Source organism: Spirosoma gilvum (genome assembly GCF_054776815.1).
This window is the reverse complement of sequence record NZ_BAAHBH010000002.1, coordinates 576114-633784: the sequence shown is the minus strand read 5'-3', so window position 1 is coordinate 633784 and position 57671 is coordinate 576114. Positions and strand designations below refer to the sequence as shown.

At 50.3% G+C, this 57671-nt stretch carries 52 protein-coding genes (2 of these 52 cut by a window edge); 29 read left to right on the top strand and 23 right to left on the bottom strand.

What is annotated here, in order from left to right:
- The 3 genes from ACYVFD_RS07355 to ACYVFD_RS07345 all read right to left on the bottom strand — a co-directional run.
- Window positions 1-853, bottom strand: partial view of a TonB-dependent receptor gene (locus ACYVFD_RS07355; RefSeq protein ID WP_461089149.1) — the beginning only. Its footprint begins 1646 nt before the window's first position; only the first 853 of its 2499 coding nucleotides appear in the window; its start codon is at window positions 851-853; its stop codon lies off the left edge, out of view.
- Between the two features lie 48 nt (window positions 854-901).
- On the bottom strand, window positions 902-1651 hold the full coding sequence (locus ACYVFD_RS07350; protein WP_461089148.1) for a hypothetical protein: 750 nt from the start codon (window positions 1649-1651) through the stop codon (window positions 902-904).
- Between the two features lie 234 nt (window positions 1652-1885).
- Window positions 1886-2158 (bottom strand): hypothetical protein, encoded by a 273-nt coding sequence (locus ACYVFD_RS07345; RefSeq protein ID WP_461089147.1) that lies wholly within the window; start codon window positions 2156-2158, stop codon window positions 1886-1888.
- A 305-nt stretch (window positions 2159-2463) separates the two neighbouring features.
- Here ACYVFD_RS07345 and ACYVFD_RS07340 point away from each other — a divergent pair, with 305 nt between their 5' ends.
- Complete coding sequence (locus ACYVFD_RS07340) at window positions 2464-3132, top strand: DUF1345 domain-containing protein (protein WP_461089146.1); 669 nt, start codon at window positions 2464-2466, stop codon at window positions 3130-3132.
- A 312-nt stretch (window positions 3133-3444) separates the two neighbouring features.
- Here the strand turns inward: ACYVFD_RS07340 and ACYVFD_RS07335 are convergent, their stop codons facing one another.
- Entirely contained in the window at window positions 3445-3624 is a 180-nt protein-coding gene (locus ACYVFD_RS07335) for a hypothetical protein (protein ID WP_461089145.1), read from the bottom strand.
- Window positions 3625-3825: 201 nt separating this feature from the next.
- Here ACYVFD_RS07335 and ACYVFD_RS07330 point away from each other — a divergent pair, with 201 nt between their 5' ends.
- The 6 genes from ACYVFD_RS07330 to ACYVFD_RS07305 all read left to right on the top strand — a co-directional run bounded on the left by ACYVFD_RS07330 (window position 3826) and on the right by ACYVFD_RS07305 (window position 10023).
- Entirely contained in the window at window positions 3826-4614 is a 789-nt protein-coding gene (locus tag ACYVFD_RS07330) for a LamG domain-containing protein (protein ID WP_461089144.1), read from the top strand.
- A gap of 5 nt (window positions 4615-4619) precedes the next feature.
- Window positions 4620-5390, top strand: coding sequence for a hypothetical protein (locus tag ACYVFD_RS07325; protein ID WP_461089143.1), 771 nt, complete (start codon window positions 4620-4622; stop codon window positions 5388-5390).
- A gap of 94 nt (window positions 5391-5484) precedes the next feature.
- Window positions 5485-6609: a caspase family protein gene (locus tag ACYVFD_RS07320; RefSeq protein WP_461089142.1), complete on the top strand. Its 1125-nt coding sequence runs from the start codon at window positions 5485-5487 to the stop codon at window positions 6607-6609.
- 53 nt (window positions 6610-6662) lie between these two features.
- Window positions 6663-7787, top strand: coding sequence for a caspase family protein (locus ACYVFD_RS07315; protein WP_461089141.1), 1125 nt, complete (start codon window positions 6663-6665; stop codon window positions 7785-7787).
- A gap of 17 nt (window positions 7788-7804) precedes the next feature.
- Window positions 7805-8509, top strand: a complete 705-nt coding sequence (locus ACYVFD_RS07310; protein WP_461089140.1) for a hypothetical protein — start codon at window positions 7805-7807, stop codon at window positions 8507-8509.
- Complete coding sequence (locus tag ACYVFD_RS07305) at window positions 8506-10023, top strand: hypothetical protein (RefSeq protein WP_461089139.1); 1518 nt, start codon at window positions 8506-8508, stop codon at window positions 10021-10023. Before ACYVFD_RS07310 ends, ACYVFD_RS07305 begins: the two co-directional genes overlap by 4 nt.
- A gap of 8 nt (window positions 10024-10031) precedes the next feature.
- Here ACYVFD_RS07305 and ACYVFD_RS07300 read toward each other — a convergent pair whose 3' ends face one another.
- From ACYVFD_RS07300 to ACYVFD_RS07290, 3 genes are read right to left on the bottom strand one after another with little or no spacing between them, the layout of a single operon-like run.
- Window positions 10032-10874 carry a C1 family peptidase gene (locus ACYVFD_RS07300; RefSeq protein WP_461089138.1) on the bottom strand — a complete coding sequence of 281 codons (843 nt, stop codon included), beginning with the start codon at window positions 10872-10874 and terminating at the stop codon, window positions 10032-10034.
- Window positions 10871-11680, bottom strand: coding sequence for a hypothetical protein (locus tag ACYVFD_RS07295; RefSeq protein WP_461089137.1), 810 nt, complete (start codon window positions 11678-11680; stop codon window positions 10871-10873). The genes ACYVFD_RS07300 and ACYVFD_RS07295 overlap by 4 nt, the downstream gene beginning before the upstream one ends.
- Window positions 11681-11705: 25 nt before the next feature.
- Entirely contained in the window at window positions 11706-12392 is a 687-nt protein-coding gene (locus ACYVFD_RS07290; protein WP_461089136.1) for an RNA polymerase sigma factor, read from the bottom strand.
- Window positions 12393-12646: 254 nt separating this feature from the next.
- Between ACYVFD_RS07290 and ACYVFD_RS07285 the strand changes: the two genes are divergently transcribed.
- The 11 genes from ACYVFD_RS07285 (at window position 12647) to ACYVFD_RS07235 (ending at window position 22710) form a co-directional block, all read left to right on the top strand.
- Window positions 12647-13840, top strand: a complete 1194-nt coding sequence (locus ACYVFD_RS07285; protein ID WP_461089135.1) for a hypothetical protein — start codon at window positions 12647-12649, stop codon at window positions 13838-13840.
- A 74-nt stretch (window positions 13841-13914) separates the two neighbouring features.
- Complete coding sequence (locus ACYVFD_RS07280) at window positions 13915-14463, top strand: hypothetical protein (protein WP_461089134.1); 549 nt, start codon at window positions 13915-13917, stop codon at window positions 14461-14463.
- A gap of 12 nt (window positions 14464-14475) precedes the next feature.
- Window positions 14476-14976: a CsgE family curli-type amyloid fiber assembly protein gene (locus ACYVFD_RS07275; RefSeq protein WP_461089133.1), complete on the top strand. Its 501-nt coding sequence runs from the start codon at window positions 14476-14478 to the stop codon at window positions 14974-14976.
- A 50-nt stretch (window positions 14977-15026) separates the two neighbouring features.
- A complete protein-coding gene (locus ACYVFD_RS07270; RefSeq protein WP_461089132.1) occupies window positions 15027-15449 on the top strand; it encodes a curli production assembly/transport component CsgF in 423 nt (140 codons plus the stop codon).
- Window positions 15450-15549: 100 nt separating this feature from the next.
- Entirely contained in the window at window positions 15550-16968 is a 1419-nt protein-coding gene (locus tag ACYVFD_RS07265; RefSeq protein ID WP_461089131.1) for a CsgG/HfaB family protein, read from the top strand.
- 33 nt (window positions 16969-17001) lie between these two features.
- Window positions 17002-18513 carry a carboxypeptidase regulatory-like domain-containing protein gene (locus ACYVFD_RS07260; protein WP_461089130.1) on the top strand — a complete coding sequence of 504 codons (1512 nt, stop codon included), beginning with the start codon at window positions 17002-17004 and terminating at the stop codon, window positions 18511-18513.
- A gap of 209 nt (window positions 18514-18722) precedes the next feature.
- A complete protein-coding gene (locus ACYVFD_RS07255) occupies window positions 18723-19436 on the top strand; it encodes a ferritin-like domain-containing protein (RefSeq protein ID WP_461089129.1) in 714 nt (237 codons plus the stop codon).
- A gap of 14 nt (window positions 19437-19450) precedes the next feature.
- A complete protein-coding gene (locus ACYVFD_RS07250) occupies window positions 19451-20194 on the top strand; it encodes a ferritin-like domain-containing protein (RefSeq protein WP_461089128.1) in 744 nt (247 codons plus the stop codon).
- Window positions 20195-20497: 303 nt separating this feature from the next.
- Window positions 20498-21328 carry a lysostaphin resistance A-like protein gene (locus tag ACYVFD_RS07245; protein ID WP_461089127.1) on the top strand — a complete coding sequence of 277 codons (831 nt, stop codon included), beginning with the start codon at window positions 20498-20500 and terminating at the stop codon, window positions 21326-21328.
- Window positions 21329-21452: 124 nt separating this feature from the next.
- Window positions 21453-22103, top strand: a complete 651-nt coding sequence (locus tag ACYVFD_RS07240) for a hypothetical protein (protein WP_461089126.1) — start codon at window positions 21453-21455, stop codon at window positions 22101-22103.
- An 88-nt stretch (window positions 22104-22191) separates the two neighbouring features.
- Entirely contained in the window at window positions 22192-22710 is a 519-nt protein-coding gene (locus ACYVFD_RS07235) for an exonuclease domain-containing protein (protein ID WP_461089125.1), read from the top strand.
- Window positions 22711-22727: 17 nt separating this feature from the next.
- Here the strand turns inward: ACYVFD_RS07235 and ACYVFD_RS07230 are convergent, their stop codons facing one another.
- A complete protein-coding gene (locus ACYVFD_RS07230; protein ID WP_461089124.1) occupies window positions 22728-23021 on the bottom strand; it encodes a hypothetical protein in 294 nt (97 codons plus the stop codon).
- Between the two features lie 88 nt (window positions 23022-23109).
- On the opposite strand from ACYVFD_RS07230, the gene ACYVFD_RS07225 reads away from it, so the two are divergent.
- The 3 genes from ACYVFD_RS07225 to ACYVFD_RS07215 all read left to right on the top strand — a co-directional run bounded on the left by ACYVFD_RS07225 (window position 23110) and on the right by ACYVFD_RS07215 (window position 27491).
- The gene (locus ACYVFD_RS07225; RefSeq protein ID WP_461089123.1) at window positions 23110-24465 is read left to right on the top strand and encodes a neutral/alkaline non-lysosomal ceramidase N-terminal domain-containing protein; all 1356 of its coding nucleotides are present in this window, start codon (window positions 23110-23112) and stop codon (window positions 24463-24465) included.
- Between the two features lie 9 nt (window positions 24466-24474).
- Window positions 24475-27042: a glycoside hydrolase family 9 protein gene (locus ACYVFD_RS07220; protein WP_461089122.1), complete on the top strand. Its 2568-nt coding sequence runs from the start codon at window positions 24475-24477 to the stop codon at window positions 27040-27042.
- A 155-nt stretch (window positions 27043-27197) separates the two neighbouring features.
- On the top strand, window positions 27198-27491 hold the full coding sequence (locus ACYVFD_RS07215) for a hypothetical protein (RefSeq protein ID WP_461089121.1): 294 nt from the start codon (window positions 27198-27200) through the stop codon (window positions 27489-27491).
- Between the two features lie 103 nt (window positions 27492-27594).
- On the opposite strand, the gene ACYVFD_RS07210 is transcribed toward ACYVFD_RS07215, so the two are convergent.
- The 4 genes from ACYVFD_RS07210 to ACYVFD_RS07195 form a co-directional block, all read right to left on the bottom strand.
- Entirely contained in the window at window positions 27595-28806 is a 1212-nt protein-coding gene (locus ACYVFD_RS07210) for an ATP-grasp domain-containing protein (RefSeq protein WP_461089120.1), read from the bottom strand.
- A 113-nt stretch (window positions 28807-28919) separates the two neighbouring features.
- Window positions 28920-30392, bottom strand: a complete 1473-nt coding sequence (locus tag ACYVFD_RS07205; RefSeq protein ID WP_461089119.1) for a leucyl aminopeptidase family protein — start codon at window positions 30390-30392, stop codon at window positions 28920-28922.
- 38 nt (window positions 30393-30430) lie between these two features.
- On the bottom strand, window positions 30431-31501 hold the full coding sequence (locus ACYVFD_RS07200; protein WP_461089118.1) for an alpha/beta hydrolase: 1071 nt from the start codon (window positions 31499-31501) through the stop codon (window positions 30431-30433).
- Window positions 31502-31578: 77 nt separating this feature from the next.
- On the bottom strand, window positions 31579-32007 hold the full coding sequence (locus ACYVFD_RS07195) for a response regulator (RefSeq protein ID WP_461089117.1): 429 nt from the start codon (window positions 32005-32007) through the stop codon (window positions 31579-31581).
- 363 nt (window positions 32008-32370) lie between these two features.
- On the opposite strand from ACYVFD_RS07195, the gene ACYVFD_RS07190 reads away from it, so the two are divergent.
- From ACYVFD_RS07190 to ACYVFD_RS07175, 4 genes are all read left to right on the top strand, one after another.
- A complete protein-coding gene (locus ACYVFD_RS07190) occupies window positions 32371-33546 on the top strand; it encodes a DUF4856 domain-containing protein (RefSeq protein WP_461089116.1) in 1176 nt (391 codons plus the stop codon).
- 76 nt (window positions 33547-33622) lie between these two features.
- Window positions 33623-34777: an imelysin family protein gene (locus ACYVFD_RS07185; RefSeq protein WP_461089115.1), complete on the top strand. Its 1155-nt coding sequence runs from the start codon at window positions 33623-33625 to the stop codon at window positions 34775-34777.
- A gap of 108 nt (window positions 34778-34885) precedes the next feature.
- Window positions 34886-36235: an HTTM domain-containing protein gene (locus tag ACYVFD_RS07180; RefSeq protein WP_461089114.1), complete on the top strand. Its 1350-nt coding sequence runs from the start codon at window positions 34886-34888 to the stop codon at window positions 36233-36235.
- Entirely contained in the window at window positions 36213-38636 is a 2424-nt protein-coding gene (locus ACYVFD_RS07175) for a TonB-dependent receptor domain-containing protein (RefSeq protein WP_461089113.1), read from the top strand. Before ACYVFD_RS07180 ends, ACYVFD_RS07175 begins: the two co-directional genes overlap by 23 nt.
- Here ACYVFD_RS07175 and ACYVFD_RS07170 read toward each other — a convergent pair.
- The 5 genes from ACYVFD_RS07170 to ACYVFD_RS07150 all read right to left on the bottom strand — a co-directional run bounded on the left by ACYVFD_RS07170 (window position 38586) and on the right by ACYVFD_RS07150 (window position 43160).
- Window positions 38586-40238: a SulP family inorganic anion transporter gene (locus ACYVFD_RS07170; RefSeq protein ID WP_461089112.1), complete on the bottom strand. Its 1653-nt coding sequence runs from the start codon at window positions 40236-40238 to the stop codon at window positions 38586-38588. The two genes, ACYVFD_RS07175 and ACYVFD_RS07170, sit on opposite strands and share 51 nt — an antisense overlap.
- A 123-nt stretch (window positions 40239-40361) precedes the next feature.
- Window positions 40362-40679 carry a hypothetical protein gene (locus ACYVFD_RS07165; protein WP_461089111.1) on the bottom strand — a complete coding sequence of 106 codons (318 nt, stop codon included), beginning with the start codon at window positions 40677-40679 and terminating at the stop codon, window positions 40362-40364.
- Window positions 40680-40789: 110 nt separating this feature from the next.
- Entirely contained in the window at window positions 40790-42157 is a 1368-nt protein-coding gene (locus ACYVFD_RS07160; RefSeq protein ID WP_461089110.1) for a sensor histidine kinase, read from the bottom strand.
- Between the two features lie 4 nt (window positions 42158-42161).
- Entirely contained in the window at window positions 42162-42845 is a 684-nt protein-coding gene (locus ACYVFD_RS07155; RefSeq protein ID WP_461089109.1) for a response regulator transcription factor, read from the bottom strand.
- A gap of 66 nt (window positions 42846-42911) precedes the next feature.
- Complete coding sequence (locus tag ACYVFD_RS07150) at window positions 42912-43160, bottom strand: hypothetical protein (protein WP_461089107.1); 249 nt, start codon at window positions 43158-43160, stop codon at window positions 42912-42914.
- A gap of 228 nt (window positions 43161-43388) precedes the next feature.
- Between ACYVFD_RS07150 and ACYVFD_RS07145 the strand changes: the two genes are divergently transcribed.
- Complete coding sequence (locus ACYVFD_RS07145; RefSeq protein ID WP_461089106.1) at window positions 43389-43787, top strand: hypothetical protein; 399 nt, start codon at window positions 43389-43391, stop codon at window positions 43785-43787.
- 172 nt (window positions 43788-43959) lie between these two features.
- On the opposite strand, the gene ACYVFD_RS07140 is transcribed toward ACYVFD_RS07145, so the two are convergent.
- The 5 genes from ACYVFD_RS07140 to ACYVFD_RS07120 all read right to left on the bottom strand — a co-directional run bounded on the left by ACYVFD_RS07140 (window position 43960) and on the right by ACYVFD_RS07120 (window position 48906).
- Window positions 43960-45171 (bottom strand): sialidase family protein, encoded by a 1212-nt coding sequence (locus ACYVFD_RS07140; protein ID WP_461089105.1) that lies wholly within the window; start codon window positions 45169-45171, stop codon window positions 43960-43962.
- A 103-nt stretch (window positions 45172-45274) separates the two neighbouring features.
- Window positions 45275-47617 carry a TonB-dependent receptor gene (locus ACYVFD_RS07135; RefSeq protein ID WP_461089104.1) on the bottom strand — a complete coding sequence of 781 codons (2343 nt, stop codon included), beginning with the start codon at window positions 47615-47617 and terminating at the stop codon, window positions 45275-45277.
- A 122-nt stretch (window positions 47618-47739) separates the two neighbouring features.
- On the bottom strand, window positions 47740-48117 hold the full coding sequence (locus ACYVFD_RS07130) for a hypothetical protein (RefSeq protein WP_461089103.1): 378 nt from the start codon (window positions 48115-48117) through the stop codon (window positions 47740-47742).
- Window positions 48118-48164: 47 nt separating this feature from the next.
- Complete coding sequence (locus tag ACYVFD_RS07125; RefSeq protein ID WP_461089102.1) at window positions 48165-48401, bottom strand: cysteine-rich CWC family protein; 237 nt, start codon at window positions 48399-48401, stop codon at window positions 48165-48167.
- Complete coding sequence (locus ACYVFD_RS07120) at window positions 48379-48906, bottom strand: PAS domain-containing protein (protein WP_461089101.1); 528 nt, start codon at window positions 48904-48906, stop codon at window positions 48379-48381. Before ACYVFD_RS07120 ends, ACYVFD_RS07125 begins: the two co-directional genes overlap by 23 nt.
- A gap of 420 nt (window positions 48907-49326) precedes the next feature.
- On the opposite strand from ACYVFD_RS07120, the gene ACYVFD_RS07115 reads away from it, so the two are divergent.
- The 3 genes from ACYVFD_RS07115 to ACYVFD_RS07105 all read left to right on the top strand — a co-directional run bounded on the left by ACYVFD_RS07115 (window position 49327) and on the right by ACYVFD_RS07105 (window position 52997).
- Entirely contained in the window at window positions 49327-49647 is a 321-nt protein-coding gene (locus ACYVFD_RS07115; RefSeq protein WP_461089100.1) for a DUF6660 family protein, read from the top strand.
- Window positions 49648-49720: 73 nt separating this feature from the next.
- Complete coding sequence (locus tag ACYVFD_RS07110) at window positions 49721-51928, top strand: TonB-dependent receptor (RefSeq protein ID WP_461089099.1); 2208 nt, start codon at window positions 49721-49723, stop codon at window positions 51926-51928.
- Between the two features lie 139 nt (window positions 51929-52067).
- Window positions 52068-52997, top strand: a complete 930-nt coding sequence (locus ACYVFD_RS07105; protein WP_461089097.1) for a cation diffusion facilitator family transporter — start codon at window positions 52068-52070, stop codon at window positions 52995-52997.
- Window positions 52998-53018: 21 nt separating this feature from the next.
- On the opposite strand, the gene ACYVFD_RS07100 is transcribed toward ACYVFD_RS07105, so the two are convergent.
- Window positions 53019-57671 carry the 3' portion of a fibronectin type III domain-containing protein gene (locus tag ACYVFD_RS07100; RefSeq protein ID WP_461089096.1) on the bottom strand. Its footprint extends 720 nt past the window's final position, so 4653 of the gene's 5373 nt are visible here — the last part of the coding sequence; the start codon falls outside the window, past its right edge; it ends in the stop codon at window positions 53019-53021.

Below are 57671 nucleotides of genomic sequence, written 5' to 3'. Positions count from 1 at the left end.
TAGCCAGTTTATTTTTGATAAGCTCCCGATTGATCTTTGCCCGCGCCTGAAAGAAATTATAATTACCGTAGCTTAACTCGACCTGCCCATTATTAGCAAATTCGGGTTTCTCCGATACGATATGAACCACTCCACCGATGGTATTTTTTCCAAATAGCGTTCCTTGGGGCCCGCGCAACACTTCTACTCGCTCAATATCCATGAGTGTGGAGTTGAAGGCAAAACTTCGGGAGAAATACGCATCGTCGATATACAACGCTACAGTCGATTCAAAGCCAACGTTGTCGAAAACAGTCGATAAACCGCGAACGGAAAACGATACCTGCGAATTGAGCCAGGAATCGGTAATCAGGTTTGGTACGTTATTGAGTGTTTCCAGCGTATTGTACAAGCTCCGCCGTTCGATGTCTCGCTGCGAAACCACTGAAGCGGCTACCGGCACTTTCTGCAAATATTCCTCCACCCGATTGGCACTCACGACCGCATCACGCAGTTGCATATCGTTGCTCACCAGCCGAAAATTGATCGTAGCCCGTCGACTATCATTCGGAACAACTACCTGTGTAAAATCCTGAAACCCAATAAACCGCCCAACCAGCTCAACCGGGCGATTGATGTTGATCTGGAAATACCCAAACTCATTGGTAATGGTGCCCCGAGTTGTTCCTTTGATAAAGATCGAAGCACCCGCCAGCGGTTCGCCGTTCGAAGCACGCACCACCCGTCCCGATATTACTGTCGACGTTTGGCCATATACGTTGTTGCTAAGCAGCAGGAGAGCAAAGATGCTCATCCATACAAAACAGCCAATGGCCCCGCAAAGACCCGCCTGGCGTAGTAAATGATTTCTCATGAGTTCGGATAAAGGAGAAGATATAGGATGTAGCTCCTACATCATACATTACTTGTCTGAGGTGCCGCTTAGTTTACCTTCGAGCATACGCAGTGTTTTTTCACGATACAGGTTGATTTTTTCCCGGTCGTGCTGCTCGTCGAAAGGTTTATTGCTGTAGCGCGTTTTTTGCAGGAGTTTGGTTTCGCCAAAAACGAGCGCTTTCTGCGGATCGAAGAGATGGGGCTTAATTCGGATTTTCAGCTCCAGAATGGTATCCAGCGTTTTGTCGAATACCCACCACGCTTCAGCCTGGTCGCCAAAGTTACGGGTGATCTGGATTTCATCGTCAATCAGATCGTCGTCGTATTGAAACCCGGATTCGGGAGCCGATAAATTTCGGACAAACTGCTTACGCACATCATCCGCCGAAAAATTGTAAACACGAATAATGCGGTTGTCGATCAGAATTTTCCGATCGTATTCCAACTGTGCGACACGGGTATTGGCCGTTTTCAGATCGACTGTGCGCTGATCAAGCTCTTTCTGTACCTGATTGTTTCGGGCTGTTAACTGATGAAGTTGGTTCCGCAAGCCACTGATTGTGGTTTGTTGTTGGGCAAGGCTGTCGTTACGAACTGCAATAGTCTGCTGAAGGCTGGCAATCTGGGTCTTTAATCGCTGATTGTCGAGAATGGATTGCTGAAATCGGGCTTTTAGCAGGCTGTTCTGCTGCGTAAGTGCGGTTATTCTTTTTTCAAGTGTTTTGTCGGGTGATGGCTTTGTTGTTACGGCAGCGCTCTGAGCATTTACAAGCAAACTAGTCAGAATAACAAAACAGAAATATGGTAAACTTTTACAAATCATACAGTTACTAATTTATGGGTGAGTAAATATATTGAATGTTATTAGCCAAATAGCATTTTATCATATAAAAAATAAGTAATGCTTTTATAAGTATTGTATATATATAGAATTTATAGTATTACCATCCACACCAGCCCGTTAATAGCTGGTTGATCACCTTCGTCTACAAGTTGGGTATTGATTGATTTACCGTCGATAATCTAACGGGGGCTGTCGATCTCCGGCCAGCGATTTGTAGACAAAATTTTCTACACCACGTGCTTTCCCGAGTTCTGTTTTTGCCTGTTGAATAGCTGCTGGCTGTTGAAACAGGTCGATAGCAGTTAGGGCAATTGTTTTGGCGGCAACCATTATCCCTTTTGCCCCAATCGCCATACCTCCACAGGCAACGGCCAGCTCAGAGCCGGAACACCGGGTATCCAGGTGGCCGTCGACAAAGCTGCCGTTGGCACCACTCAACTTACATCACCTACGTCGGTAGAAGCTGGCGAAATATTACCTAATTTATAAGGCCTAACCCGATTTTCCAGATAACCCGGCTCGGCTAATTTCCAGATGCGTTTGGTCAGCGTAGTGTAATGCGTAAATTGCCGGTCAAGCTCCGCAATCGTCTTCGTTCTTTTGGGTCGGGCCAGCAGCGCAATGAGTAGAGAAAATAGAGGAGTGAACCAATGATAGAGGTACGGTACTGAACTGGATGATAGGTTTTATTCAGGTAAATATAGCCAAAATCAATGAGTTACCTGAGCCGTTCAAACGTTACTATGCTTGATCGATTAATCCATCAAATTATTCATTTTAAGCCCCATCAGCGGCTCCTGACCGGGTTAGCGGCCGCCGTATTGGTCAGTTTTGTCGTACCGGATGCGTTTAACCTTCCTGCCCGCACTACCATTGCCTGGGTGGCTTACGCCCTGACATCCCTGCTGATCATGTGGGTCATCATTGTAAAGGTACACCCCCGCGAGTTGCCCAAACTTTCGAGTAGTGAAGACTCCAATCGTACCGTTTTTTTCGCACTTGTGGTCGTGGCCGCCATAGCCAGTCTAGTTGCCATCGTGGCACTTTTGAACTCAACTGATGAGCAGTTACAGGATGGATTGAAGTCGTATTATATGCCGTTGGCTATTGTGGCTGTTGCCAGCTCGTGGAGCTTAGTACATACGGTATTTGTCTTTCGATACGCGCACCTTTACTATGGAAACGGCCTTGAAAAAGGTAAACGACCGAAAGGATTGGAGTTCCCGAATGAATCCGAACCTGATTATATGGATTTTGCGTATTTCTCGTTCGTAATTGGCATGACCAGCCAGGTTTCCGATGTGGCCATCAGTTCTAAGGTCATGCGTCGTACGGCACTAGCGCATGGCGTGTTGTCGTTTGCCTTCAACGCCATTATTATCGCCCTCACAATCAGCGGAATCTCGAAATAAAAGAAAACAGCACGATCAGCAACATCCCCAGTGTAAGAAGAATCAGATTAGGGAGCTTCCTGCTAAACCGATTAAGCCATTCTTTTATCAGAAAAGTCAGAAAGGCGATGATCAGAAAAAGTAGACCAATTACCCAAACTGACGAAACGACAAAGTACGTATCGTATAATTGGATGTCGACGCTGCCTCTTATCAGATTCCTGCCGAAAATAAAAAAACAAAACAGGCCGCTTGCGGCAAAGGAGACTGCCAGCCAAATCAGCTCAATCAGTATCGGTCTGAATCCGTTTCTCATTCCGTGAGCATCCCTTACTACCCATTCGATCGACGGTTGGCAGCCTGACGTTTTGCCTTTTCGGCCTGCTCTTTTTCGTAGGCTTCCCGCTGCCGTTTATCGGAAATCAGATTGCGGTAAAGGCCATTCAACACGTAGATGTCGTCGACTTCGTCGATGAGTCGATGCAGTTGTTCGCGGACCTGGTTTATATTCATGTAGTTTGTTCGATCAGGAGTCTATACTGAGCAACAAAAGCAGTTCGCAAAAGTATTCCTGAAAGCTGATTTTTCACGATTAAACTCCATTGTTTTCAACTGGCAGCCTGTTATAGCTAAAATATAAATTGTACTATTCAAATTATATTTTTTATATTTCGATCTTATCCGGGCTATGCTTCGGCGGTTATTCATACAACTATGTTAACGCAAACATCTGATCATCAATGGGCTAAATCGTATATTCTGTACGCTTGTCTGGTTTTGATCGTTGGGTGCGATTCATGGAACTTACCACGTGAGCCCATCGACCTGACAGAAGGGTTAGTTGCTTATTACCCCTTCAACGAAAGTACAGTTGATGCCAGCAGCAACAACCTGAATGGCATACTGATGAACGGCGCTACATATGGCCCCGACAAGGGCGACAAGGGCAAATCAGCCTTACTACTGGATGGCATCGATGACTATTTTGAAATTGCGGATAATGCCAACCTTCGACCAGAAGTCATATCGGTTAGCCTATGGATGAAACCAACAACCGTTACCACCAGCAGCCATATTTATAACAAATCGAATTATTCAGATCATCAGAATCAGCAGTACAGCGCTTTTATCCGACCCGTACCCAATTCGAATGGGCAATGCTGCGAACTGATAGCCGACATCAACCAGGATGGTGTATGCACCATTGAGCAGCCAATTAAAGAAGCCGTACTGTACTACGAACCAACCTATCAGGTCAATCGGTGGTATCACTTTGTTGCCGTATTTGCCAGGCGTATAGCCAAAATTTACCTCAATGGCAACTTAAAACGAATGGAAACGCAGCAGCCTGATGCCATCATCGACCGATGTGAAGGAAGCAAACTGCGATTTGGGGCTCAGGCCGCTTATGACCCGAATAATTTCAATGGGTCGATCGATGAGATTCGTATTTATAACCGGGCTTTAACCGACGCGGAAGTGAAAGCCCTTTATCAGCAGTAAGCCGTATGATCACGTATTACATTCGGATTATCGGCTTCATCGTCGCCGTTTTGCTGACAACAGAACTATACAGCCAGTCGGTGAGTGGGCGACTGGCAAAAGTCTCCAACATTCGGCTTGAGGTCGATACGGTACGTGCGAAAATTCAGTATGACATCAGTGGCCTGATCGCTGCTGACTCGGTCTATATTCAGGTAGAAAGTCGCAGCGCTGGCCTGCTGGTGGCCAAAACCGTAACGGGCGATGTTGGAAAAGCCATAACATCCGGTTTTAATAAAACTATATACTGGGATTATCGGCTCGATGGGCTGACAATGGTCGACGACATCCGGGTGACGATCCATGTAAAGCAGGCATTCGTTCCAGGCCAGCGTATAGCCTTGGGCGGAGGGCCAGCCAATGCACTCGTTTCGGCAGTGCTGCCAGGATTAGGCAATATATTTGTTCAGCCCAATCACAAAGTGGGTTTGCGCCCACTCATTACCGTGGCTTATGCTGGACTACTAGTGTACGGACTCGTGCAACGAAATCGATCACAACAGCAGTTGGCTATTTACCAGAATCAGCTCAGCGAATCGGTTTACGACGACGCTAATCAGTTCCATCATCAGTATTTACTGGCTACACGGGCGGCTGCACTGGTATGGGCAGCCGATGTAGTCTATACATTTTTGAAAGGGCGAAAAAACCAGCGAGAAAGACTAGGCATACCCTACCGGATTGTCGTTAACTACGTGAGCCGGACACCTGTTGTTGGCCTACAACTGAGCTTTTAAGCGCATGGAGGCTTAGGCATGATCAGTTAGTTCGCGTGGCCCGAATCGGATTAGGCACTTGTATGGACGTTTCCTTTACAAAATAAATTCGGTCATGAGATTAGGATTTACTTTTTTGCTCTACTGGTTGATGGGCATGCACACCGCCTGGGGGCAAAAATCAATTACCACATCGGCTAAGAGCGATTGGGCGTCCGTCCGGAAGCCCGTCGTGGCCGCTCCTGTCATCGCCTGGCAAAATCCGCTGGCAGAACAGGTCGTGCAGAAAACACCTGGCTATCGAATCACACTCTGCGTTCAGTCGGCCGAACCCATCACTCAGGTGCAGATTCTCCGAAATGGCATCGCACTGAACGCCAGTCAGCGGGGATTTAAGCGGGTAAGTTGCGGACAGGAAATTTCGGAAACGATTCAGCTTTCTACCGGTTCGAACGAACTACGTGCGGTGGTAACCAACGCAGGCGGCACCACTACCTCCGAATCTCGCCTGATTACTTACCAACCCGAAGCAGCGATTGTCCACAAAGACCCATCTGCTCAAAAACGGCTGGCGCTCATTATTGCCAACGCGGCTTACCCTAAGTACCCGCTGAAAAATCCGTTAAACGATGGCGTTGCGCTAAAAGAACAACTGGAGAATCTAGGCTTTGTGGTCACCAGTAAAGAAAATCTCCCTCTGCGGAAGCTCAAGGAAACGGTCGATACGTTCATGACCAGTTTACCCGACAATGCCGTTAGTCTGGTCTATTATGCGGGTCACGGACTGATGATCAATGGTGAAAACTACCTCCAGCCTGTCGATGCCGACCCCAGTTCCGAATCCGATGTCGAATATGAATGCTACTCGCTTCGTCGGCTGATTGCCCGTATGGAACATACCAATCCTAAAGGCACGAATCTGGTTTTCTGGGATGCCTGCCGAAACAATCCGTATCGGTCGTGGCGGAGGGGCGCTGGCGAACTTGTATTTGTCCAGATGCAACCCGCCGTAGGGACACTGGTTGTCTATGCTACTGAACCCGGCAAACCATCCCACGACGGCGACCAACAGAACAGCCTGTTTGCCAGTGAACTAATCAGGCATATCAATCAACCGGGTGTAGACATTTATGATCTGGTTGACCGAATTGATCAGGGAATTGAAGCTCGTGGTTACAAACAGCCACCGTATGTAGAAGGCCGTCTTCGTGGTCGATTTTACTTTAAACCAGCGCAGTAGCCATGTGTTATTGGTCATTTTTGGCAACCTGTTACCGAATACGGCCCTGGCTGATGCTTACGTGGCTGATGGTGACTGGATGCTCATGGACGGCCAGTACGGCCCAAACCCTGCATGCTATCCTTATGGCCGATACAAACGATTCACTGCTGGCCAATGTCTGTGCATACGATCTGGCCGTGATCCATCGTCAGCTTGTCCAGATAAGCCGGGCCATTGATTACAAACTGGTGGAGCAAGTGATTGTCGACAAGGAGTTTGGCCGCAAACGACTTGAGGCAACCCTGCAGACATTGACCCCGAAGCCAAACGATATTCTGGTATTCTATTACACGGGTCACGGCTATAACCTCAGCAAACGTACCGATCGATTTCCCATTCTGATGCTGGAAAAAGCAGGAGCCGAAGCCCGGCAGAATCCCGCTTTGCTGTCGATTCATACCCTGCTTGCCCAGAAAAAAGCCCGGTTGTGCATTACGCTGGGGGATTGCTGCAATAATCTGGTGAGTCTGACGCGGGGGATGGTCAACAAACGGATCTCACCAAAAGCCCTGGTGCTGACCAACGACTCCCTGAATGCGGCCTATCGAAAACTGTTTCTGCATACTACAGGCGATGTCCTGATTGCCAGTAGCGTTCCTCCGCAACAGGCCTGTGCCCATCCGGATTCGGGCAGTTTTTACACGCGGGCATTCGACGAAGCTCTGGATATTGCCAGCCGGTATAATCGGACTATTACGTGGGGGTCACTGCTACGCGACACCCAAACCCGACTCGTCCGTCATGCAGCGACTCGTACGAAGCAGTCCATGTATGCCGTTAACATTACCCCGACCGATGGCTCTGGTTCACTGGCAGCCGATCAGATTACTCCTACTTCGGCTACCGTTTCGTTTGATCAGATCAATGCGTATCTGAATAAACTGGCCGATGAGTACTTACCCGACGCTCAACGATATAGCCTGATCAATAACCCAACACTTTATTTTTCGCCGGATGCCCGCATCGACATTTATGTGAATACGACTCGAGTCGACGTACAGCCGGTTGAGCAATTTGTCCGACGATTGTATCTGAACGCCAGCCTGATTCACCGGATCAACCTTATTGAGCGGCTTTCAGAGGAAACGCCCGACAGAAAACGCTATAAACGAGCAGCTGTTCAGGAAATCTGGTAACGACAGCCTATTACGCCATGAAAACATACTTTAGAAGTGATAAGCCCATTACGCAGCATCCTCTCAAACGACGGTACGACCGTAGAGTCGAATTTGGTTCGCTATGGCTACTGCTATTGACCTTTTTGAGCGCATCTACGCTATGGGCTCAGCCCAATGCCCTGCCCGTCGATGAAAAACGAGTCGTCCGGGAAACGATGCTGACCGATATACAGCTTCATGATTTTAAGGAATTGACTGAACAAAAGATGGCGGAGTTCCAGCGATACCTGTCCATCATCGCCGACCCCAGGCAACAGAATAACATCCGGGAACTGGCTATTGAAAACGCCCTGCTGCTGTTCATGCCCGATGCTACGATGCAGGTTGGCGCTACCGGCCTCAACGCTCCCGTCAATACCTATCCGCTCCCGATTTACCTGCGCCGACTCAAAAACCTGGACAGAAAATACGTCGATATCAATATCAGCTTTTACGACATAGCCCTGGTCGGTGACTGGTCGCCAACAACCCAGGGTTATGGCACCACCGCCACGTATTTCCAACGGTTTAAAGCCTTCGATCAAAAGGGGCATATCGTCTATGGTGCCAAAACAGCTAAGCAACTTACCGTAGACTTACGGGATCGTAACGACCCGTTCTACGACGAGCATCGCTGGACCGTACTGCTGGGCGACGTTAGGCTATCCGAAACCCGGCGCACCCAATCGGTACACAAATGAAGAATACCCTAAAAAGAGCCCTGCTCATCGTTTTCTTTGACGTACTCATCACCCTTGCCCCGATGAGTGCCCAGCCGTATTCACCAACCGAACGCTTACAGATTGCCCGGAACGCCCGACGACTGATTCAGGATAAGTATTTAACGAATATGGAAATCCTGACCCACTACGAAGTCAACCAACCTTTCGAAGCCCTGCAAAGTCATATCGATGGCCTGCTGAGAGATGCGTTCCGAACCCGTGATGCGCTGGTATTCAACGAATTCAGACCAACAGCAACCGCTCAGACAACCCTGCCTGAATATGTAAAGGATTGCCGCATCTTCTCGGCCGGAAAACCGGTCATCAATCTCCTGAATTTCGAGGAAGCCCGGTACGACCTTCAGGAAACCCGAGACGGTCTCCCCTACATCAGTGTATACCTCGACAAACAACTCCAGGGTACGGACAAAAAGGGTAAGCCGTTTCGGTTTCAGCATCTGACGGAGTTTCGGGTCGCGTTCGCGTACGACAAACGACTGACGGCGTATCACACCTTTAAACTCGTCGGCATCAACAAGGTAAGTGCCTGGCCTGCCACCGCCTTTGCCCTCACTGCATCAGCAGCACCGGCGGAGAATGCTCCCATCGATCTGTCAACCGTGATGGCAGGGCTGGTGAACCGCTTAAAAGCCTTTCTCCCCGACACAACCCGGCAGCTTGCCCTGGACACGTTTACTTACAACCGCTGTGGAGCGACCACCAGTCTGTCCGACCGAATTTTTGCCACACTCAGCAGTAGCCTTCAGAAACAGACCTCGCTACGTATACTCCCAGTTGCTCAATGGGATGAGAAAATGCTCCTGGTGCGTGGCTATTACCGGGACACCAGCCCTGTCCTGCAAGTGATCCTTGAATTATACGACCCATTAACCAACCAGCTTCGGACTACTGTCTCCAGTAGTGAGCTACCACTGTCCTGGCTTACTCAGCAGCAACTCAAGCTCAAACCGGATACCTATCAACAACTTATGGCCGTTCGCGATACGTTTCAGCAACAACCGATTTCGTTACCCGCGAACCTAACCATCAGCCTGCGTACCAATCGGGGCCGCGACCATGTCGAGTACTGGGAAGGCAATCAGATGACACTCGACGTCAAGGCCAGTCGTCCCTGCCACCTGCGACTGGTATATCTACAGGCCAATGGCGATAAACTATTACTGGAAAACGATTTTGAAATCAAACCGGGTCAGGAAAACCAATACATCCGGATAGCACCGGGTGAGTCGTTCATCTGCTCGGAACCTTTCGGAACCGAGCACCTGCTGGCTTTTGCGGCCGAAAGCCCTTTTTGCCCGATTCCATCCTTACCCAATCAGACGTTATACGTACGAAACGAAGCGGGTTCTCTGTTGTTGATTGGATCGCTGGCTCATATGTTTGAGGCTGTTACCTGTCAAAAGGGGCAGAAAGCGGTAGCTCAGGACCGAATTCAAATTACGACAAGAGGGCTGGCAACGAGTAGTCGGTGAGATTATGATCAGGGCTGGCCGATGCTGTAGCCGTAGCGGGCAAACCGGGCCAGATCCTGATACCGAACCCAGCAAAAGCCCTGATCGGCCCAGGCATCGCCAAAACTATTGATAATCCGAAAACTGCCACCATTGCGCTTGTCGTCATAGCCGATAATGCATAGAGCATGGCCCTTGAGCCGCTTGTCCTGCGGATCGTCGGTACGAACGGGTGTCCACAATGGCCCCGAAAAGTAAAACGACGAAGGCAGAACCATACCCACCACCACCGGGCTTCGTTCGGCCAGAGCTTTTTTCAGGTTAGCTATTTTTTTCGTCCCCTCATCGCCCACTCGAAACACCCGATCGTAACTGCTAATTCTGAACTGGGAAGCCAAGTCATCCACCAGACGGGTTTCCTGACTACAGGCGGGGTACGGAAACTTTGTGGCCGGAACGACACCAATGCCTTTCAACACCTCAAAGGCTTTCGACAAAAACACGCCTTCCATACAGGCATAATCGTTGGTTAGCTTTGCTTTTTCGTAAAGATAAGCCGGTGAGAACGCCAACTGATCGATCATCCGTTTGGTCGTAATCCGTCGACGCTTCGCTTCGATAATCGTACGGAAGTAGTACCCGCAGGCGAATCCAACACAGGTACTGTAATCGCCCTGCGCTCGTATGGATGGACAAAAGGCTTCGTAAGAAACCTGAACCGGAAGCTTTGCTTTCGTAATAATTTCCTGATACGGTAACCGCTCGTAGGCATCGTCATCCAGCAGCATACCGGGATTAATATCTGTTTGAGCAGCAGCCGGAAAGGCCAATGATATGAAGATGAGGCCGATAAACCACCTGACGGCCTTCATTGCCCGGAACCGTTTGTCACGTTCAGTTGCTTCAGCAACCGTTGTGCTTCCGGCTGATAGGGATGCCCCGACAGCGAAGCGATCTGCTGTATCAATTGCTCCGCCTGCTCAGTCTGACGATTTTTCAGATAAGCCAGCGCCAAATACCACTGGGCGCTGGCCTGCCAATGTCCGGATGTGCCCTTCACCAATAGATCAAGCTGGTTTAGGGCCGCCCGCATGTCGTTTCGCTGCAAACTCGTAATGGCTCCCTGCAACCGAACCGAGTCGAACGTAGTGATCGAATCGGATGGAGCAGCCCCCAGCCGATCGGGGTCGGGACTGGTAACGGGAGCTGGTTTAAGCGTTGTTGAAAAGGCCGAGTTGAAGGCCTCAGCCGTTCGGCTTGTCTGCGATTGATAACGATAAACAACCCAGCCTAATCCAAGTGCCAGCACCGTACAGGCCGCCATGGCATACCAGGATAAGCCAGCCCCAAATCGGGGACGTTCAGCCGGAAATGGGAAGTGTTTGGGTTCGACCGGCTCATCCAACTGGATCGGTGTGTCGGTTTGTACAGGTAGATCCGTTGCCGATTTTTCTTCATCCAGCAATCCTCTGCCCGCCAGATCTTCATGCATCTGCCGAAACCGCTCCTTCTGCGACATAAACTGGAGCCCCTGCCGGATATCCCGATGAATAGCCACTTCGTCCCGAAGGTCGCTATCCTCTTCCATTCGTCGTTCAAACTGCTCTTGTTCCGTCGCCGTCATCTGACCGGACAGAAAAGCGCCAATCTGGTCCAGAAGCTCATCCGATAGATCCATGTTCTCAAACGGTTAGACGGTCAACTTACTTGTTACGCATATACTTCACATACAACGACTTCATCCGCTGGGCGCACCGAAACCGCTTGACTTTAGCCGAGTTTTCCTGCATACCAATCCGGGAAGCGCACTCCCCCAGTGATTTCTCTTCCACGTAGAAACAGTGCAGCATTACCTGGCAATCATCACCCGATTCAGCGAACGCTCTGGCTACAGCTTCCCAGTCTACTTCATTTTCGTCCCAAATGGACGTATCGCCCTGCGAATCCATCTGACTGTTTTCGTCCCGTTCGCCTTTCTCATCATCGCTCAGAAAATTCGGGGGCGGCAGCCCTTCGGATAGATCCGAAAGCGATTCCTCGGCAGACATGGCATCATCAGCGACATCAATTTTCTGGATCTTATTCCTCTTTAAGAAGGTGACCCATCGGTTTCGGCAAACGGTAAATACGTAGGCCGTAACGGGCTTCCCTTGAAAGGCATATCGTCCATTTTTCAGCTTGACCGCAAACTCAGCCAATCCCTCCTGAAGAATATCCAGCGCATCGTCGGTCGAAATAGGGCTCCGCTGACACGCATATGGAATGAAACTCCGATACGATTTCAGGTATAAACATTCCCACGACTGCCGGGTATCGGCCAAAAGGCCCTGATATAATTCCAGGTCATTTTGTTCAAAGCGCAGGCAGGGATTATCCGAATTGGAAGCCATAACAGCCGACCTTCAATCATTGTCGGTACAGCATAGGTAATCAATTCTGTATCAAAAGTCAACACAAAGCAGAGACGCCAAAATCAGACGGTTCACGGCCTGCTAATCATGTATATCGAACAGACCCAGTTTGTTAACAGGTAAATATTTTTTTCTGCGGCTGTTAACCTCTGCGTATGGTCGATGATATACAATCGAGTCAGGCGACTTGCCCGACGGCTTCCGGTTTCAAGTCCTTATAAATTCACAAACACATGAAAAATACACTATCCTTACTGGCCTTGTTGAGTCCAGTTTTTACGGCCTTCGCGCAACCAAACACCCTGTCGATCAGTCAGACCGGCAGCGGAAACACCGCCCCTGTCTCGCAACAGGGAATTGCCAATAGCGGCTCGGTCGCCGTCGCTGGCGACAACAACTCCTCGTCGTTCCGTCAATTGGGCAATGCCAACGCAGGTTCTATCGCTATCACCGGCAGCGGGAACACAGCCTCGGTTCTGTCCGACTACTACCTCAATCAAACCTCGATCAGCCAGACTGGCAATTTGAATGCGGGGGACGTTTCGGCTACAGATCGCAGCGACCACAATCAACTGGGCCTTACCCAGAGCGGCAATTCGAACACGGGGATTATCCTGTCCACCGATCATAGCGACAATAACCGTATAGCTATCGATCAGAACGGTGGAGGCAACAGCGCAACGGCACAAACAACGTATCGCAGCGCCCACAACCAGATCAATCTTAGCCAGATTGGAGATGGGAATACGGCAGCTACTGACGTTTATTTCGGTGATCGAAACAGTATGGGTATTACGCAGACTGGTATGGCTAACCGATTTTCGTCAACAACCCAACTCGGAAATTTTAACCAGAGCACAGCGAGTCAGACTGGCGGCAGCAACGTAGCTTTTCTGGCACAAGTGGGCTCGTACAATAAATCGACGGTGGGACAGGATGGTAACCGAAATCTAGTCTCCGGTCAGGACCAGCCCATTTCCGATGGCCGGATACGAATCCGCTACATTGGCGCGCTTCAGGAGGGGTATCTCAATACGCTGTCGTCAACGCAAACGGGCGATGATAATACGCTTCGGATAGCCCAACAGGGCAATGAAAACAAAACGACTGTCGCTCAGGCAGGCAACAGCAACCGAGGTGACATCATTCAGATTTCCAGCGAGATGGGTCAGGTTGGCCTTACCCAAACCGGCAACAATAACCTGGCTGCACTTGCTCAGACTGGGTCACACAACTTGGCTACCATTGTTCAGGAAGGGGCAGGCAACCGGCTTCAGGGGCTGGATTCGGCCCAGCCGTACAATTACTACGCAACCCAGCAAGGTACTGGCAACACCCTATCGCTAACCCAAACCGGCACCGATAATGTGCTTCGCTTTGGGCAGGCAGGCAACGGGAACATAGCAACCGTTGTGCAAAATCGCTGATTTAGCCACCGTGTCCGGCCCAATCATACAGGCTGGACACGGTACAAAAACTCACTGAGTTAATCGATACGATCATGACACGGTTTATCTCACTGCTCCTGTTGAACCTGCCTTTGGCCGTAGCTGCCCAATCATCCGAAGCATTCTGGACCACGCCTGCTACCCGCAACCAGCCAGACAACTACCAACAACTAAAAACCGCCGGAGAACTTCCCTCCTTTGGTTTGGAGAACAGGGCTTCGCTCAGTCAAATGGGTAACCAGAATCTGACAGGTATTAGCCAGACAGGATATGCTCAACTGGCAAACCTACAACTTTCGGGAACGGCAAATCAAATGATGCTGGAACAATCAGGCTATAACAACACGGCCGACCTACAGCTTACGGGGCACAGCAACCAATTCCGGATTCGTCAGGATGGCGGAGATAACGCCCAGATTCAGGCAGCCGACCTGCGTAATACCCGGCTGGAGCTAGTTCAGGGCAGTGGCAACAACACGTTCATCAGCAACAACCCGGCCGGATTAAAAGACCCGCTGATCGGCGGTGTTTCCGGATTACGTATAGAGCAGACCGGTGGCGCATCGGTAACCATTCAAACGGGTCATATCATCGGCAGATAACTGGTTACGACTATGCGCTACATACTTCTGATCTTACTGTCCGCCGGTAGCTATCTCAGTTACGCCCAGGACCCTAACTCAAAACGGCTGCTGCAAGCGATACTGAACGAGTCCGCGAAGGTTCACGAACACACCGAAACGTTGATCCTCGACAACTCCCAGTCGAAAATAGGGCGAGATTTTCACGATGCGTTTTTCCAGCACTTCGCCGAAGTCAGCCAGACCGAGACTCAACCGGACTCGGCACAGGTAGCTCCCTCCGATGCGGATAACACGACCAATACGTTCATCATCACCATCAACGAGTTACCTGCGCTGCGTGTAGGAACAACGATCCTCACCGTCACGCTGAATGAACAGATAATCTGGCAAAACTACGTTCAGGCCCGGTCCGAGATCATTGAGTTATTAGCCACCAATGCGGCTGAAGTGGTTCGCGAATACATCCTTAACTACCAGGAAATCCAGCAACAACTCAGCAATCAGGAGCAACGGGGCAACGGTATTTTCTGACCATCCTGCCTCATCCGATTTCACATCGTCAAACATAACGCTCTATTATCATGAACCGCTTCATATGTATAATCTGCATAGCTTTTGCCAGCCAAAGTTATGCCTGGGGACAAAGCCTCGTCTATCACCCCCTGAATCCAGCTTTTGGCGGAAACACCTTTAATTATTCCTGGCTTCAGAGTTCGGCCCAGGCACAGGATCGCTCCGTAGACCCAGCCGCCAAACGCAATCAGACGGATTATCGCACACAAACCAATACGCTCGAAAACTTCGCCCAAAGTCTACAGAATCAGCTATTAAGCCGCATTACCCGAAACCTGGTCGACAGCAAGTTTGGTAGTAATGAGTTGAAAGAAGGCACGTATAATTTGGGCGATTTTCAGGTTGAGATTAAGAATGGTACCGACGGCGTTCTGGTGCGGATCGTCGATGGCAAAGGCGGTGAAACCACCATTACGGTACCGTATTTCTGAGTAAGGTCGCCCAACATCCGCCCTATCCATTACCCTAGTTTCGACCGTCCCGAATTCACCCAGAGAAAGCCCATCGCTTTCTCCCAACTCCCAATCAGCCATGAACGTTCTTATCTCTCTACTCACGGCAGCGAGTTTAACGGCCCTATTGGCCAGTTGCTCAGCTTCCTTTCATCAGCCTACGCTGGCCCGACGCGCCCGACTGGGCGAAGAAACACCTGCCACAGTTAGCCTTCGTCAATTGCCAGCTCCCAAAGAAAAGGTAGTGGCTGCGGTGTATAAATTCCGGGACCTGACCGGCCAGTACAAACAAAGCGAGACTGGTGCCGGCTTTTCTACGGCTGTTACGCAGGGAACGACCAACATCCTGCTCAAAGCCCTCGAAGAAAGCGGTTGGTTTGTACCGATTGAACGGGAAAATTTCAGCAATCTGGTGAACGAACGTCGAATCGTGAGTCAGAGTGTGTCGGAGTTCAAGGAAGGAGAAAAACTCCCGCCATTGCTGTTTGCCGGTATTCTGCTCGAAGGCGGTGTAGTTTCCTACGATGCCAACATCATTACGGGCGGGGGTGGTCTGCGGTACTTTGGTGCCGGAGCCTCTACCCAATACCGGCAGGACCGGGTCACGGTTTACTTACGGGCCGTGGCCACCAAAACCGGCCGGATTCTAAAGACGATTTACACCTCCAAAACCATCCTTTCTCAATCCATCGATGCCAGCCTGTTTCGGTATGTCGCGTTTAAACGGCTACTGGAAACCGAAACCGGCCTGACTACAAATGAACCGGGTCAACTGGCCGTCACGGAAGCCATCGAAAAAGCGGTCGAGGGCATGATTATCGAAGGGGCACAGGAAGGTTTGTGGGCACCCGCTGATCAGTCGGCCGAGGCTATGAAACGCGTATTCGATACCTACAACCGGGATAAAGCCGAACTGAGCCAGACAGATGCGTTTGCCATCCGCCGGGATGTGGAAATTCCTTTTTTGAGTGTGCAGCCTTACGTGGGTGCTTGGCAATATTCGGGCGATTATGCCCGAAAAACCCTGCAAACTGGCTATGGTGCCGCCGTTGAAGTTCGCGTCTTACCGTCTCTGGGTCTTCAACTCAACGGAAGCTGCGGACGATTGGCAAGCGAGGGCGCTTTTAAAACAGCGATCTCGACGCTGGAAGGCAATCTGGTTGTTCACTTAATGCCCTACCAGCGGTGGTCTTCCCTACTGTATGCCGGTGCGGGACTGGTCGCCGAACGGGGCACGTTCCCTACCGAGCTTCGGAGCCCAACCTATTTTCAGGCACAGGTGGGTGGCGGGGTTCACTATTCCGCTACCCAACGGGTTGGGCTACGGGCCACCTTATCTTACAACCAACCTTTTACCGACGCCCTCGACCGGCAGGTCATCGGGCAACGCAATGACTACTACCTGCGGGGAACAATGGGCCTGACCATCAACCTGGGTCGCTCCCGACAGTCGGGCACCAAACCGACGGTCGTCTCCCAAACTACGTCTTCTCACTAACGGAATGCCATTCATACAAAACTCCCTATCGCCATGAAATCAGTTGCCTACTTCCTACTTTTCGGCCTCAGCCTCATAGGCTTGATGAGCTGTAATGAAGACCTGTATGTGGAACCCCTGCAATTAACGGTTGTGCGTGGGCAGGTCATCAACAGCCTCGATCAGCAACCCCTCCGACGGGCTACCCTCAAACTGCTCCCTTCCAACCGACTAGCCCTCAGCGACTCCATGGGCAACTTTCGATTCGACAGTGTACTGGCGGGAAAATACACCCTTCAGGCGGCCAAAACCGGCTATGGCACCGAAGCCGTTACCATCGAACCCAGTGCTGTATCCTCGCCTATCCTGACCATTCAACTGACCGACGATAAAACCCAGAACAGTCCGCCCACTTCGCCAGTCGTAGTTTCGCCGGTCAACAATAGCTCAGGCCAATCACGCATACTCACCCTCCACTGGAAAGCGACCGACCCGAACCGGGATTCACTCACCTATACTGTACTCCTGTTCAAATCGGGCAGTACCACACCATCTTCGTCATTCACGGGTCTGAAAACCGATTCGCTGGCTGTTACCCTGGACTACAACACCCCGTACCTGTGGCAGGTGATCGTGAAAGATCGTATCCATACCGTCAATGGCGACATCTGGTCGTTTCAAACGGCTCCGTTTCCGGATTACAGCTACCTGTTCGTCCGTCGGGTAAATGACCTATACCAGATTTTCGGCTGCGATTCGGCCAGTGTGCCCATTCAGCTTACCAGTACAGCCAACAACTGGCGGCCTGTGGTTAGTCCAAACCGGCAACAGATCGCTTACATTTCCAATCTAAAAACCGCGCTCCATCTGTATGTGATGAATACGGATGGCAGCAACGCCCGCCAGGTTACAGCCGTACCGATCACTGGTTTTGCGCCTTCGCCCACGGATTTTTCATTCTGCTGGTCGCCCGATGGCAAGGAACTCCTGTATCCAGGCAATGATAAACTACTGGCGGTGCTTGCCGATGGGTCAAAAATAACTCGTACGGTAGCTCAGGCGCCTTCGGGTCGCTACTATATGGGTTGTGACTGGACCTCGCAGAACAATCGGATAGTCGCCCATACGACCAGTAACAGCGTGTACGATAATGAGATCAGCTATTTTCCGGCCACTGGCGGAGCGGCAACTACCCTGCTGACCCGAAAAGGCTATCGGGTTGGGAATCCGGTCTTCTCGCCTAATGGCCAAAAACTAGTAGTTACGGTCGATTCAAGTGGGTATACGGGCAATGTCGATGAACAATATGACTCTCGTATTTTCCTGATTGACATAGCCACTAAAAATGCAATGGATTTATCACGCACATCGGGTACGACCAACAAATCAGTCGACACGAATGATCTTGATCCACGTTTCTCACCCAGCGGAGCTCAGCTAATTTTTACGAATACGTTGAATACAGGCAACGGAATACGGTTTGTGTGCCGATCGGGTCTGGACGGTCGCAATCGGAAGACCCTATTTGTTGGGGCTGAAATGCCCAACTGGCGGCAGCAAAAATAGGGTTCTGCCTGCGGAACAATGATACGGTTCAATGTTTTGTGTAACACCAGGATTTTTTGAGCAAGCGTGCTACCGTTCAGTAAACAGATTCGAAAATGCCAGCCTGAAAACCGCCTGAAAAATCTAAATGTACTCCCTACTCGTATGTGTTTCAAACTAAGTGATGGGATAGCGGTTATACCTGCTAAAATGGATTCAACTACAACGTTATGAATAAACAACAGCTTAAAACAGGCTTATCGATGCTGCCCGGCCAGTTAGAGCCGGTATGGGTAGGCCGCCGATTATTTTTACGCTATGCCGGGTCTTTAACGGCTGGTGGACTGCTTTTAACGTCCTGCCTGGATGAAGAGAACCCGACAACAGTTATGGCTCCCGTTGACCTGGGTTCGGGCGATACGGGCATTCTGAACTACGCCTACGCCTTGGAACAATTAGAAGCTGCTTTTTATACACAGGTCATTGCATCGCCCTACAGTGGCATGACCGATGCCGAAAAAACCCTGCTCACCGACATCCGCGACCACGAAATTGTACACCGCGAATTCTTTAAAGCGGCCCTGAGCAATAATGCCATCGGAGCATTAACACCGAATTTCACATCGGTCAATTTCACGGATCGGGCTAGTGTGTTGGGAGCGGCCAAAGCGTTTGAAGATTTAGGCGTATCGGCTTATAACGGAGCCGGAACACTCATTACGAATGGCGATTATCTGACGATAGCCGGAAAAATTGTGTCGGTCGAAGCCCGTCATGCGGCAGCCATTCGGGACTTACTCAACCCGAAATCAGCTGATTTTGCGGGCGATGATGTGGTTGACCCTGCTACGGGTCTGGATGCCGCGAATGCGCCAACGGTGGTCTTGCCAATTGCTCAGAAGTACGTTAAAACGCAGATCACCGCCACAAATCTTCCCAAGTAAACCGACTCAACGCTATGGATCTCTTAAAATTAGTTGCTGATATACAACGGGTAGACCCCGAATTCAGCGATCGTTATAGTTTTCATTCACGCAGAAACATACTCAAATTCAGCTCAAAACTGATTGCTGCGGGCATTCCGGCCATTGTAGCAGGTTCACTCAATAAGGCACTGGCTCAATCGACCACCCCATCGCAGGCAGCGATCGACGCAGCCAACTTTGCCCTGACGCTGGAATACCTCGAAGATGAGTTCTACCGGATGGGTCTGGCCGCACAGGGCCTGATTCCGACCGAAGACCAGCGGGTAATTTCCCAGATCAGCAAGCACGAAACGGCTCACGTCAATCTGTTGAAAGGGGCGTTGGGCGCATTGGCTGTCGCCAAACCAACGTTCAAATACCCAACCGGGACCTTTACGAGCTACCCAACTTTTCTGGCCACAGCGCGGGCATTGGAAGATACGGGCGTACAAGCCTATAAAGGTCAGGCTCCCAACCTGATCAACGACAAAGCCATCCTGAAAGTAGCCTTACAAATCCACTCGGTAGAAGCCCGCCATGCTTCCGAAATCCGGCGAATGCTAGGCCTGAAGGGTTGGGTATCCGATACGACGCAAACGACATTTACACAGGGCGGAGTCAACCTGAAGACGCTTCCGAACGTATCCGGCATTTCGGACGATAACCTCCGGGGAGCGTTTGACGAGCCACTTACAAAAGCACAGGTATTGGCCATTGCAGCGCCATTTCTTGGCTAAACGATATAGGGAGGCCGGGAAACCGGCAATGGGTGACGGAAGGCATCGGGGATTTTCTCCGGTGCCTTTTTGATTACTGCTATCTGAATGAGTTTCATTAATTTAGTCAATCGAACGGCTGCATAGACTCCCATGCAGTTATGCGGAATCATGTAGAAGCTGACACTACGGTTATAGCTGGCTAATTGAGCACTTCTTACTGTATGTAGATTACAGAACAACTTAACTACCAATATGCACAAATTGAGAGCTGCTTTACTCTTTTTTGGTTGTGTACTTTTAGGCATGTCAGTTGGATCGGCGTTGACGCTGCTGATTGCCTATTTGGCTGGCGACATAAAGGCGATTAGCACCTTATCTACGTTTATCCAACAGGTCACTCAACTGCCTAACGGATGGTATATCTTCATATCCCTTCAGGCTATCAGCCATTTGTTAACCTATTTAATTCCTGCTTTAGCTTATTGGTATTTGTTTGAGCACGGTCGATGGTCTGACTTTCAGACTAAATCCTTAAGGGCTGTTTCCAGCTTATGGATAGGCCTTCTAAGTGTTGTTGTTATTGTGCCCTTCAATGAGTTAATTATCAACTGGAATCAGCATCTCGAACTACCTGGGCTTCTTGGCGAGTGGATGCATCGCAAAGAACAGGAAAGCAGCTTACAAACCAATCAGTTAGTGGCTTTTAACGCAGTAGATCAATTATTGATCGCCATCCTCATTATTGGCTTTGTTGCTTCGATTGGCGAAGAGGTATTCTTTCGAGGTATTATTCAGCGCAAGTTAGTTGGATGGACAGCTAATGCTCATGTTGGCATCTGGTTAACGGCCCTTATTTTTAGTGCCGTTCATTTTCAATTTTCTGGTTTTTTCCCCAGACTCTTACTGGGGTTATTATTTGGCTATTTGTACTTCTGGTCAGGAAATATATGGGTAGCTATACTAGCTCATTTTATCAATAACAGTTTACTTGTTATTACCACCTATGTTCAGCAACAGCCAGCTTATGTAGGTCTTGACGTAGGGCTGGACACAACTAATTGGTTCTGGATAGCGATTTCAGCTATTGGGGCAACAGCGCTGCTCTTTTACTTTCACCAAACAAATTATAAACGTACAGTAAACCTGGACTAAAGAAAACCCCTGTAAATCAAGCCATACGATCTTCTCACACATTTGACTCGCAAAGTCAGTCCGGAAAACGTAGAGTACAACCAGGTAGTCTAAACAGTGCAACCTATTTACCAGCTTCAACCAAATGAAAACCTTACTTTTTCTCTTTTTCATCGTAGGTGTAGCGCCTGCGTTTGCTCAAAGCCGATTCGCTGTATCGGCTCAACTGGCTCCTGTTTATGCCCATGCTGACTCAAAAATAACGGCCGGTGGCGGAGCGCCTGTGTCAGAGTTCATTATCAACTCCAATGGGCTTAGTTACTCGTTGGGTATTAACGCCCGATATGCCTTCTCCCCGAAATGGTCAATAACAACAGGCATCTGGGCCACCCATGTAGCTACCAGTAAACAGGATGTTGTACAGGACGGAAATTCGTATACGGTCCGATATGAATACAACCATCCGTTCAGTAACTTCTACAAAGCCCCTTTGTTGATCAATTATCAGTCATCCACCAAACGGCTTTCGCCTTATTTTTCACTTGGCGCTACGTTTGATTTTAGGGGTACGAGTTATGTTGATCTGAGTGGCAACGGGGAATATACGGCCGTAAAATTTGGCAAGGCCGTAGTTGTTACGCCTTTGGTAGGGATAGGAGCACTCTATAACCTGACTAAGCACACGGCCCTGATTGTTCAGCCAACCTTACAGTATGATATAGAGTCACGCCCTGCTTATACGTATTACCATTCGTATCAAGTAAGCTTACAGGCTCAGCTACTATACAGATTCTGAAAGCTATTGGCCATATATGCAAATGCTTACAATAGTTTTTTACGTAAGATAAGGTGGCAAGAAGATAAATTGACAAAACTACTTTACTATGGCCTATATCATGGTCGATGTGGAAAGTGACGGGCCTATTCCCGGCGACTTTTCAATGATTTCATTCGGAGCCGTTCTGGTTGATGACCAACTGGACAAGACATTTTACGGCAAGCTTAAACCCATTTCGGATCAGTTCATCCCCGAAGCCCTGGCCGTTTCGGGCCATACCCGCGATGAAGTGCTGACCTTTGATGAACCATATCAGGTTATGACAGACTTCAAAGCGTGGCTTGAGAAAACCTGTCAGGACCGTCCTATTTTTATCAGCGATAATAATGGCTTCGACTGGATGTTTATCTGCTGGTACTTCCATCATTTCATTGGCGTAAACCCGTTTGGGCATAGCTCACAAAATTTAGGCAGCTTATATAAGGGACTCGAAAAAGACACCTTCAAAAACTTTAAGCATTTGCGTAAAACAGCGCATACCCATAATCCGGTCGATGATGCACGGGGAAATGCCGAAGCATTATTAACCCTGAAGAAGTCCTATGGCTTAAAAATCAAGCTTTAAAACTGGCGTATTACTTCTCAGAAAATTGCCAATAATAACGAGCCAGCCGTTAACGCGACGGTCCCTAGCAACGTAAGGAAGGCGATTGGCAGATAGGGATTGACAAAAACACCTTTCTTGACGACTCGCTGGACTGCCAGGCCAGTAAAAAATACGAGGACGACCAGCAGCGGTAGTGTGAATGCTTCCTGAACGATTCCAAACAGCACAGATTGGATACCGAGCTGGTAAGCATTCAGGAACAAAAAGAGAAAGTATATCGCCAGGATAATACTGGTGAAAAAGAGCCTTTTATCAGTTAGTGCTTTCATACCGCTAACAGTTTAAAACGACTATCCATACGTCTAGTACAGCATCTTCGTCTGTTTTACCGAAATTCGCTCATCTAAGCGAAAGTACATGAAATTCCTCCGTATTCTTTTTAAAGTTCTGCTCGGTCTGGTCGTTGCCATCCTGCTATTTCTGGCCGTTAGTCTGGCCCCGGTCGATGAAACGCCTTACCAGCAAATGCCCTACTATTCCCAAACCAAACAGCGGCTGGAGGCTCTGCCCGCTCCTTCAGCTGCCAAAACTACGATTAGTGCGGGTTGGGCGAAAGTAAGCATAACTCCTCCCTATAGCACGCCCACAGGCGGCTACGGTGCCCGGCGTGGTAAGCATTGGCACATCATCAGCGACTCCATTTTTGCGCGGGCCATTGTCCTCGACAATGGAACAACCAAAGTCGCTGTCGTCGGCCTTGACTTGCTTATTACGCCACCAACCGTTACTGAAGCCCTGAAAAAACGGCTACCCGAAGTTGGGCTTCGTTGGGAGAACGTGTACATGGGCGCTATTCATTCGCACAACAGCATGGGCGGCTGGGCACCGGGTCTGGTTGGCCAACTGATTGCCGGTGGGTATGATGAGAAAATTGTAACCCGTATTACAGAGGGAGTGTTACAGGCCATTCGCACTGCTCAAACGAGTATCGCTCCCGTACAGATGGGTTATGGCGAAGCCGACGCTACGGATCATATTTATAACCGAATCGGCTGGTCGGGTCCCACCAAGCCACTCGATGGAAAAATCCATTTACTCAGATTAAAGAAGAACTCAGGCGAATCGGCGCTGCTCTGCACCTTTGCCGGTCATGCCACCCTGTTTGAAGATAGCATGTGGAACTACCTCAGCCGCGATTATCCGGGTTCGCTGGTGGACCGGCTGGAGAAAAAATCGGCCGATTTTGCGGTGTTTCTGGCGGGTGCTGTGGGCAGTACAGGTCCCGAAGCGAAAGGCAAAACTGATTTTCAGGAAATTAGAAATTATGCGGGTGATTTGGCCGCGCGGATTGAACGGACAGTGCCTACCATCCAGCTTAAATCGGACAGTGCGCTGGCTATGTTGACCTTACCGCTGGGCCTGCGTGAACCCCACCCACGCGTCATCGGCAACTGGCGTGTTCGGCCCTGGTTATTCTACGCCATCTACGGCGACTATCCGTCCGACCTGAAAGCCCTGCGTATCGGCCAAACCGTTCTGCTTGGCACCCCCTGCGACTACTCCGGCGAATTCGTTGCGGATTTCAAACCCCTGGCTCAACAGAAAGGCGTTAACCTGATGATTACCAGTTTCGATGGCGGTTATATTGGCTACGTAACACCCGATGCCTACTACAGTCGAACAACCTACGAAACTCGCGACATGAACTGGTTTGGTCCTTACAACGGGGCCTATTTCGAGGAAATGATGATGGGTTTACTGAAAAAAATATAAAAACCTCTCATGCCCATTCGTTTATTAGCAATCACCCTATTAGCCATCGTTACAGCGGCTTTTGTATTCCACACCGACGAATCGGCGGTTATACGCATTAACCTGCTGGGTTACCGACTGAATAGTCCTAAAATAGCCGTTTGGGGAAGCCTCACGGATCAAACCATCGGCAAATTTCAGCTTGTGGATGAACAGACGCACCAGCCTGTCAACGAATGGTCATCGGGCAAAGCCTTTGGGGCATATGGACCTTTCCGTCAAACCTACCGGCTCGATTTTTCGGATTTTCAGAAACCCGGCCGATATTATCTTCAGGCCGAAGACGGAACTCGCTCGCCCAGCTTTCGGATAGATGAAGAAGTGTACAAGGGGGCAGCCGATTTCTGTCTGCGCTACATGCGTCAGCAACGGAGCGGGTATAACCCGTTTCTGAAGGACTCCTGCCACACCCATGACGGCTACACGCTCTACGGCCCCATGCCCGACAGCACGCATATCGACGTAGTGGGCGGCTGGCACGATGCATCCGATTATCTGCAATACGTAACTACCTCAGCCAACGCGACCTACCACCTACTGGCGGCCGTTCGTGACTTTCCGACTGCCTTTACCGATAGCCATCATGCAAACGGGCTGACGGGTTCCAACGGCTTGCCCGACGCGCTGGACGAAGCCCATTGGGGCCTGGACTGGCTCCTAAAAATGCATCCCAAAGAAGACTGGCTTTTTAATCAACTTGGCGACGATCGCGACCATGCTGGCATGCGCATCCCGAAAGAAGACAACTTCTACGGCAAGGGCCTTGAACGACCCGTCTATTTTGCGACTGGCCAGCCACAGGGCATGTTCAAATACAAAAACCGGGCTACGGGCGTGGCCTCTACGGCCGGGAAAGTGAGCAGTGCGTTATCGCTGGGCTATCAGCTATTGAAAAATCGCCAGCCAGCATATGCCCAAACCTTACGGCAACGATCGCAGTCGGCCTATCGGCTTGGCGTACAAAAACCGGGTAACTGCCAGACAGCCCCCGGCCGGGCACCGTACTTCTACGAAGAAGACAATTATGTGGACGACATGGAACTGGCGGCCGTTGAGCAACTTAATCTTATCGGTCCAACAGACAAACAGGCAGCACAACTCCAGAAAGCAGCGCTGGATTTTGCCCGGCAGGAGCCCGTTACGCCCTGGATTCTGAATGATACGGCTCGACATTATCAGTGGTATCCGTTTGTGAACGTAGGTCATGCCGAACTGGCAAAAAAGCTTCCTGCCAATCAGCGAAAAGCGGTGACTGATTTTTACAAAAAAGGCATCGAAATCGTCTGGAACCGAGCCAAACAGAATGCCTTCTACCGGGGTGTTCAATTTACCTGGTGCAGCAACAATTACACAGCCTCGTTTGCGACACAATGTTTCTGGTATCGGCAACTGACCGGCGATGGCCAATTTACGGCACTGGAACAGGCTAATTTCGACTGGTTGTTTGGCTGTAATCCCTGGGGAACGAGTTTTGTGTATGGCCTGCCTGCGAATGCCGATACCCCATCTGATCCGCATTCGGCCTTTACGCACCTTAACCAGTACCCCATTGATGGCGGATTAGTCGATGGTCCGGTGAAAGGGAGCATTTACAAAAATCTGATCGGTATTACCCTCTATCAACCCGATGAGTATGCAGCTTTTCAAAGCGACGTAGCGGTTTATCACGACGATTACGGCGACTATAGCACCAACGAACCAACAATGGACGGTACGGCATCGCTCATTTATCTGCTGGCGGCCAAACAGGCCGAACGACTGACTCCATCAGGCAAAGCGGCCAAACCTAAAAAAGCAATTCAGTCTTTGCCGAAACGACTTCAGCCTACACAATCCGACCCCAAATCGACCTATGTCAAAGGAGCCCGGATTCGGGGCGACACAACAGCCCGGCGGCTGGCGCTGGTTTTTACTGGCGATGAGTTTGCCGATGGCGGTTCCGTAATTGCCCGAACGTTGCACACGCATAATGTTCGGGCTTCGTTTTTTTTGACCGGGCGTTTTCTGCGCAATCCCGATTTCACTGCCGTAATCGACCAGTTGGCCCGCGACGGGCATTACCTGGGTCCGCACTCCGATCAGCATTTGCTCTACTGCGACTGGCGAAAACGCGATAGTTTATTAGTTACTCACCAACAGTTTATAGCCGATCTACAGGCCAATTATGCGGCTTTGGCTCATTTTCAGCAGAAACCCACTACGAAGCAAATTTTCTTACCCCCGTACGAATGGTATAACGATAGCATCGCTGCCTGGACGAAGGCTGAAGAGATTCAACTGATCAACTACACGCCCGGCACGCTTAGCCATGCCGACTATACCACACCCGAGGATCGAAATTACCGCGACAGCGAGACCATTCTGCAATCGATCCGCACTTACGAAACCCGGCACCGCAGCGGCCTGAATGGATTTATCCTATTGATGCACATCGGTACAGCTTCCAGCCGGACCGATAAACTGTATACGCATCTGGAGACGCTCCTGACCGAACTCCGCCAGAAAGGCTATCAGTTCGTCCGTGTCGATGCGTTATAATTTTGGCCCGAAACTTTACGCATGAAAGCGAGTTGATATACAAGCCGTCAATGCCTGGCTATACCCTGTATTTCATTGGTGACTGTGCCGCGATTTAAGTAAGCACGGTCACTAATGAAACACAGGGATACTTTACTCAACAAAAAACGTTTCTTATGCGTACGGTCGTCCTTTGTTTCACCCTATGTCTGGCTGGCTCTTTCTGCTTCGGTCAGGCCGACTCGTCAAAAGTCATTAATCAACAGCCAGCGGATAGGCAGGTAGCCATTCCCGGCGTCGATACACCGGTATCGGGGCCAGGACTTACGGCACAGGTACCGCTGAATACGCCACCACCACAAAACGGGCGCAAAAAACGGCGGACCCAGCCCCCCAGCGACCCAAGAGCGTTTGGCGTAGGTATACCCATTGAAAAAGACAAAGCCAAGAAAGACACGTTGCGAAATTGATAGTCATTCAGTTGTCATTAGATGGTCATTGATTGTCATTTGTTGTCATTAACTAACACAACAATGACTACCAATGACCAGCTAATGACAACTGAATGACTACTTAATTGGTTGGTTTATCGGGCAGAGGGGCCGATGCGTGAAACTCCTGATAAATTCGGTGCATGTAGTTGTCCAGCAGACCTAAAATCTCCTGCCGATCATGGGAGCGTACGATCACCCCAACATGATATTCTTTTTTCATACGCCACCAGATTTCCGGTTCCGTAAATACCGACAGATCAGGCCATTGCTGCCGGGCCAGGGAGATGATTAAACCGGCATAGCTTGAGTCGTCCGCTGGCGGTACGTAATGCTCTTTACGCGCCATGGCTACTTCCAGTTTGGCCCATTCACGCCAAAGGTTTACGCCCGAAGCGGCTTCGACCATCTCGGCAATATTAGCGCCCCCAACGCGTGAGGAGGTTTCCAGAAAATAGAGTTCGCCATCGTGGTCGCCCCGAATATACTCCGAATGAGACGCACTATGGCGCATGCCAAAAGCAGCCAGTACCTGATCGTTCATCTGACTCAGCGCGGCCGTTTCGGGCGTTCCCAGCGGTAGTGTAGCCGTTCGGAAAACCCCTCCGCCATGCGCCACTTCCATAGGAGTTGCCAGATACTGACTGACACGCGTAAACACCGCTTTGCCATCTACCGACAGCGAATCGACGTGGTAGACTTTACCCGGTTTAAACTCCTCGATCAGATACTGATGCCGCTTATCTTCCAGCAAATGTATGGCCGACCAGGCTTCTTCCAGTGAGTGTACTTTGCGGATGCCTGTTGTTGAGGCTTCGGAGCGAGGCTTGATAAGCCAGGGCGATTCGGTCATTTGCAAAAAGGCAGTAACTGCTTCGTCGTTAAACAGGGGACTGAACCCCGGCACCCGAATACCTGCCGATGCCGCCCGCATCCGCATGGCCAGTTTGTCGCGAAAATATCGGGAAGTCGTTTGCCCCATCCCATCGATCCGAAACGTTTCGCGAATGAGTGCTCCTTTCTCCACATCAAAATCATCCAGCGCCACTACCCGGTCGATCCGTCGGGACCGCATGGCATGAGCCAGTCCTACAATCATTTGTTCCAGATCATTGGGCTCGTTGCTGGGCGATGGCAGGTAAAAAAACTCGTCGATGGCGTCACGCGGCCAGTCTTCGTCGGCCAGCTTCTGATTAGTCAACAAATAAACAGTGTTACCTAATTCTTTGCAGGCCCGCATAAATTCGTGCCCCTTAAAAAAGGTAGCAATGCACAAAAATGACAACTGGCTCATAGGGGTATAGTTTGTGGGTTCGGTTTACGATAACCTGTAAACCGAACACTATAAAACCTGTTCGTGTTTTCTCCGAAAAAGATACGGCCAAAAGATTAAATCACGAATTTTTCTTAGCGAGTTTCGACAGTGAGAGCCTGCAAATAGGCCGTTAGTAACCGAATTCCAAAGGCCGTCGCGTTTTTGTGCGATCCAAACTCGGTATCGGCAAAGGCCATTCCAGCAATATCGAGGTGCGCCCAAGCGGGGTGACTTTCTGTAAATACCTCCAGAAATTTAGCCGCGCTGATGGCTCCGGCTATTGGCTTCCCGCTGAAGTTTTTCACATCGGCCACATCCGATTTTATGTCCTCTTTGTACACATCCCAGATGGGCAATCGCCAGAGGTGTTCGCCGGTTTGATTTGCCGCATCGATAAGTTGAGCAGCCAGTTCATCATTCGCTGTAAACAGTCCAGCCGCATGATAACCTAATGTGGCAATCACACTGCCCGTCAGCGTAGCCAGGTCAATGAGTACATCGGGGCTGAAATGGCGCACCATATAGCCTAATCCGTCGGCCAGGATAACCCGTCCTTCGGCATCGGTATCGATGATTTCAATGGTTTTGCCTAGGTAAGACGTAATGACATCTCCCGGTTTGGTCGAGCGTCCGTCGATGGCATTTTCGGTAGCGGGCACAATACCGACCACATGAATGGGTAATTTCAGCTTAGTGGCCACTTCTACCGTTCCCAATACAGCCGCAGCGCCACCCATATCGCTTTTCATCAGGTGCATGTTCGATGACGTTTTGATGGATATACCGCCGGTATCAAACGTAACCCCTTTTCCAACCAGCCCAACCGTCAGCACATTAGCCGCATTAGTTGGTTTGTATTCGGTCACGATCAATACTGGGGGGACATCGCTGCCCTGACTTACGCTCAATAACGCACCCAGTTTCTGCCGCTCCAGTTCAGCCTTATCCAATACAGTTACGGTGTACCCATGTTGTTCGCCCGACGCTACTGCCCAATCGGCCAGGGTTTGCGGTTGTTTGTAGTTGGCCGGAGCGTTCATCAGGTCCAGCATGTGCCGCTGCGTTTGGGCGATGGCTTCGGCACGAGTCAGTGCTTCCCGGGCAACGGCTTCTGTTCTGGCCGATACAAATAGGGTGAGCGACCCCGTATCGGAGAAGAAAACAGGCAAGTCGGGTTTATCGGTCTGATACAATTTCAAATCATATCCACCCCAGCGAACGCCTAACACAACATGTTCGACCACATCACCGTCAACCTGGGTCAGATCAATCGCCACCCGCGCCGGTAGCTTTGCCTTCTGATCGAAGAAAAACTTTCGGAATACGCGCAACCAGTCCATTGCTTTCGGTTCGGTGCCTAATCCGAGCAGATAGGTTTTGGCGCCGTCAGCGTTATAATGGGTCAGTACTTCTTTAGCGTCCGCCTTAAAATCACATTGTAGTACCGACAGCGGAATGGCTAATTTCTGGGCAAGATCAGTTTGTTGACTGGTTAAATCGGTCTGTACAACCGGAATAATCAAATCGCCTGTCGATGGCGTTTGCGTTTGTAAGGTAATATTCACGAGAAAATAGTTTGACTTGATAGCTAATGGTAAACTTATCAATAAAATAGCCACTCCACTGCTTTCGGAAATTCCCGGCTCCAGTGGGCTTCCTGGTGGGTACCTGTAGGGTCGACGGACAAATGAATATCGATTGGATTACCACCGTACTGTTGCCGGGCCAGTGCTTCCTGAAACCGCTGGATATTCGGAATCATATACCGCGACTCCTGTTCGCCACCGTATGCATAAATTTTCATGGATACGGGTGCTTTAAAGCGAATGGCGTCGAAATAGATTTTAGGTGAAATCCAGAGCGAAGGCGAAAATACCATCAATCGACCAAACACATTCGGATGCATCAGTCCGGCATAGATGCTGATCAATCCACCCAGTGAACTTCCTCCAATACCGGTGTGTTCGGCATCGGGCAAGGTTCGGTAGCGGCTGTCGACAATCGGTTTGATGATATGACGAATGAAATCGAGGTAATATTGCCCCTTCCCTTTTCCGGCTCGGGTAGTCTGGAACGTAAACTCCCGAATCCGCCCCTCTTCGGCATGCTCGATTGACACCAGAATGACTTCATGGTGGTTTCGAGCTGCCAGCAGGGCCATTTTCTGGTCAATTTCCCAACTTCCGTACCCGGCACCTCCTCCAAACAGATTCTGCCCGTCGTGCAGGTAGAGAACCGGATAGCGTTTGTTGCTCTGGGCATAATCGTGCGGAAGCAACACATGCACCCGGCGCATCTGATTGATGTTAGGGGCCTCAAAGGTGTCGCCAAGCAGTTCGATTTTGGGCAGCCATACAGGGTTGAACGGCATGCCATACCACCGCCAGTGAGGTACAAAATCCTGCGTCTGCGCTATATTGGCCGAAACTACTCGGTTTGCGACCGACTCGCCGGATGCATCCAGCTCCACATGGTCCCAGCCTCCACGGGTGTATTTATAGTCAAGTTGTTGGGGAAGCGTCAATGTATCCGGAAACTCATAGCTATACTGCCCTGGTCCAACGGGCTGCATTCGAAACAGGTCTATATCGGGATACCAGTCACAGAAATTGCCCGACACAAATACCGGGCGATCATCGTGAACAGGCGTATTCAACTCTAAACGTAACGACATACGTACAGAATCGGATACCCTAAAAGTTGGTTCAAAAACCCGTCAAAAACAGTAGCAGGCGAGCCGTTGCCTTAGTATCAGGCTAATGCCCAGCGTTCGCTGAGCGAGGTGATCATCGTGACCAGTTCATGATAACTGGCTGGTTTGGTCAGACACTGGTTAGCGCCCAGAGCCAGGCTTCGCTGGCGGTCGGTTTTATCCGTAGAGGTGGTCAGCATCACAACCGGCAATTCAGCATAGGTAGGGGTGTTACGTAACTGAGCCAGTGTTTCAAACCCATTTTGCCGAGTCATATTAATATCCAGCAGAATTAACTGAGGCATGGTCTCGGCACGGCTTAAGTTGGGTAATACCTGATCCCCATCGGTAAGCATCAGCACACTAACCGGCGTTTTCAGGTCCTCAAAAGCCGAACGGATAAAGAGCCGGTCATCCTCATCGTCATCAACCACCCAGACAGAGGGCGGATTAACTGGGATATAGCTTGCTGACAGGTGAAAAGCCATGACTAGACTGGTTTGAGTACTTAGCATTTCACCGACTGATTACGGTGCGACGAAGGCCTTTTAAGACTAAGCGAATTCTATAGTTCAACGCCGATTACATGAGAATCGTGTTATTCAGCGAGCGCAAGAATTGCAGTTAGGTCGTTGGTGTGTTGCATTAGAGCGGACTCAAATGTACCAATCTACCGAATAATAAACTACTGATCAGGCAATTATTTAATATTCCTTTAATCAGTTTTTGCCAACATTCAGCCATTCATCTGCACCTAACCAGTAGGTTATTTAAAAAAAATCTAAATTAATTTTATACTTAGTCTAAATAGTGATTAGTTTTGCAGGCGAAATCTGACAACCGATTGATTCATGCTAAAGCTTTCTCGCCTTTCTCGACTCGTTCCTTTTCTCGCGTTATGTGCCGTTCTGGCTTCCTGTAAAGACGGAGATGAAAATCCAACAACCGTTCGTCCTCAACTCCGCAAATCTGTTGATTACGCCAAACTGACCGATACTACCACCTATGCTAACTTCTTTGTCGATGACAAAGGAGCCAAAACGGTCGACCTGACTACGGGCAGCACGTTACTATCGATGTTCCGGGCTATCAATACCTACAATGGTACGGCTGCCAGCACGGGTGCAGTGCTCGATGCGACTGCTCTAAAAAATATGTTTTCAAATACCAGCAATCCATTTTCGGGAACAGCCAATACCGCACTCAACACCTCAGGCGTTCAGCTTCGGGCCTTAACGGCTTCTTCGTTATCGTCGGCCGATGCCGAAAAAGAACGGCAAACCATTGAAGCGGCCTTCACCGCCATGGCAACAGCCAGCAAATCGGCTACGGCTACGGCCTCCGAAGGAAAAGCGGGCAAACTGGGCACCTACCTGGTCGATGAAAAAGGCATCGAATGGGCGCAGATTATTCAGAAATCACTCATTGGCGCTTTCCAGGTCGATTACATTGCCAATGTTCTGCTGAGCGACAAAAACCTGGCGGCCGACAACACGACGCTGGTAGCCGGTAAAAGCTATACACAGCTTGAGCAGAACTGGGATCAGATTTTCGGCATCATCACGGCCAATCCCGTTTACGGCTCAAAAGCAACCGCTACCTCATCGGGTGAAAGCTTCATTGGTTCATACCTGTGGGAGTATAATAAGGACGACTTCCCGAAAATTCATAAGGCACTGCTGACCGGCCGGGCGGCTATTGTCAACAACGACATGACGACCCTGAAAACGCAGGCCACCTTCATCCGGTCGGCGATGGAAAAAGCCATTGCAGGAGCGGCACTTGGCTATCTGGGCAAATGGAAAACGGCAGGCACCAACACAGCAGCCGCTGCTCACGCCATGGGCGAGGGTCTGGGTTTCATCTATAGCCTACGGTATGCTAAACTGAACAATGCCGATGCTGCCTTCTCCGATGGTATTTTAACGAATCTGGTTTACTCAGCCCCCAATGGCTTCTGGGGTTTAACGAATACTAAAATTGATGCGGCTTCAACCGCCATCAAAGCCAAGTTTAATATTCAGTAATCTTTCTTTTCTTCATCCAATTCAATGCGATACAGGGCGGTGTTTTTAATACCGCTCTGTCCCTTTTTCAAAACTCATGAAACAAATCAGGTGGAAACAGGTCGGTTTTGCGTGTATCGTGTTCGGTACGCTCTGGGCCTGCTCAGGTGGCGGCACCGATACGCCTACGCCAACAAACCCCACGAATCAGGCCGACAGCGACCGGAAGGCCATGCTTACCAGCATCGCCGACAACATTATTGTACCGGCCTATGCCAATTTTAAAACGAAGCTGGACGCGATGATCACCAAATCGGATGCGTTTGCGGCTAAACCGGATAAGGCTTCCCTGGCCGAGTTTCGGCAGTCCTGGGTGGATGCCTACACCGAATGGCAGAAAGTTGAACTCTTCGATGTGGGTCCGGCTGAGCAGTATACGCTTCGCAACTTTTTCAACATCTACCCGGCCAGTACAACGGGCATCGAAGACTATATTGCGGCTGGTTCGGGCTCCTTTGAGGTACCGCTCTCCTACCCGAAACAGGGGTTTCCGGCACTGGATTACTTGATCAATGGCCTTGGCAACACCGACGATGAGATGGTGGCGCGGTACACGACAGCCGCCGATGCCGCCAAACGAATCGCCTACCTAAAGCGCCTGACCACGCAGATGAACTCGGTGTTCACAACCGTGTATACCCAGTGGACGACGGGTGGGTATCGAGATACATTTATCAACTGTACAGCGCTCAATGCTGGCTGCTCCACCGGCAAACTGGTCAATGGCTACGTACTGAACTACGAACGCTACATCCGGTCGGGTAAAATCGGCATTCCATCGGGTGCCATGACCAGCGGGACCGTATCGCCCGATAAGGTAGAAGCGTACTATAAAAAAGATCTCGCCCTGACACTGGCCAAAACAGCCCATCAGGCATCTGTCGATTTCTTCAATGGCAAGAGCGTAAAAACCGGACAGGAAGGCCCCGGCCTGAAAAGCTACCTGACTAGTCTGGGCGCAAAAGACAGCCAAACCGGCAAATCGCTCGCCGATATCATCAATACCCAGTTTGACCTGGTCAATCAAAAGCTTAGCGCTCTGAAAGCCAACCTATCGGACGAAGTCAAAACCAATAACGCGGCTGTAACTCAAGTGTATACGGAAATGCAAAAAGCCGTTCGGATGCTGAAAGTGGACATGACCTCAGCCATGAGCATCACGATCACCTACACGGATAACGATGGAGATTAATTACAGTTTTCAGTCTACTGGTTTCTGTCTTTAGTTGGCTGACGCGAGAAACATGGATGCGTCAGCCAACTAAAGACAGAAACCAGTAGACTGAAAACTCTTTTTATAATGCCTGCTTATTTTCATAAAACGACCTCAGCAGCTCCGCTTGCCCTTTTCAGGATCTTGTTTGGGTTCATGCTCTTCGGGAGCATTATTCGTTTCTGGGGCAACGGCTGGATTGCGGAACTGTACGAAAAACCGCACTACTTCTTCCCATTCTACGGGTTTGACTTTGTAAAACCGCTGGGTGAATACACCTGGGTTCTGTTTGCGATTTGTGGCCTGTCGGCCTTACTGGTAGCGATTGGGCTAGTCTACCGGGTTGCTATCATAAGCCTGTTTCTGAGTTTCACCTATATCGAACTCATGGACAAGAGCACCTATCTGAACCATTACTACTTCGTGAGTTTGGTTTGTCTGCTGCTCCTGTTTCTACCCGCCCACGCGTACTTTTCAGTCGATGCGTATCGGCGTCGGACGTTGCTGGCCGATCAGATACCAGCCTGGTGTATCGACTCGCTCAAACTGTTTGTCGCCTTATTGTATGTATTTGCCGGTTTAGCCAAGCTGAACAGCGACTGGATTCTGCACGCGCAACCGTTGCGCATCTGGTTACCGGCCCATAACGACCTACCGCTTATCGGCTTTCTGTTCAATTACCCGTGGGTGCCCTATGTTTTTAGTGTGTTTGGCTGCATGTATGATCTGAGCATACCCTTTCTGCTCTGGAACCACGCTACACGACCGTTTGCCTATATCGCTGTCGTTGTCTTTCATGGACTTACGGCGCTGCTTTTCCCCATCGGGATGTTTCCCTACATTATGATTGTGACGGCGTTGATTTTTTTCTCGCCCAATTTTCATCAACGGATTATTAACCAGCTAGGTCATTGGTTCTCGGTATCCTCCCGGCTTCTGCATCCCCACCGAACCTATGCGTATTCGCCCGTTGTGAAGACAGCAACACTGGGCTTTTTCGCCCTCTTTTTTGTTGTCCAGCTTCTATTTCCATTACGCTATCTGTTGTATCCGGGCGAATTGTTCTGGACGGAACAAGGCTATCGATTTTCGTGGCGGGTGATGCTCATGGAGAAAGCGGGTTATGCTCAGTTCACGATTAAAGATCAGCTCGGCCATCAAACCATTGTCAATAACAGTCATTTCCTCACCCCCTTGCAGGAGAAAATGATGTCGACTCAACCCGATATGCTCCTGCAATACGCGCACATCCTGCGGGATTATTACGCGCAGCATGGTTTCCAGCACCCCGAAGTGTATGTAGACTCCTACGTAGCGCTGAACGGCCGACTCGGCAAACCACTCATCGACCCCAACACAAACCTGGCCAATGAGCAGGACTCATTCAAGCCTAAACCATGGATTACGCCATTTCATGATACGATTTACGGTTTTTAGTTTTTTAGCAAGCTTCGCGCTTACCACCAGTGTTTTTGCCCAATACCGTCTCCTGGGTACGGTACGGGCACGACAGGATAGCACTGTGATAAAAGGCTGTACAGTCTATCTGAACGACGGCAAACGTAGTGTAACTACCGATAGTCTTGGACGGTTCGTTTTTACCAATCTGCCGACTGGCGAACACCTGTTGCAAATAACCAGTCAGGATTTTAAAGCTTCCAAACAAACGGTATCCATTCGTAACCAGGATCAGCCCATAACGATTCTGCTAAGTAGTCGGCAGGAGAATCTGACGGAAGTGACGGTTACGGATAAGCAGTCGGACTTTGGCTTTACGCGCATGCGAGGTGTGGAAAGCATGGGCATTTACGAAGGCAAGAAGTCGGAAGTGATTTTGCCGGAACAACTAGTGGCTAATCTGGCCACCAACAATGCCCGGCAGATCTACGCCCGTGTAGCTGGGCTGAATATCTGGGAAAACGAAGGGGCTGGGTTACAGCTCAGTATTGGCGGTCGTGGCCTTGACCCGAACCGGAGTTCCAATTTCAACGTCCGCCAAAACGGCTACGACATCAGCGCCGATGCACTGGGGTATCCTGAAAGCTATTACACTCCGCCTATCGAGGCTGTTGGGCGCATTCAGATTGTTCGGGGAGCGGCTTCGCTTCAGTACGGTACGCAGTTTGGCGGACTACTCAACTTCGTCATGAAAAAGCCCGTAACCAACCGTAAACTGGAATTGACCGCCCGGCAAACATTCGGGTCGTTCGGGTTTTATAATACGTTTACCAGTGCCAGTGGCACCGTAGGCAAGTTAAGTTATTACGCTTTCTTCCAGTATAAAAAAGGCGACGGCTGGCGGCCCAATTCACACTTTACCAACTACACTGCCTACGCCGACCTCGATTACCGATTCTCGGAGAAAACAACAGTGGGCTTCGACCTGACGCAGATGAGTTACCTAGCCCAGCAACCGGGTGGCCTGACCGATGCCATGTTTGCCGAAGACCCGCGCCAGAGCAACCGCGAACGCAACTGGTTTGAGGTCAACTGGACAATGCCCGCGCTGCATATCGACCATAAGTTCAATACCAACAACGAGGTCAATTTGCGGGTGTTTGGGCTAAACGCGTATCGGTATTCGCTGGGTTTCCGGCCCAACCGAGTGGCCAGTGTCGATGATAACAGTGAGCGCGATCTGATCAAAGGGGATTTCCAGAACTGGGGAGCCGAAGCCCGGTACTTAAAACGCTATTATCTGGGGAAACAACAGGCCGTTCTGCTGGTCGGTAGCCGCTATTATCACGGGTTCAACCACAGTATTCAGGGCTTAGGCAGTACCGGCAAAGACGCCGATTTCAACTTCATTAGTGATGCCCAGGCCATTACCTACGACTACCGATTCCCGAACCGAAACGTGTCGGCCTTTGCTGAAAATATCATTTACCTGGGCGAAAAGCTCTCCCTCACGCCCGGCCTACGCTACGAATACATTTATACCACTGCCGATGGATTTTACGGTACGACGATTCGGGATCTGGCAGGTAATATCATCAGTTCGGCCCGAACCAGCGAGTACCGGACCAATGGCCGACAGTTTGTGTTAGGGGGACTGGGTATCAGCTATAAACCAACGAGTCAGCTAGACATTTACGGAAATCTATCGCAGAACTACCGATCCATCACGTTCAGCGACATGCGTATTGCGAACCCATCGCAGGTGATCGACCCGAACTTGCAGGATGAGAAAGGCTATTCGCTCGATCTGGGCATCCGCAGCACCCAAACGACGCTGTACAATTTCGACATCAGTGCCTTTTATCTGAATTATAACAACCGCATCGGCGAAGTGCAGTTCTACGACGAAAGCCAGCGGGTGCTCCGTCGGCGGGGCAACATCGGTCAGGCTGTTATTATGGGGCTGGAATCCTATGCCGAAGCGGATTTTCTGCGATTGGCCAACCCAGCTAATACAGACTTGAGCGGGGTTCTATTTGCCAATGTGGCCTTGATTCATTCCGAATACAAAGCCAGTGAAGTGGCCGGAGTGGTAGGTAATCAGGTTGAATTTGTGCCTAATGTAAACCTCAAAAGCGGGGTACGGCTGGGCTACAAAAACCTGAAAGCCTCTTTCCAGTACACCCACCTCTCCAACCAGTTCTCGGATGCAACCAACGCCCGTGAAGGTGGCGTGTCGGCCGTGATTGGCCTGATTCCGGCTTATACGATTATGGATGCCAGCCTGTCGTATCAGTTCAGCAAATTTCGGGTAGAAGGTAGCCTGAATAACCTCGCCAATACCACCTATTTTACCCGGCGGGCTACGGGTTATCCAGGTCCTGGAATCCTACCTTCCGACGGCCGCAGTGTCTATCTGACCGTGCAGGTGAAACTGTGAATCCTTCAGAGTGCTAGTCCGTGTGTCGTCGAAGCTGTAAACCGGTAGTACATCGGCGTTTGGGCTGGGCCGAAAAATGAGCCGGATATTTCGTTGTTTGGCACCGATACTGAAGTTCTGAATAGCCGTAACCACATCCGTGTCGATATAGGATGACTGGCTCCCGTCGATCTCGACAATTGCATTATCGGGTACACTTTTCAGCAGCTTCATCAAGCGGGCCTTACTCAGAAACGACACATAATCGCCCAAACTGACATGAATTCGTTTGATGTCGCTTTCCCACTCGGTCCGAACCCGGTGTGTGTTCCGGTAATGATCGCGCAGGATGAAAAATATGCCCGTCACCATACCGATGCCAATACCCATCAGCAGGTCGGTCAGCACAACAGCCAGGACCGTAACGCAGAAAGGAATGAATTTGGCAGGCCCCTCGGCAAAGGTAGTTTTGAAAATATCGACCCGTGCCAGTTTATAACCCGTTACCAGCAGAATCGACGCCAGGCTTGCCCAGGGAATTTTGTTCAGCACCGATGGCAGTGTTACTACGCAAACCAACAACAGCGACCCGTGCAGCAAAGCCGCTAGTTTGGTACGAGCCCCCGCATTGATACTGACCGAGCTCCGAACAATAACCGACGTCAGCGGAATACCGCCAATCAGTCCACTGATCACATTCCCGATGCCCTGTGCTTTCAGTTCGTGGTTAGCGGGTGTTTTCCGTTTCAGCGGGTCCAGTTCATCGCAGGCCTCAACCGCCAGTAACGCTTCCAGACTGGCAACCAGCGCAATAGCGATGGCCGATGAATACACTAGCGGGTTGTTCCACTGTGAAAAATCGGGAAAGGTAAACAACTGAAAAAAAGCGCCCACACTGTCGGGGACGGGTAATTGCACCAGATGATTACCCGACAAGGCCCATTGCGGAGCCATCAGTTTCATGAGCTCATTGGTCAGAATCCCAAACACAACGACGATCAGCGCTGCGGGTACATTTTTGGCAAACGCCTGCTGCTTAAATGAAGGTCGCTCCCACAGGAAAAATACAAAAAGCGAAACGATGGTAATCAGAATAGCAGTCAGGCTAAACTGGCTCATGGCCATGCGCAGTTGCTCGTTCAGGTCGAAGCCGTTTGGCTGAAACAGTACCAGTCCTTCGGCGGCATCGGCATCGTACCCGACCAGGTGTGGCAGTTGCTTGATAATCAGCATGACACCAATACCAGCCAGCATCCCTTTGATGACCGACGATGGAAAGAAATTACTGACGTTTCCGGCTCTGGCGAAGCCAAAACCGATCTGAAAAAGGCCCGCAATGCACAACGCCAGCAGAAAGGCAGGGAACGAACCTAATGCCTGAATGGCACTCAGGGTCACAACGATTAAACCGGCTTCGGGCCCCGAAATACTCAGTGCCGACCGACTGGCTATTCCAACGATCAGCCCACCCACAATACCGGCAATGATGCCCGCAAATAAAGGAGCCCCGGAAGCCAGGGCAATTCCCAGACAAAGCGGCACGGCTACCAGAAATGAAATGGCCCCGCCCCGAATGTCGCCCAGTCGGTTTTTCTTATCAATTGATTCATTAACGTTGAGCATAGTATAAGTCTTATCTGTGATTTGGTTGTATCCGATAAACAATAGTGCCTGCCCTAAACAGGCGGCTCTGTACGAGGCATTTCAGAGCAGCCGTTTAAGGCAGGACTTACGAGCATCGACCACTTACAATTCGCGGGCGGTCAATACAGTTGGTGAACCGGCCGGCTGCCGGGTCGACAGTTTTCGTCCGGTTGCGGTTTCTATCTGCTGAAGGCGTTGCTCCAGCCGGATGGTTTCTTTGTAGAGCGAATCGGCCCGCTGGCTCTCGATTTCATACTGCGTTCGGTACTCCTTCGTTATCAATCGCTTCTGCCGATTATCGACATACTGATTATAAGCAATACAGCCCACGACGAGCCCCCAGACCGTCAGCCAGTTGATGTATTTAGCTGGATTTCTCTTATTGACGTTCCTGTTGTCCATAGCTTGAAAACCGTTCATAAATCGTACGTAGCTTTTCAGACAACAAAGTTCTTTCAACTAACCTAACCCGTCATTAAGGGTCTGTTAGAAGTTCATGAGAGGTATGTTAGAAGTTGATTAGAGATCGATTAGAACGATTTGGGTAAGCGGACGGTGAAGGAGGTCCCCTGACCGGGTTGTGAGGTCACGTCAATCTGGCCGTAATGCAACTGAATGATTCGATAGGTCAGTGGCAAGCCTACTCCGTGCCCGTGAATGCGCTTGACATTCTGCGCCCGGAAGAACGGTTCGTAAATCTGCTTGAGATCGGCTTCCGAAATACCAATGCCTTCGTCGTCAAACTGGATCGTTACCCAGCGGCTGTTCGCTCCCAGCGTCACCTTCACCTGCTTTTTTTCGGAAAACTTACATCCGTTTTCCATCAGGTTGAAGAACGCCGAATACAGCAGCGATTTATTCCCCTCAATCGTCAGCGACGGCTGGATGGCTGCGACTTCACCATCAAACGAGAACACGACCGAGTACTCTTCCTGATGGTTCATCAGCATCTGAGCCGCCTGATAAATCACTTCATCGACGGCTACCTCACTGAATTTCAAGGGCGTAGCCCCCAGACTTACCAACGTCAGGTTGAGCAGGTTGTTGGTCAGTTTGTTCATCCGCTGAATCACATCCAGAGCCGCCCGCCACTTGGCCTCGTGCTCCTCAACAGTGCGCCGTTTCATGAGCGTCACCTCGATCTGACCGGTAATGATGGTGAGTGGCGTTCGCAATTCGTGCGATGCATTAGCGACAAAGTTGCGCTGTACTTCAAAGGCTTCCTGCATCCGGTCGAGCATCAGATTGAAGGTGCGGGCCAGTTGAGCAATCTCATCCTGATCGGTACCCGCCGTTAACCGTCGATTCAGATTAGATGCGGTAATCTGGTCTACTTCCTGAATCACTTTGGAAATGGGTCGCAGGGATCGGCCGGCATAGGCCCACCCCACCACACCCACCAACGCCAGGCTACAGACCAGCCCCACCGCCATGATGGTGCTCAGATGCCCCATTTCTTCGATCCCATACTGATCGTATGCCGACGCGACCAGCACATATTCCCGTTGCTTGTGCAGGTACGTAAACCCGACAATTTCGACCTGATTCTGCCGTAAAAAAATCTCTTTTTTCTCCCGAATCCGCTGTAAGACAACCGGTTCTACAATGGAGCGGGACTGCGTCGAATAAACGAGTCGCCCCTGCTGGTCGTACACGTTTATCTGTTCCTGAGGTAAGGCTGTCAGATTGTTTCGCTCGATAATCCGAAGCAACCGCGTATCGATTTCCTCTTCGTCGAGCAGCAGACGGGCCGTCGTTTTTGCCTTATCACTCAGCCGAAGATAGAAGTCCCGCTGCCGGAAATATTCGGCGGTGGCATACACCACAAACGAAAACAGGAGCAGTATAGCCGCAACGACCCCCACAAACGTAAACGAAAGGCGTGTGCGTATTTTCATGGAGTTACTGGTCGGAAACCTGCATAATGTAGCCGATACCGCTAATGGTATGAATCAGTTTGAGCGGAAAATCTTTATCGATCTTTTTACGCAGGTAATTGACGTACACATCGACCACGTTGGTCCCCGTATCGAAGGCAAGGTCCCAAACGTGTTCCATAATGTCCTGCCGGGTGAGCGCCCGGTTTTCGTTCTTCATAAAAAATTCCAGCAGGGCCAGTTCGCGGGCAGTCAGACCAATTTTTTGAGTACCCCGCTTCACAGCTTTGCTCTGCAGGTTAAATTCGAGGTCAGCGATTTTAAGCACCGTAGGTTCCTGAGCAACAACCCCGTTGCGTCGGTTCAGCGCCCGCAGCCGGGCCACCAGCTCCCGAAATTCAAAGGGTTTCACCAGGTAATCGTCGGCCCCGGCATCGAAACCCGTCAGTTTATTTTCGGTACTGCCGAAGGCCGTCAGCATCAGAATGGGCAGCGTTTCGAACTTATTCCGAATCATGCGGCACAGGTCGTATCCGCTGATGACGGGCAGGTTCACATCCAGAATGACCGTATCGTATTCATGCTCGGCAAGGTGCTGGTTGGCTTCCATGGCGTTGCCCGCAATATCGGCGCTGAAATCATACTCTTCCAGGCCATTTTTGATAAGCGATGCCACTTCCCATTCATCTTCTACGATTAAAATCCGCATAATGTCCTCCCATAGCGACTCACCCGGTCGCAGCGAAATTACGGGTTTTTTGGTTAGACCTTGCCCCTAGACTTTACCTTTATAGTCCCAGTGATCTTTGATAATAACCCCCTGGGCATTTTTCACAAGGTGTCGGTTGAATTGGTCGCCTTTGATGATACCATGTTCGTTGGCTTTCCCAACAAAGGCTAAAACTGGATTTCCTTCATCATCGGTCTTCACAGCGACATCGTAGCGACCAAACCGAAATGCCACCATATGCGATGGCTCATATTTTTTAGTGAGTTGCTTCAGTAACCGTTCCCCTAGTTTCATAATAGCTAGTCGTTTTTCGGTAGAACGGCTTCAGACCTCAACAGTTTACCTACTGGCGAACAAACAACCTCACTGCCGAATCAAAACCCAAACAATCAGCAAGTTATCTATCCGCCAAGTGCATTTACGAGGGGCCATTCCCTTATTTACCTATTGATCAGAAGACAATTCCTGGTGCAAACGGTTTCATAGATGTATGTCTTTGACCTACGTAAATGCATTCAACGTATGAAAAACCTACTGATTATTACGACCCTAATTTCGTGTGTTAGTCTAATGAGTGCCCGAGCGCAATCGTCCAACACCGAAACCAATGCCGGCAAGCAAGGTTCGGCCACGACCAGCCATGCCGGAAACGCCAACAATGGTCAACTGAAAGGGAAAGGCGTTCCCTATAACAAGGACGCGCAGCAGATGGGTAAATCGACGGGCAAAAAGTCGAACCGACCCATTCCTGAATCATCCGTCAGCACAGAATCGGATATCAGTCGCCGACAGGCTGGTAAAATGTCAACGGGCAGTCACAACCCTCAACGGGATAACGAAACGCAGTTCGATAAAAAGAAAGGTAATCGAATCCTTCCCCGAACCGGCAGCAAGACCGACAGTAGTCAACACCGCAGATAGCGTAATGGATGTGGTGGCAGATTCTTCAATCTGCCACTGTGCGGTTTCTCAAAACCGAACGAAACAATAGGTTTTGAGAAACCGCACAGTGTCGGTTATTAGTAACCGACACCACATCTGAAATGTGTAGCTGGGTCAGCTGGGGGTATACACAATACATGATTCTAAGCCATTACAATGCATCCAGCAGCCGGACAACGATCACAGCGTTCTGTTTGTCTTTGCTCTGTTCATAGGCTACCAGCGTTCCTTTCTCTGTCGATAATACCGCCGGATATGTACCATTGACCGTTTCGGGCGTCAGGTAGGTGGTAGCACTGACGTGTTGGCCAACCATCGTTCGCATTCCAATCCGCTGCACAAACGAACCCATTTCGCCGGAGCCGTCTTTAGAAACCGATTCATCCCAGACCCAGACCAACCGTCCGTTGACGGCTGAAATCTGCGGATGTTTGGCCCGATTCGTCAATACACTCGATACCAGCTTATCCGAGCCTAATCTGGCCAGTCGCAGGCCCGCTGACCCTTCTCTACCCGAAAACCAGGTTACCAGCATATCATTACCTAGCTGCGCCATCACCGGCCCTGCATGCGGACAGGCTGCTACCTGCCAATGATCGGCAAAAACGACCTGCGGTTTACTGAATGTTTTACCTCCATCAGCCGACACCGACGTACTCATATCACGGTCGGCGACTTTGCCTGTGCCCGTAGAGACCATATCCCGATAGGTCAGATGAATCCGTTTCTGGCTATCGACAAACACGTTGGTTCGGCAGCATTGGCAGGCATTTTCATCGACCAGTACAGCCGATCCAAACCCTTTGCCCTTAGTCGTTTGCGCAAATACCACCGGCCGACCCTCCTGCCCAGGCAATTTTTCATCAAGCCAGACAGCCCCAATTTCACCGTTCGGCAAGCGAGTGATATCGGCGAATGAATGACTTTTTCCGGGCGTTGCATCCTGGTGTACGGGCCGGTAATCCGTCCAGTTTTTCCCTCCATCGGTCGAGAGGGTGTATAGCAGATCCCCCGCAAATCGGGATTCCGCTGTGGGCCGGGGAACTTCAAAAATGGCCAGCATTGTTCCGTCGGATTTTACGGCTAGTTTAGGCATTCCTTCGGCATGAGCCGACAGCCCGGCGGGTGCTTTTACCCGGATTTTCTCCCCAAACGTTTGTCCCCCATCGGTCGAGATAGCGAAGTAGAACGCAGCTTCTTTTTCGCTGAGCTTTTCGACCCAACTCAACAATGGATTACCAGCCGCATCGGTCGTCAGGCGCGGTACGGCTCCCACAAACTGCGGGTCCGAAAGGGCCGTTTCTTTCCCCGGTTTTCCGGCGATCAGGCCCAGCAAAAAAAGTAAGGTCAATAAGCTTTTCATAAATTCTCTTCTTTATTGATTACACAGAAATGTTTTTCGACAGGATTAACAGGATGAAATAGGATGGCTACCAGAAAAATCAATCCTGTCGAAAAAGAACATTTTATTTACCTGAGAAACTATACTGAACCCCGATCACAAACGTGCGTGGTGCCGCTGGCGTGTAGGTTGTTCGGTCGGTGGCGTTATTGCCGCGTGTGGCGTTGGTCGCATAGAGTACGTTTGTCACGTTCATAACATTGGTATACAGCTCAATACCTTTCCATTGGTAGCCCAGTCGGGCATTGGCGAAGTCGTAACCATCATAGCGAATGGTGTTGATCTGGTTTTGATACCAGCCCGATACGTGCTGCCATTCGAGCGATGCCCGCAGATTTTTAGCCCAGGCCGGATAGTAACTTACTTCGGTATTCCAAAGTGTACGCGGTGCCGAAGGCATGTCTTTACCATTTACATTCTGAATCACATCCGACACCCGCTGACTAAGGGTAAACTCCACGAACCGATGCACCACATGCGTTCCGCCGAACCGGACAAACAGTTGTTTCGATGGTCGGTAGGTAAGCCCTAATTCAACACCCCGATGCATCGTCCGGCCTGCGCTCTGGTAATCCGTCGAGTTATCAGGCTGGCGGATACTGAGCAACTCATTAGTTCCATTCATCTGATACAGGGCCACATCGATGTACACTTTGTTGTTCAGCAGCGACGCCCAGCCGCCAATTTCCATATTGTCGAATTTGGCCGGTTGGAGGTTGTAGTAGAACAAATCGCCACTAGCCGTTGGGGTGGTTCGTTTCAGAAAAATCGAGGTAAGGGCTGGGGGCGAAAATCCTTTGGCATAATTGGCGTATAGTCCCTTGCCATTGCCCAGATCATAAGTAGCCCCAAGTTTCGGAGTTACCTGGCTGTACTCCTTACTCCCCGAGCTTTTATCGAGCGCATTGGTATAATCGAATGCCATGCGGTCGTAACGCAGTCCAGCCGATAACCGAAGTTTTGGCAAGGGCTCCAGATCGTATTGCACGTAAGCCGCCAGATTATGAATATCAGCCTGGTAGTTGGCTAGTTGAATATCTGGCCGTTCGGCCACCTGCGTATATTTCAGGACTGATTTTTTGTCAGCCCGCAACTCGGTCGTCAAGTCCGTCTGGTAAGCGGAATAGGTATTGGGCGACAGATCGAGTGTGGCCCCGACAATCAGCTTACTATTCAGAAAATTCAGTCGTTGTGTATGTTGAGCGATGAATCCAGAACTGCTGAAATCGTTGCTGTTAACCTGACCAGTTGCCGTTGCTGAACCCGTTGTCCAGCGAATCGAATAGGCCGGATTCTGCCCCACACTGTTATCCCGAACAAAAGCCGTCAGAAACGACTGTGAGCCATTCTTCCAGTCGTGTTCGAGGGTCAGCCGGCTTCGGAACGAGAACGTTTTCCGATACGTAAAATCCGTCGTACTCACGTATTGCCGGGCGAAAAAGGCTGTGCTATCGACGCTGCCGCTGGTTTGCGAAGAATAATCGTTGTACGACACCGTACCCGTCAGGCGAGTTTGGGGTGTAAAAGCATATTCAAGACGAGTAAAATACGACGACTTATCGTAGTCGGAGCTGGCGAGCCAGGCATTACGCTGACGCCCAACTAGCCCACCCACGTAGATACCGAACTTACCCTGCCGGGCACCCGCACCAAATTGAAGTCGTTTGTATCCCCACTGATCGAATTGAATGCCGACCCTGGCCGTTGGTACTGCCGTGGGGCGCTGGGTAATAAAATTGACGGCTCCTCCTACGGCCTCTGGACCATAGATCGACGAAACCGGCCCTTTCACCACTTCAATCGAGCTAACCGTAAACTGATTCAACTCCAGCAGAGCGTTGTGATTGAATACGCCCATCGGCCGAATCGGCACCCCATCTTCCAGGTACAGGAAATACGCATTGGTGGTCATCGGCTGTCGAATCGCCATCATATGCTGCTCGTTATTGAGATTCACCATCAGCACACCGGACGTTTTATTGATGACTTCGTAAATACTAGTCGGCTTGGTTTCCTCGATCAGTTTGGGCGAGAGTTTCGAGATGGCGATGGGCGTTTCGGTACGAAGGGCCGCTTCCCGATTGCCAGTCACCACTACAGTCTGTAAATTTTCAACGGCAGGCTCCAATGAGATTCGTACAGGCTGGTTAGGCGTTATAGAAACCTCCTGACGATGATACCCCACTGCCGAAACAACTACTTTCGAAGGCAGTGGAGCGAGTGCAAAATGACCATTCTCATCGGTAACGATTCCCGACTTACCCTCCGTCCAGGACAGTGTTACGCCCGGTAAAGGTTCTTTGGTCTGGGCATCGAAAACAAGCCCTTGATTGGCGTTCTGCGCCCACGCACAAAACGCAGTAATAGCCCACAGCCCGTAGGCCACGAGAAGTTTAAATGTATTCACGAAAGCTTAGTTTAAGTCTGAAAACGAATGGGTTACCAGACCCAAAGGCTGGTAAACGGAACAGAGCTGCTCAGACAGATCTGCCAGACGGCCTATCGGACGATAAGCCTGGTTAAACTTCGCTATGCGCAGGGCGGATGAAAAAATGAGGTAATCGGAGTAGCGTAAACAGGAACGACGTACGCTGAATAAGAAGACGAAAGAAGTGCCGTCCAGGCTGGATGAAACAGAAAGGGCTGATTACTATCGCAGAACAACTGCATAATGGGCGTATTCTGCACCCGTTCGGTAGTTTCTTTATCCTGCTTGTCCTGCTGGGCTTTCAGTTTTTTGGCGAGGTAACATTTACCATCGCAATTCAACTGGGGTTTATCGCGGTTTTCGCAGAGAACACGGGCAATGTAATCCTTATTGGCATGATAATACGCGATCGTTCCCCATTGACTGACCGTTGGCAGCAGTGTTGCGAAAAGGAGGATGTACAGGATCACGTTTTTCATGACGCCACAAAGATAGAACACAGTTGACGTTTATTAGATGACTAAAATCACTGATTCCTGCGGCTTCGATTGATTTCTGACGGTACCAACGAAATTTCTGACTGAATCGACAATAGGCAGTCGGCGCATAAACAGCCCTGATAAAGCGAGCCAATATACTGGCGCTGGGCTTCGGTAAGCGGTACAGACTGGCATTGGCAGAGATTGATACTCCCTACCCGACATTCGAACAAACGGCCACAACGTGGGCAGGCCGCATGCTCATGCTTTGCGTTTTCGTTCACGGACTGGTACCTCCTGTTCGAAAGCGATAAAATTGACTACCTGTTTCTGACGGTTCAGCACCGGTCGAATCTTTACCTGACATACATAAGGCGTCTGATCTTTTCGATAGTTGACCAGTCGTCCATTGATTGACTTTCGGCGGGCAATCGCTTCCCGTATCCGCTGGCGAGTGGTTGGCGAAGTTGCCTGCCCTTGTAAAAAGCTAGGTCGGCGACCGATGGCTTCGGCATAGACATATCCAGTCATTCGCTCAAAGTGATCATTTACATACTGGATAAATTGATTCGTATCGGTAACCACAACCGAATGGGTTTCGGCACGCAGGCCTTCACGAATGGGCTTCGTCAGTACCCAGTCGTTCGCTTTAGCTATTGCCTGCCATCCTGTATGTCCCTGTACGGGTGAAGATTTACCCCAAAACTCCCATCCCGCCAGCAGGGGTGTCAGCAAGGTAGGCCGATGCTGTTCGGCAAGTTTCTTGTCGTATGGTCCACAGAAATCCATCAGCACAAAAGTACAACCTTCTCAGGAAGGCTCAATCTATATCGTGTTGACTTAATAACTAATTAGCAGGTTATTTGGCTAGTCAAATCCCATTTTTTATAACACAATAAACATATTATGCTTACGCAATTGGGCCCAATCTGATTTTTCCAGATTTAACACACTGACTTTCAATCCGTTTTCAGTATCAACAAAAAACTCTCTCGGTTCGTATCAAGTCACTTTAGCTAGTAAGATAACGGATTTCCCACCGCCATTGGGTACATCGAAGCCCATTCAAACGTATTCCCGGCTTGTATAGTCGAGTACGCGTCGGTGGTAAATTCTCCCTACACTCAGGTTGTCGGCATTAATGAGTGCCACAAATATATTCTCCTTTATGACTACCTGTTGCATGAAGTCATAGGCTACTTTTGGGCCATGAAAGCGGTTATCCTCCTTTTATCAGTCTGGTTGCTTATCCTGGCAGGAATCCCCTGCCCCGATGCCGACTGTCATATTCATGAGGCCCCAACCGAAACTTCTTCGCATCAGGCCGATGAACACGAGCATGGCCACAAATCCCCGTGCAGTCCATTTTGTCATTGTGCTACCTGCCTGGGCTTTTCGGTTTCCAAACCGTTCGTCTATACCCTTCCTGAGCAACTGGCCGTGCCGGTCATGAGCCAGCAACTATTTGACTATCAGTCGCCCAGCCAGGCCGATGTAATAGTAGGCATCTGGCAACCGCCCAAACTTTAAGCGTTTTTCATGGATTTTTTACCGGCTGGGCATCTACCAACCGGAATGGTTCCTTGTATTCCTATTAAACTGGATGAAAAACGTTATTCTTTTTCTATTCTCATTATTGGCATTTAACCATATGGTTGCTGGCCAGGATACCTTACGCGTTTCTGTCCGGCATGCCCTTACTAATCAGCCCATACCGGGTGCTACGATATTGCTCGTAGGCACTGCCAACGGCACCAACACCGACCCGAACGGAGCAGCTTGGCTACGCTTGTCAGCCACAGGCCCGCAAAAGATTCGCATTTCAGCCGTTAGCTTCCTGACCAGTACGCAAACAATCACCCTCCCTCTGGCCGATACCTTACGGATAGCCCTCGAACCTTCAGAAGAAGAGCTGGAGGAAATCACCGTTTCGTCGACCCGAACCGGGCGTACCGTGGCTGATGAACCGACGCGTATCGAGATGCTGGATGCCGAAGAACTGGACGAAAAGGCCAATATGCAACCGGCCAACATTGCCGTTATTCTGCGCGAAAGTCCGGGCATTCAGGTGCAGCAAACGTCGGTCATGTCGGCCAACGCCACCTTTCGGATTCAGGGACTGGATGGCCGTTATACCCAGCTTTTGCAGGATGGGTTACCGCTCTATAGTGGCTTTTCCAGTGGACTAAGTCTGATGCAGGTGCCACCCCTGAACCTGAAGCAGGTTGAAGTCATCAAAGGCTGCCAGTCAACGTTATACGGTAGCGGAGCCATTGCCGGGTTGGTCAATCTGGTTACCAAAGAGCCCACCCGACAGCGCGATTTGTCCTTTCTGGTGAATGGCACCTCGGCGCTGGGGCTCGACCTGAACGGATATTATGCCCAACGAAACGATAAAGTAGGACTGACCGTCTATGCTACCCGAAACCTGCAACGAGCCTTCGATCCGAACCGCGACCAATTTTCGGATTTACCTCAAATCGCCCGGACAACGCTGCAACCCAAATTATTCTGGTATCCCAATGAAACGATAACGATTTCGGCGGGTCTCATCTGGGCCGACGAACAACGAACGGGTGGCTATTTGCCTACCATCCGCAATGAAGTGAGTGGCTATACGGAAGCCAACGATTCCCGTCGGCTGGCCACCCAGTTTCGACTGGAAAAGCGGTTTGCCAACGAATCGGTACTGACGATCAAAAATAGCTACAGTCGGTTCAAACGGGCTATTGTCCTACCTGACTATCAGTTCAACGGTTTACAGCAGTCGTCGTTTTCGGAGGTTAGTTATTTTAAACATCGCTCAAAATCGGACTGGATTGGCGGGCTGAACCTATGGACCGATCAGTTCCGCGATGAAAGCCCTGCCCCTACACTCAGCTCTGCTACGATCTACGCTCAGGCCATTGCCGGAGTCTTTGTGCAGAATACGCTGACCATTTCTGAAAAACTCAGCCTGGAGACCGGCTTGCGTGGGGATCTGGTTATGACCGACGTTCGGGAGGCTAATGAAGCAACCAGGCCGAAACTGTTTGTACTCCCCCGTTTTTCGCTCCTATACCGGGCTTCGGAACATTGGAGCAGTCGGCTGGGGGGAGGATTGGGCTATAAAGCACCGACCCTTTTCACCGAAGATGCCGAACGATTATCCTTCCGGGCTGTCGATCTACGAACGATCCGGCAGGATCAGACCGAAGCATCAATGGGTCTGAATTGGGACATCAATTACCGAACCGAACTGGCCGAGCGAACAACCTTATCTGTCAATCAGTTGTTTTTCTACACGAACCTGAACCGCTTAACGGTATTGACGCCCCAGGGAACCAGCTACGCCTTTCGTACAGCCGATGGCCACCTGTCGACGCGAGGATTTGAGACGAATGTGCGACTACTTTACCACGATCTGCATACATTTCTGGGCTACTCGTTCATCGACACCCAGCGTCAGTACGATAACTTGGCTGGTCCGCTGCCACTTACGGCCAAACACCGGCTTTATTTTACGACGCTGTACGAAACGGAACAACTTAAAACTGGTTTTGAAGCTTTTTATTCAGGTCTCCAACAGCGATCAAACGGCACAACGACTCCTGACTATTGGACGTTGGGCTACATGATCGAGAAAAAATGGAACTTCGGTCAACACATCAAAGGCAGCATTTTTATTAATTTCGAAAACTTCCTGGATGTCCGGCAGTCCCGGTTTGAACCGCTAGTGAGTGGGTCTATCACGCAACCTGTTTTCGTAACCGATATTTATGCCCCCACCGATGGTCGGGTCATCAATGCGGGGTTTAAACTAAAGCTGTAACGCGGACTTCCAGTCCGCAGGTTATAGAGCCGTGCCACGGTTTGTTTATGGATAATAGAGAACCGTGGCACGGCTTTCTGTGAAAGTCCTGTAGTCAATTTGTAGTTTTCGACTTGCGGACCAGAGGGCCGCGTTACCTATGGCACACGAACACGATCATCACGACCATGCCGGGCACCATCACGGGCCTACGGTTCTCACGGCTGTCAATCGGGCTTTGATTATCGGCGCCATCCTGAACACGCTTTATGTGGTGGTCGAATTTGGGCTTGGCTTTTATTATAACTCGCTGGCACTTACAGCCGACGCAGGGCATAACCTGAGCGACGTAGCCAGTTTGCTGCTGTCGCTGCTGGCGTTTCGGCTGGCTCGCGTTCGGCAAACGCCCGGCTTTACGTACGGGTATCGCAAAAGCACCGTACTGGCTTCGCTAACCAACGCGGTTGTGCTGCTGATCACCATCGGGGCTATTTTGTGGGAAAGTGTTCAGCGATTTCGACACCCTGAGCCGGTAGCGGGCGGAGCGGTGGCCTGGGTAGCCGGTCTGGGGATTCTGGTCAATGCAGGTTCGGCACTGCTCTTTTTTCGGAATAAAGAACATGACCTGAATGCCAAAGGCGCTTACTTACACCTGGCTACCGATGCCCTGGTGTCGCTGGGCGTGGTGATTGCGGGAATTCTGATTACGTACACCGGCTGGTTATGGCTCGATCCAGTCATTGGTATTCTGGTCGCTATCGTGATCATGGGCTCCACCTGGCGACTACTTACGGATAGCCTTCGCCTGTCGATGGATGGCGTTCCGGTCGACGTTGACCTGGCCGATGTGTTGACCGAACTACGGGCCGTTGCGGGGGTACAGGATGTGCATCACGTGCATGTATGGGCGATGAGTACAACCGAAAATGCTCTCACCGCCCACCTCGTACTGAAACCCGGCCTGACCGACGAACAGATTGCCACGCTCAAACATGATGCCCGCCATCGGCTCGAACACCAGAAGATTAGTCACGCAACCCTCGAAACCGAAACCGTAGCCTCCGACGACTGCGAAACTGAAATTTGCTAACCAGGCAGCTTCGTATTTGAATTAGTTTCCAAACTGTACGGTGGCTCCCGCCCCAAAAGTAAGTTGAGCACCGACCGCATAGCGAACGACAGCCGCTTTGGCCGCATAGCCAGCCGGGATAGTAACCCCATGATTGACCTGCACCTGATCCGTTGGAGCAGGAACCCGATTACACGACCATACGGTTGGGTCATCCCACGAGCCGGTGCGTATGGTGTATATGGCGAAGGTACAATCATCGGCTAGTTTAAATGAAGCTGTCAACTGAAATCCCGAACCACCTGAACACTGGCTTCGTACCTGCCATTCGTAATTCGGATAATTGGTGAGGTTGGTGAGCGTGTAGCTAGTCGATGTGATGCCCGAAATGGTAGTCCAGGTCGGTACACCAACGGGTCGCCACTGTAACTCATAGGGAACATTCTCACCAGATGAATTCCAATACAGATTAACCGATGTAGCCGTTATGGGCTGTGCCCTCAAACCACCCGGAACTCCGCACGTTGTCTGAAAAATCTGTGAAGAGCCATAACCAGGCTGGCATTCGGTACGCAGTTGCCATTCATACGCTGTGTTATTCGTTAAACCAGTGAGCGTATACGGTGACGTCACCACACCCGGTATGATGCTCCAGGCATTATCCCCTCTCACGCGCCAACGTAAGCCGTAGGTCATGAGTGGATTAACCGTCCAGGTGAGCTGGGCCGTACTGGACGTGATCTTATCGGTCACCTTTTCTTCAGGATAATAATTGGTACATCGGGGTGAAAATGAATTGGTTTGCGCAAAAGGTCCATTGCTGGCAATCGCACACGTGGACCGAATGCGGACTTCATAGCTTACATCTGCGGTCAGGCCTGTCAGCGTATAAGGCGAGGTAACATCCGAAATACTTGTCCAATCGAGGGAGCCTACTACCCGCCATTGAAGCTGATAGGTCGACTCGGCTCCTTCCCAGGTAATTCGAACCCGATCGGAAGCCGACGAATTTACCGACACATAAAAGGGTGTACTACACTGGGTTGTAAATCGTATAGGACTGGTATATACCGTCGAAATACCCGACTCACAATTGGTCGCCACCGCCCATTCATAGATCACATTTGTCGCCAGGCCAGTCAGTGTATAATTGGTAGCTGTCAGATCGGGAATGGTAATCCATGTATTGGCCCCGACGGCTCGATAGCGAACCGAATAGTTTAGCGCCGAACCGCTCCAGGTCAGCCGGGCCGATGTTGCCGTTATATTGGCTGTATACATCGGTACTGGCATCTGGCAGAGGGTTCGAAAGGTAACCGGATAAGTCACGTTCGTAATACTGGCCGAGCAGTAGGTCTGAATGCGCCATTCATAAAGTGTATTGTTAGTCAGGCCGGTTAAGGAATAGGTGTTACCGGTTAGTCCGGTTACTGAGTTCCAGGTTGTTGTTCCTGCTATACGCCATTGTAAAGACATGGGTAGATTAACCGAAACCCAGGTAAGCAGAGCCGACGTTGGCCTGATCAGGTTTGTATAGGTATTGGAGACTCGGGGGCAGGGTGTTGTAAATGAAGTTACAGCTACATAGGTTGCTCCATTATCGCCCACATAACTTACCCGAGCCTCATAATTCGTAGAAGGCGTTAAACCCGTAAGCAGGTATTTTTTGGTAGAAAGCGGCCCCGTTGTAGTCCAACTACCGCCACTGACTCGCCACTGAACGATGAAGTTGGTCTGGTCGGGCGCACCGCTCCAGTTCAGTCGGGCGGCCTGCGAAGTAAGGCTATCCGTATTCACATAGAATGTACTTGAACTATTGACACTCGCCGTCAGAAACGTATTACCACTGAACGGTGAGAGATCATTAGCGGCACACACGCCCTGAATTCGATATTCATACGTAGTACTAGGGCTCAAGCCAACCAGTGAGTACACTGAACCTGTCAGCCCATTCGCTTCATTCCAGGTACTATTCGAGCTAATCGTCCGCCATTGCAGATTAACAGCTGTATAATCACTGCCGGATAACCAGCTAATAATGGCCGACTGAGCCGTTACGCCATATAAGCTGTAATTGGTCAATCCCGAACACTGGGTAATGAACGTACTATTGGTTGAGAAAGCAGCGGTTGCCGTCTCACAGAGGGTACGAACCCGCCATTCATAGCTGGTTTTAGGAGCTAACCCACTCAACAAGACAGACGTACTGGTAACGCCACTTACTTCCGACCAGATCACTGTACCACTGACTCGGTACTGAACCGAGTACGCCACCTGCGGAGGCATAGTTGATCCACTCCAGGACAACCGAGCCCCAGTAGACGATACCCGGTCAACCGATAGCGTCTGAACCGACGGGCAGTTCGTCTGGAACGATACAACCGGTGAAAAATCGGAAAGATAGCCCGCTCCACAGTCAGACGCCACCTGCCATTCATAGCTTGTACCGTTTGTTAGACCGGTTAATGAGTAAGTGGTAGAGGAAACCGATAAGGCCGACCAATTCACTGAACCCATCATCCGCCAACGCAGCTGATAACGCTGACTCGACAGACCGGTATTGGTCCAGGATAAAACCGCCGATGTAGGCCCAATCTGCGTACTCGGGCCATACGGAATTGCACAGGACAGACCAAAATAGGAGGAATAGGAGAAGCCAGAGGTAATGCCAGCCGAGCAAGCGGCCCTGACCTGCCATTCGTAGCTACTACCTGTGGTTAAACCCGTAAGTGAATACGTAGTTCCCACAATACCCGTTACTAATGTCCATGTCGATGTACCCGAAACCCGGTATTGCAGATCATGAGACAGGTTAATGGCGTCGTTCCCATTCAAATTGTAGTAAGACCAGCTTAACCGGACCGATGTGCCTGATAGTGTCTCTGATCCAGTCAAAGCAGGAATGATACACTGAAGTTGTGTAGTGACGATTCCGGAAAAATCACCGGTAACGCCCGATGAGCATCCCTGCCGAACCCGTACTTCATAGGTTGCACCGGGCGTAAGATCCGTCAGAACATAGCCCGTATTGGTCAGCCCGCTTATTGTCGACCAGGGAGTGGTTCCGGCAACCCGCCATTGCAGATCATAGCCGGTCACAAATGTCTGAGATGACCACGAAACACTGATCGACGTGTTGGTTTGCTGATACGCATTAACGTATTGGGGAACAGAACATCCGGCGGTGAATAAAGGGCCATACAGATAATCGGTATAGACCGACGGCGCACAAAGCGCCCGAACCCGCCATTCATACGTTAGCCCGGCAGTCAGTCCATAAATGGTATACTGTTTCTGATAATAGTTCCAGTCAGAGCCACCAAAATTCGGGTCGGTTTCGGTCCCATCCGGTTGTAGCACAATCCAGTTGCCCCCAGTTATAGGTCGGTACTGAATTTCGTAAAGGGCATGGCTGCTAGCATAAAACCAGTTCAGTTTTACGGCATTGCCATCTAGTAAGGCTACCGACGGATCGGATAGTGGCGGACCGCACTGGGTCTGGAAACTCTGGATCGACGAAAAATCGTTGGGACCTCCTGATGGGCATGTCGATCGGACCCGCCATTCATAGCCTGTATTATTAGTCAGGCCGCTTAATGAATAGGTAGTGGTGGTCAGGCCCGGTATGGCTGTCCAATTTGCCGATCCTGCCTGACGATATTGCAATTCAAAAGGCGAATAGACAGCCGAGCCATACCAGCTCACCCTGGCAGACGATATGGTTATATCATTGACATAAAAATACGTGGGCTGTCCGCAGCTAAACGTAAATGTGGAGCCGTTTACATAACTGGACATCACCTGATCGGAGCACAGCTTACGCACTCGCCATTCATACGAGGTATTTAACTGCAGGTTCGATAAAACGTACCCTGCCGACGTGATACCCGATGCGGTTGTCCAGGCCGTTGTATTGGCAACCCGCCATTGAACTTCATACCGAGCCACAGGTTCGGTAGCGTTCCAGGATAAATTGACTGTTCCGCTACTGTTTTGCACAAAATTCAAATTGGTTGGTCCACCACAAACGACCTGAACAATCTGGGCGGAGGTAAAATCAGAAAAGTCGGTGGCCGAACACACTTTACGGACCCGCCATTCATACACCGTTGCGGCCGTCAACCCACTTAAGCTATACGATGCTGTTAAGATACCCGACACAGTCGACCAGGTTGTGGTTCCGGCGGGTCGCCACTGCACGTCGAACGGTCCACCCGATGGCGAATACCAACTTAAATCGGCGCCATTCGTTGCGTTCGAATAACCAGACGGATAAATAGGCGTGGCACATTGCGTGGTCAGAAACTGCGACGGTGTATAATCTGAGGTTGCTCCTTCTGCACATACTGTTCTAACCCGCCACTCATAGGTCGTATTGTTAGCTAGTCCGGTCAGGCTGTAAGGAGGTCTGGCGGCCAGGACAGTTGTCCAGTCGGCTGTACCTGCCTTCCGCCATTGCAAATCGCTGGCAGGTGCCAACCAGATTAAGGTAGCCAGATTATGACTAACAGCGCTAAAGCCCAGATTGGTCGGCAATTGGCAATTCGTCTGAAAAACCTGTGTGCTGGTGAACAGTGATTTTGATGTAGCTGAACAGGCCGTTCGAACCTGCCATTCGTAACTTGTATTGTTGGTTAATCCAGTCAGGATATACTCCGTTGAAACAATGCCTTCGATCAGTGTCCAGTTTGTAGT

Bases quoted from the DNA above. Each gene is read 5' to 3' on its own strand.
- ACYVFD_RS07210 (WP_461089120.1), bottom strand. From the start codon at position 28,806: ATGAGCCAGTTGTCATTTTTGTGCATTGCTACCTTTTTTAAGGGGCAC.
- ACYVFD_RS07180 (WP_461089114.1), top strand. From the start codon at position 34,886: ATGCCTGCTTATTTTCATAAAACGACCTCAGCAGCTCCGCTTGCCCTT.
- ACYVFD_RS07330 (WP_461089144.1), top strand. From the start codon at position 3,826: ATGTTAACGCAAACATCTGATCATCAATGGGCTAAATCGTATATTCTG.
- ACYVFD_RS07195 (WP_461089117.1), bottom strand. From the start codon at position 32,007: ATGGCTTTTCACCTGTCAGCAAGCTATATCCCAGTTAATCCGCCCTCT.
- ACYVFD_RS07165 (WP_461089111.1), bottom strand. From the start codon at position 40,679: ATGAACGGTTTTCAAGCTATGGACAACAGGAACGTCAATAAGAGAAAT.
- ACYVFD_RS07215 (WP_461089121.1), top strand. From the start codon at position 27,198: ATGCGTACGGTCGTCCTTTGTTTCACCCTATGTCTGGCTGGCTCTTTC.
- ACYVFD_RS07240 (WP_461089126.1), top strand. From the start codon at position 21,453: ATGAAAACCTTACTTTTTCTCTTTTTCATCGTAGGTGTAGCGCCTGCG.
- ACYVFD_RS07140 (WP_461089105.1), bottom strand. From the start codon at position 45,171: ATGAAAAGCTTATTGACCTTACTTTTTTTGCTGGGCCTGATCGCCGGA.
- ACYVFD_RS07225 (WP_461089123.1), top strand. From the start codon at position 23,110: ATGAAATTCCTCCGTATTCTTTTTAAAGTTCTGCTCGGTCTGGTCGTT.
- ACYVFD_RS07175 (WP_461089113.1), top strand. From the start codon at position 36,213: ATGATACGATTTACGGTTTTTAGTTTTTTAGCAAGCTTCGCGCTTACC.
- ACYVFD_RS07155 (WP_461089109.1), bottom strand. From the start codon at position 42,845: ATGCGGATTTTAATCGTAGAAGATGAATGGGAAGTGGCATCGCTTATC.
- ACYVFD_RS07190 (WP_461089116.1), top strand. From the start codon at position 32,371: ATGCTAAAGCTTTCTCGCCTTTCTCGACTCGTTCCTTTTCTCGCGTTA.
- ACYVFD_RS07130 (WP_461089103.1), bottom strand. From the start codon at position 48,117: ATGAAAAACGTGATCCTGTACATCCTCCTTTTCGCAACACTGCTGCCA.
- ACYVFD_RS07150 (WP_461089107.1), bottom strand. From the start codon at position 43,160: ATGAAACTAGGGGAACGGTTACTGAAGCAACTCACTAAAAAATATGAG.
- ACYVFD_RS07265 (WP_461089131.1), top strand. From the start codon at position 15,550: ATGAACGTTCTTATCTCTCTACTCACGGCAGCGAGTTTAACGGCCCTA.
- ACYVFD_RS07105 (WP_461089097.1), top strand. From the start codon at position 52,068: ATGGCACACGAACACGATCATCACGACCATGCCGGGCACCATCACGGG.
- ACYVFD_RS07235 (WP_461089125.1), top strand. From the start codon at position 22,192: ATGGCCTATATCATGGTCGATGTGGAAAGTGACGGGCCTATTCCCGGC.
- ACYVFD_RS07305 (WP_461089139.1), top strand. From the start codon at position 8,506: ATGAAGAATACCCTAAAAAGAGCCCTGCTCATCGTTTTCTTTGACGTA.
- ACYVFD_RS07145 (WP_461089106.1), top strand. From the start codon at position 43,389: ATGAAAAACCTACTGATTATTACGACCCTAATTTCGTGTGTTAGTCTA.
- ACYVFD_RS07320 (WP_461089142.1), top strand. From the start codon at position 5,485: ATGAGATTAGGATTTACTTTTTTGCTCTACTGGTTGATGGGCATGCAC.
- ACYVFD_RS07310 (WP_461089140.1), top strand. From the start codon at position 7,805: ATGAAAACATACTTTAGAAGTGATAAGCCCATTACGCAGCATCCTCTC.
- ACYVFD_RS07255 (WP_461089129.1), top strand. From the start codon at position 18,723: ATGAATAAACAACAGCTTAAAACAGGCTTATCGATGCTGCCCGGCCAG.
- ACYVFD_RS07200 (WP_461089118.1), bottom strand. From the start codon at position 31,501: ATGTCGTTACGTTTAGAGTTGAATACGCCTGTTCACGATGATCGCCCG.
- ACYVFD_RS07170 (WP_461089112.1), bottom strand. From the start codon at position 40,238: ATGCTCAACGTTAATGAATCAATTGATAAGAAAAACCGACTGGGCGAC.
- ACYVFD_RS07325 (WP_461089143.1), top strand. From the start codon at position 4,620: ATGATCACGTATTACATTCGGATTATCGGCTTCATCGTCGCCGTTTTG.
- ACYVFD_RS07315 (WP_461089141.1), top strand. From the start codon at position 6,663: ATGCTTACGTGGCTGATGGTGACTGGATGCTCATGGACGGCCAGTACG.
- ACYVFD_RS07270 (WP_461089132.1), top strand. From the start codon at position 15,027: ATGAACCGCTTCATATGTATAATCTGCATAGCTTTTGCCAGCCAAAGT.
- ACYVFD_RS07340 (WP_461089146.1), top strand. From the start codon at position 2,464: ATGCTTGATCGATTAATCCATCAAATTATTCATTTTAAGCCCCATCAG.
- ACYVFD_RS07275 (WP_461089133.1), top strand. From the start codon at position 14,476: ATGCGCTACATACTTCTGATCTTACTGTCCGCCGGTAGCTATCTCAGT.
- ACYVFD_RS07220 (WP_461089122.1), top strand. From the start codon at position 24,475: ATGCCCATTCGTTTATTAGCAATCACCCTATTAGCCATCGTTACAGCG.
- ACYVFD_RS07230 (WP_461089124.1), bottom strand. From the start codon at position 23,021: ATGAAAGCACTAACTGATAAAAGGCTCTTTTTCACCAGTATTATCCTG.
- ACYVFD_RS07185 (WP_461089115.1), top strand. From the start codon at position 33,623: ATGAAACAAATCAGGTGGAAACAGGTCGGTTTTGCGTGTATCGTGTTC.
- ACYVFD_RS07295 (WP_461089137.1), bottom strand. From the start codon at position 11,680: ATGGATCTATCGGATGAGCTTCTGGACCAGATTGGCGCTTTTCTGTCC.
- ACYVFD_RS07280 (WP_461089134.1), top strand. From the start codon at position 13,915: ATGACACGGTTTATCTCACTGCTCCTGTTGAACCTGCCTTTGGCCGTA.
- ACYVFD_RS07120 (WP_461089101.1), bottom strand. From the start codon at position 48,906: ATGGATTTCTGTGGACCATACGACAAGAAACTTGCCGAACAGCATCGG.
- ACYVFD_RS07290 (WP_461089136.1), bottom strand. From the start codon at position 12,392: ATGGCTTCCAATTCGGATAATCCCTGCCTGCGCTTTGAACAAAATGAC.
- ACYVFD_RS07160 (WP_461089110.1), bottom strand. From the start codon at position 42,157: ATGAAAATACGCACACGCCTTTCGTTTACGTTTGTGGGGGTCGTTGCG.
- ACYVFD_RS07115 (WP_461089100.1), top strand. From the start codon at position 49,327: ATGAAAGCGGTTATCCTCCTTTTATCAGTCTGGTTGCTTATCCTGGCA.
- ACYVFD_RS07260 (WP_461089130.1), top strand. From the start codon at position 17,002: ATGAAATCAGTTGCCTACTTCCTACTTTTCGGCCTCAGCCTCATAGGC.
- ACYVFD_RS07110 (WP_461089099.1), top strand. From the start codon at position 49,721: ATGAAAAACGTTATTCTTTTTCTATTCTCATTATTGGCATTTAACCAT.
- ACYVFD_RS07300 (WP_461089138.1), bottom strand. From the start codon at position 10,874: ATGAAGGCCGTCAGGTGGTTTATCGGCCTCATCTTCATATCATTGGCC.
- ACYVFD_RS07250 (WP_461089128.1), top strand. From the start codon at position 19,451: ATGGATCTCTTAAAATTAGTTGCTGATATACAACGGGTAGACCCCGAA.
- ACYVFD_RS07335 (WP_461089145.1), bottom strand. From the start codon at position 3,624: ATGAATATAAACCAGGTCCGCGAACAACTGCATCGACTCATCGACGAA.
- ACYVFD_RS07285 (WP_461089135.1), top strand. From the start codon at position 12,647: ATGAAAAATACACTATCCTTACTGGCCTTGTTGAGTCCAGTTTTTACG.